The following is a 57,671-nucleotide window of genomic DNA, read 5'->3' as shown; positions in this document are numbered from 1 at the left end:
ATGGAGTAATTGAAATTTTTCTGAAATTTTCGCCTTTTGATAAGTCCTTCTCTATTAAAATATGTAAATATTCCTTAGGTAAAATTTCTTCTATGTAATTAGCCCATTCAATTATAGAAACACCTTCTGAGAATATATAGTCATCAAATCCAATTGCATAGATTTCATCGGGATCACTAACTCTATAAACATCAAAGTGATATAGTTTAAGCCTACCTGAATCATATTCATTAACAATAGTAAAAGTGGGGCTAGTTATATGTTCATCAATGTGTAATCCTTTAGCAATTCCTTTAGTTATATGAGTTTTACCAGTTCCTAAATCACCAGTTAAACAAATTATATCACCTGGATTCAAAAGTTTACCTATGGAATAACCTATATTGGTAGTTTCTTCCAAACTATTAACGTAAAAATGCATAAATAATCTCCTTTCTAAATATTCTATATTAATATATTCTATCGAAAATAATAAAAAAAGGAAAGTTAAAATAATATACATAATATGGTAAAACGAATTGAATTGTAGTAAAATATAAATAATTTACTGTATAAGTAATTTGTAATTTTTATATATTAATGATAAGATATGATAAAAGTAGAGAGAGATTATATATTCCTTGGAGGAAAATTTTATGAAAAAATTAACATATGCGTTAGTTATTTTTACTTCTATTTTATTTTTAGGACTAACTTTTTCTTATAATCCATTAATGGCTAATCCTACTGATGAGTTAGATGAGCAAAAGGATATTTTTTTAAACATATTAACTGTTAATAAAGAACAATATAAAATGGTTAAATCATTAGTTGGTGATAAACATAGTGTTGAATATCTATTAAATACTGAAAAGGACATTAAAGCTTTTCAGGTTAATGATAATGTTCTAAATAATATCTTGAATATGGATTTATTTATATACAATGGATTGGGATATGAAAAATGGGTAAATGATATAATAGAAAATTCTAAAAACTCAAATTTAGGAATTATAAATATGAGTAGAGGAATAAGACCAATGGTAACAGAGTTAAAAGCAGTAAATGAAGAAAATCCATATTACCTATTAGGGTTTAGTGAATATAAGATTGCACTATATAATATAAAATCTTCAATACAAGAGAAGGACATTAAAAATAGAAGCTATTATGAAGATAATTATAATAAGGTTGTTAAAGAATTAGATGATTTCTTGACAAAGACAAAAGAAGATTTAAAGAAGTATAAAGATTATATTATAGTTACAGATACAGATAAATTTGACTATTTGTTTAGAGATCTTGGAATACAAGCTAAGAAAATAAAAGATAATAGCATAAAAAATATTATTAATGATAGCGATATAAAGGAATCTAACATTGTATTTGTTCATGATAATGAATTAGGTCATATAGATGATTTAAAAAATAAAATAAAAGTCGATTGTATTTATATAGAGTTAAACACAGAAAGCAATGATGATGTATTAATTGATAATACAAGCAAGTTAATTAATAGCATAAAAACAAAAACTAATATTAATAGTTGATTTTTATGTTTACATAAGATATAATAGTTATTGTTGCAAAGGGGTATAGCTCAATTGGTAGAGTAGCGGTCTCCAAAACCGTTGGTTGTGGGTTCAAGTCCTACTGCCCCTGCCAAGTAAAAGCCAGCGATTCTAAATCGCTGGCTTTTTGTTTTGTTATGTTATATTATATAGTTATAGTTAATAGGCAATATAGTATTAAAATGAGACTTGATTATAAGTAATGAATTATTATCTTGACAAAGATTAAAATATCATGATAGAATAATTTTTGTTGGAGGGGTATAGCTCAATTGGTAGAGTAGCGGTCTCCAAAACCGTTGGTTGTGGGTTCAAGTCCTACTGCCCCTGCCATAAGAGAGTGTAAGATTTTACACTCTCTTATTTTTTCATGTTTTTTATTAGATTAAAATCAACTGCAATTATTTATATAAAATTTGCCAAAATCTGATATAATTAATAATATATTTTAAAATTTATCTATGAGGGATGAGTATGAGGAAAAAACTATACAAGGTATCGTTTATAATTTTTATAAGTATTACTCTATTAATAAATATAAGTTATGATGCATTAGCATTAACTAATGAAGATAAAAATATTAATTTTAAAAGAATTACAATAGAGGATGGTTTATCTCAAACATCTGTTGAGTATTTATTTCAAGATAGTAAAGGGTACATGTGGATTGGTACAGCTGATGGATTAAATAAATATAATGGTAATAAATTTGAAGTATTTAGATATGGAAAAGATAAACCCAATAGCATAAGTGGTAATTATATTTCTGCGATTAATGAAGATAAAGAAGGTAATATATGGGTTGGAACTTCTAGGGGATTAAATAAAATAAATATTAATACAAAAGAAATAAAAATTTATTTACCTGGAGTAGACGGATGTAATTTGTCAAACTATAATGTAACAGAAATTTTAGTAAATTCAAAAGGTGAGATATACATAGCTACAGAAGATGGGTTAAATATTTATAATAAAGAAAGTGATAACTTTGAAAGGCTATATAACTCTAGTGAAGAAAAGAGCTCTTTAAGTAGTCAATTTGTTTATTCTATTGTTGAAGATTCTTATGGGGATTTATGGGTAGGAACAGAGGATGGATTAAATAAAATTGTAAATAGTTCAAAAGAAATTATAAAATATTACTCTAATGAATCAGTTAATTCAATTAGTGATAATTTTATTTTTAAATTATATGCAGATAAATCAGATAATTTATGGATTGGTACATATAGTGGAGGGTTAAATAAATTAAATTTAAAAACAAATGAAATAGAAACATTTATCAATGATCCTAAAAAAGATTCATCTATACCTGGTAATTTTGTAAGGTACATATTAAGGGATAGTAGAGGTCTTTTATGGGTAGCAACTAATAATGGATTAAGCAGATTTGATGAGAATGAAAAAAAGTTTATAACATACGAATCAAAAATATATGATCCTCAAAGTATAGTAAGTAATAATACATTAAGTTTATTTGAAGATAAATCTGGAACTTTATGGGTGGGAACCTATGATGGAATAAGTTTATTTAATCCAAAAACCTCATTTAAAAATTATAAGAATGATCCTTTTAATGCTAATTCGATAAGTGAAAACATGATTGCTGGAATATATGAAGATGATGATGGGCTTTTATGGGTAGGTACAGTACACGAAGGATTAAATGTAATAGATAGAAAAAAAGGTGATATAACAAAATTTAAAAGCTCAGATGATTTTAATTCATTAAGTAATGATTATATTAGAGATATAGCTGGAATTGAAAATGAAATTTGGATAGCAACAGAACATGGGTTAAATAAATATGATAAAAAAACCAAAAGCTTTACTAGATATTTTAACAATCATGATGAAAATAGTTTAGTCTCTAATGACGTAAGAACTTTATATATTGATGATGAGGGACTTTTATGGATAGGTACTAGAGATGGGTTATGTACTTTTGATAGAAAAGAGACCTTTAAATCATATAAAAATATTTTACTTAGTAATGGGATAACAGAAAACATATTTTCTGATATAGTACAGGATAAATCTGGAGTTATATGGATAGCATCTGGCTTAGATGGAGGTCTAATAGGTTTAGATAAAAAGACAGGAATTATAAAAAACTATAGAAATAATGAAGACGATGAAGAAAGTATAAGTTTTAATGCAATAAAATCAATTGGAGTAGATAATAAAAATAATCTTTGGATAGGAACGCAATATGGACTAAATAAATTTAATAAATACACAGAAAAATTTCATAGATACACAGAAAGTGAAGGTTTATCAAATAACTTTATATATGGAATTTTAATAGATGATAATGGAAATCCATGGATGAGTACAAATTATGGAATATCTAAATATGATGTAGATAAAAACAAGTTTATAAATTTTAATGTTACTGATGGATTACAAGGAAATGAATTTAATGGTTTCGCCTCCTTTAAAAGCAAGAAAGGCGAAATGTTCTTTGGTGGAATTAATGGACTTACTTGTTTTTATCCATATGAATTAGAAGAAAAAAAGTTTTCTCCAAATGTAACTATAGATAAAGTTTATAATGGTGAGAAGGAATTATTAGATTTATCAGATATAAATATAGATTATAAAAATAACCATATACAATTTAACTTTTTTATGCCTGATTATAGAAATGTTAGTAAGATTCAGTATTCGTATAAATTAGAAGGACTGGATGAAAATTGGATTTTTTCTGATGATAGAAATTATGCAAGTTATACAAACCTAGATTCGGGAATATATACCTTTAAAGTAATTGCTAGAAACTCAAGTGGTGAATGGAGTATTCCAACTTCTGTAACATTTAAAGTTGGAATGAAGCCTTGGGAAACACCAATAGCATATTTAATTTATGGAATAATTATAGTTATAATAGTATACATAATATGGAATAGAGTGAAAATATTAGATAGCTTAGTAGAGCAAAGAACACAAGAGTTAAATAATAAGTTTAAAGAGAATAAGGATCTGTATGATAAACTTATTAAAAATGAAAAATATAAGAATAATTATTTTGTTAACTTATCTCATGAGCTTAGAACTCCACTTAATGTTATTATATCTACTCAGCAATTAATAACAAAACTAAATGAAGAGGATAAATTAATATCTAAAGAAAAGTTAGATTATTATATGACGACATTAAGAAGAAATTCGGATAGATTACTAAAATTAATAAATAATATAATAGATACATCAAAAATTGAATCAGGTTCATATAAGCTTAAAATAGAAGAAAATGACATAATTTATTTAGTGGAAGAAGTTGCATTATCTATGAAAGACTTTGTTGAAGCTAATGGAATAGAGCTCATTATTGACCCAGAAGTAGAAGAAAAGGTAATAGAATGTGATGAAAGTGAAATAGAAAAATGCATAGTAAATTTGATTGGAAATGCTGTTAAGTTCACTCCAAAGGGAGGGAAAATAGAAGTAAGAATAGTAGATATGGGGAAATTAGTAAGAATATCAGTTAAAGATTCTGGAATCGGAATAGATAAAAAATATCATAAAGCAATATTTGATAGATTTGGACAAGCTTATAATGATATATCAGAAGAGCATGGTGGAAGTGGACTTGGATTAACACTAACAAAACAATTAGTAACACTTCACAATGGAAATATAGTTGTTAAGAGTGAGCCAGGATTAGGTAGTGAGTTTATAATTATATTACCAACTAAGCAAAATACCAAGTAATTAGAAATAGATTGAATATTAAAATGATTACATTTTTTTATTGTCTGATATAATGTACAAGAGTAATACTATCTTGACACTACATATTCTCAATGATAATATGATAGATATATGGGTACATGGATTTTTACTGTAAAGTAGATAATACCTAAATTAGGGTGATTTTTATCTTAATTTAGGTATTTTATTTTCCAATGCAAGGAGAATGAGAGAATATGATTGTAGAAAAAATATTAAACAATAATGTTGTTGTCTCAATAGATCCTAAAACTAAAAACGAAGTTATCGTTATGGGATCTGGAATTGCTTTTAAAAGAAAAGTAGGTCAAGAAATAGAAGAAGACAAAATTGAAAAGATATTTGTAGTAGATGATAAAAGAATGGGAAATAAGCTTAAAAAACTTATAAACCAAATACCAGATGGTATATTTGAATTGTCACATGAAATTATATCTTATGCTAATAAACAACTAGGTAGAAATTTGGATAAGCAAATATATATTTCTTTATCAGATCATATTGCCTTTGCAATTAAAAGATATAAAAGTAATGTGCAAATAAAAAATGATTTTCTAAATGAAATAAGAAGAATACATAGGGAAGAGTATAAAGTTGCATTATGGGCTGTTGATTATATAAATAAAAGATTAAAGATAAACTTGCCAGAAGACGAAGCAGGGTTTATTGCATTACATTTAGTTAATGCAAGTTATCAAGAAACAGCAAAAGAATCATTAATATCAACTAATATAATTAAAGGGATTTTGAATATAATACGATATTATTATTCAGTTGAATTTGATGAAGAAGATATAAACTATGATAGATTATTAACCCACCTTAAGTATTTTGCGAAAAGAGTGATTACAAATAATCAAAATGAAGATAATAATAGTGAATTTTTAGAAATGGCATTAAAGAGCTATCCAGAGGCTTATAATTGTGCTGAAAAAATAAAATTATATATAGAAAGTAGTTATGATTACAAAGTAAATGAAGATGAAATAGTATATCTAACAATGCACATACATAGAGTTATTTCAGTGTTAAGAAATAATCATTAGTACGCACAATGGGACTTAAGCTAAATATTTTGATGCTTAAGTCTTTATTTAAGTGTAGAGTTCTTAGGAGGAAACATGAATACTATATTTTTAAAGAAGTCATTTGGAATACTTCAAAGAATCGGTAAATCTTTGATGTTACCAGTTGCATTATTGCCGGCTGCTGGACTTTTAATAGGATTAGGCACAGTATTACAAAATCCAGATATAATAAATAATATTCCAATTCTAGCAGGGGATAAAATTCAATTAATAGCAAATATAATGTCATCTTCTGGAAATATTATATTTTCTAATCTTCCTTTAATTTTTGCTGTAGGAGTAGCAATAGGAATGAGTAACGGAGATGGAGTAGCGGCATTAGCATCAATAGTTGGATTTTTAATAATGAATATGACTATGGGAATAACTGCAGGCGTAGACTTATCACAGGTTGGTAAAAATCCAATGTATGCTACTGTATTGGGAATTCCTACTCTACAAACAGGAGTGTTTAGTGGAATAGTAATGGGAATAACTTCAGCAATAATATATGAAAAATTTTACGATATTAAATTGCCGGAATTTTTAGGCTTTTTTTCAGGGAAAAGATTTGTACCAATAGTCTCAGCTATATCAGGTGTCCTATTAGGAATTGTAATGGCAGGAATATGGCCACCAATTCAAAATTTTTTACTAAACTTTTCTAGAAGTATGATAGGAGCAAATGAAACAATTTCGGCATTTATATTTGGGGTAGTACAAAGAGCATTAATACCCTTTGGATTACATCATATATGGTATAATCCATTTTGGTATCAATTTGGTGAATACACAAATTTAGCAGGTCAACTTGTAATTGGAGATCAAGCAATATTTTTTGCTCAATTAAAAGATGGAGTTGAGTTTACAGCAGGTACATTTATGACAGGCAAATTTCCCTTTATGATGTTTGGGCTTCCAGCAGCAGCTTTAGCGATGTATCATGAAGCTGATGAGGATAAGAAAAAATTAGTTTCAGGAATATTATTTTCAGCAGCATTAACATCATTTTTAACAGGTATAACAGAACCAATAGAGTTTATGTTTTTATTTGTTGCACCAATATTATTTGCGATACATTGTGTATTTGCAGGATTATCTTTTATGATAATGCAGCTATTAAATGTAAAAGTCGGATTAACATTTTCAGGTGGACTTATAGACTTTATATTATTTGGTGTATTACCTAACAGAACAAAATGGTGGTGGGTAATAATAGTTGGAATAATATTTGCAATTATATACTATATAGGTTTTAGATATGTAATAAGGAGGTTAGACTTAAAGACTCCTGGTAGGGAAAGGGAAGAAAGTGAAGTAGATATAGATATATCAGATGGAGATTTAGCTTATAAAATTTTAGATGCCTTTGGAGGCTCTAAGAATATAACATATTTAGATGCATGTATAACTAGATTGAGGATTACTGTAAGAAACTTAAAATTAGTAAATAAGAGCAAACTTAAAACTTTTGGATCAGCAGATTTAATGATAATAGGAGATAATATACAAGCTGTATTTGGACCGAAATCTGATATGCTTAAAGAGCAAATGAAAGATATTATTAATGGAAAAGAAGTTATAGTTAAAAAAGAAAAAAAGATAGACTTAATTAAAAAAGGAATAAAGATTGAGAGTTCAATTATGATTCCTGCTACTGGAAAACTTTTAAGGTTAGAAGAAGTTCCTGATGAAATATTTTCTATGAAACTTATTGGTGATGGATTTGCTATAAACCCTAAGAAAAATATTTTAATATCGCCTATAAAAGGTACTATATTAACTATATCACCTACAGGTCATTCAATAACTGTTAGAGGATTAGATGGATTTGATATATTTATTCACATAGGAATAGACAGTATAAATTTAAAGAGTAATGAATTTAAAGCATTTGTTAAAGAAGGAGACTTAGTAGAAGAAGGTGACTTGTTAATAGAGTTTTCATTAGAAGAAATGATAAAAAAACTAAAATCACCTATTATAGCAATAATATTTAAAGGTTTGCCAAAAGAAAAATTTATTTATTTTAATAGTGATATAGATGTAATTTCTGGAGATATAAATAAAGTAGAAATACATAAAAAATATGATTAATTAAATATAACAAAATATCTATAAATTACTAAGTATACAAATTTATATTCAGGTTAATATAATAGTGTAAACAAAAGAACTTTTAAACGAGAGGGAGTTCAACTTTAAAAGTATGTTTACAAAACCAAAAGCCAAGGGAGGGATTACAAATGGCAAAAACATTAGTTCCAGAAGCAAGACGAGGGTTAAGCGTATTCAAGAATGAAGTTGCAGCAGAGTTAGGAGTACCATTTAGTGATTATAATGGTGACTTAACATCAAAACAATGTGGTTCCGTAGGTGGCGAAATGGTAAAAAGAATGGTTGAACAATACGAAAATTCAATAAAGTAAGCCACAGGAACAATTTAACTAGGGTTTAATAGACAGGATGGATATACCGCCAAAGAATTAAGTATTGTAACCATTCAAAAAAAGAGAAGGCTATTTCAAAATAAAAACTATGTTTTAATTTTGAGTAGCTTTCTTTTTTGTATAATAAAGTTATGATAACGATATATAACATTAAATTTATTCTTATAATATATTAGCATGAAAAATAAAGAAAATGCATAAAAAATAGAGATAAACTAATTTAACATCAAATTATTGTACTAAATAAAAGTAGCAATAAACTCAGTGTTAGTGTACTATTTAATTAATACACTAACACTGTCGAGAAAGGAGATAAGCTAATGGTACTTGAATTAAATTCAAAGGAGCCCATATATCTTCAAATAATTGCTTATATAAAAAAGAAAATAGTTTCAGGTGAATTAAGAGGGGGAGAGAGAGTCTTGTCAGTAAGAGAATATGCAACTGAATTAAAGATTAATCCAAATACAGTACAGAAAGTTTATGCAGAGTTGGAAAATCAAAATTTAATATATACTCAAAGAGGAATAGGAAAATTTGTTACGGAAGATGAAAATATAATTAATGATTTAAGACAAGAGCTATTTAATGAAACTATAGATAAATTTATTGAAGACTCTAAAGGACTAGGATTCACAAGAGAAACAATATTAGCAATTATATCAGAACGATATAAGGAGGATATAAATGAGTAATTTATTAGAGGTTAATGATATATACAAAAAAATTAAAGGAAAACAAGTTTTAAATGGACTGAGTTTTAATTTAGAAAAGGGTAAAGTACTAGGAATTATGGGGCCTAATGGCCAAGGAAAAACAACATTATTAAATATAATACAAGGTTTTCTAAAAGTTGATAAAGGAACTATAAAACTTGATGAAATTTCAATAGGAACAGAAACTAAAAAATATATTGCTTTTTTACAAGATAGAAATATTTTTGATAAATCAATGAAAATAAAAGATGCTATAAATTTATACTCAGATTTTTTTAAAGATTTTAATAAAGAAAAAATGAAAAATTATTTAAAGTTCATGGGTTTAGATGAGAATGCAAGAATAAAAGATTTATCAAAAGGAATGAGCGAGAAATTTAGCTTATCTTTAACTCTAAGTAGAAAAGCTAAGTTATATATGTTAGATGAGCCTATATCAGGAGTAGATCCTGTTTCAAGGGAGAAAATTCTTGATGCCATATTAGAAAATTTATCAGAAGAAAGCTCCATGATAATAACAACACATTATATTGGAGAGCTAGAAAGAATTTTTGATGAAGTTGCATTTTTAGGAGAAGGTAAAATAATAGAAAGTGGAGATGCAGAAGAACTAAGAGAAAAATATAAATCATCAATAGATGAAATTTATAGAAAAATATTTGCAGAATAAAAGGGGAAGTGCATATGAATAATGTTTTAAATATTTTAAAATATAATTTCGGAAAATATAATTCAGGAATAAGCAAAATATTATATATTATAGCTTTTATAATTTTATGTTTATTATCCTTTGGAACTTTCATAAAAATACCTTTTATAGGAGAGATTGTTTCAGTAATTAATATTGCAGTTATTTCAACATTTTTAGCTGTTAACCTAATAGTATCAATAATAAAGTTTTCATTACAAATTTCTAAAGAACAGGGGAAACTACTATTTACATTACCAGTTAATTCATGGGAATATATAATCGCTAAATATATAGAATTTACAATCTTACAAGGTAGCATAGTGCTTGTAGTATATATAATATCAATTTTCTCAAGAAATTCTATGGCTAATATAATTAATTTAGTTTCAGCATCAACTGCCTTTGGAACTTTAATTGCATATATTATAATTACGTCATTTATAACAATATTTTCATCATATATTCATAATACAGCATTGTGTGTACTAGCAGTTATATTTTTAGGTGGAATTATCCAAAGTACTGTTGAGATAATTAAATGGATTATAACTGGATTACTTCCATATGTTTATTTAAGAATAGGATCTTTTATAGAAATTGATTTAATATCAACAATGTTGGGAGCGGTATGGCTAGTTGCTATTGTTTCATTATCGGTAAATCATTTAGGCAAAAAATTAGATATTAGATAGGGGGAAATAATATGAAAAAAGTTGTAAAAATACTATTGGCTTTATCACTAAGTACAATACTAGCAGGATGTAGCATAAAATTTGGTGTTGAAAGTAGAAAGTCAAGTAATTATGCTGGTAAAAGTATAAATCAAATAGAGTCTATAGAAGGAATAAATAATCTTAATATAAATATAGATGTTAGTAATGTTGATATCAGATATTATGAAGGAAAAGATATAGAGATTTCTGGAGTACTAGGAAATTTATCTAAGGGAATAACGGTAGATAGAAACTCTAGTGAGTTGGATATAAATGAAAGGTCTAATAGAAGTGTAAGCATTAAGAAAGATACAACAAGTAATTTAAAGATTAATATACCCAATAGCTATAATGGAAATATAAAGCTTACATTGGGAGTTGGAGAATATAAAGTAAATGATGTAAAAGCTGATAATATGAAAGTAGAAACAGGTGTAGGTAAATTAAGTATGAGTAATATATCATTTAATAGATTGGATTTAGAAAGTGGTGTTGGAGAAGTTGATATTGATACAAAAGAGAAGACTGGGGAAATAATTATTGATGCAGGAGTCGGAGATATTAATATAAAGCTAGGTAATATAAATGGTAACTTAACATTTGATGGTGGCATGGGGAGTACAAGAATAAGTATTCCACCTGATTCACCAGTAAATATAAAAACAAGTTCTGGACTAGGAGAAAGTAATGTAACTGCAAAGACATCAGGAGAAAATAAGTACATTTTCGATGTTAGTATGGGAATTGGAGAATTAAATATAACAAACTAATTGTTTGCAGGTGAATATCACCTGCATTTTTTATTTTAAAATATAAATACAAATATAAATTTTATTAATTTAATTTGTTATAGTTAATAACTCAATAATACGTTTTATTATTGTCTATTCAAAAGAAAAATGATAAAATGAGAACAAAAGTTCGTTTGAAATATTGAAAATAAAGGTGATAATATGAAAAAAGTTAAGATATTACAAGCTGGAGATTTACATTTTGATACTCCATTTAAGGATTTAAATAAAGAAATATCACTAATAAGCAAAGAAGAGCTTTTAGAGGTATTTAGCAAAATAATTAGCTTATGTTTAGATAATTGTGTTGATATTTTATTATTAACTGGGGATATTTTTGATAACTTAACAGTAAATAAGAAAACATTAGTTTTTATCAAAGACCAATTAAAGAGAATAGATACTATAAAAGTATTTATAGCACCAGGAAATCATGATCCATATAATGAAAAATCATTTTATAAAATGGTAGATTGGCCTAGTAATGTACACATTTTTAAGGGAAATGTTGAAAAAGTATTTTTAGATAATTTAGGTGTAGTTATATGGGGAGCAGCATTTAATTCCCATCATATCCAAAAAAGTATGCTTAAAAATATAGAGGTTGATGATAAGCTTATAAATATTATGACTATTCATGGAGACATATCTAATAATGATGAAGGAAATGAGTATAATCCAATAACTTTAAGGGATATAGAAAATAGTAAATTAGATTACATAGCAATAGGACATAGACATAATTACAGTGGTATATTAAGAGAAAAAAATACTTGTTATGCATATTCAGGATGTCCACAAGGAAGAGGATTCGATGAACTTGGAGATAAAGGAGTAATAGTTGGGGAAGTATCCAAAGAAACTGTAGACTTGAGGTTTATTAAAACATCTAAAAGAAATTACTATGTAATAGAGATTGATATAAGTAATTCTATTAGCTACGAGGAAATTAAAGATAAAATACTAGTCTCTATAAATAAAGAAGAAAGAAATAACAATTTATATAAAATTATTTTAAAAGGAGAAATAGAATCATACATAAAATTAAATGAAAATGTGATACTTGAAAAAGTAAAAGATTACTTTTATTTTGTAAAAATAGTAGATAATACAGAAGTTAAATTAGATTTTGATAAAATATCAAAGGATTATTCAATTAAAGGTGTTTATGCAAAGAAACTTCTAGAGAAATTAGAGGATGATAATTATGACGATGAAATTGTAAAAATGGCTTTGAAAATAGGAATACAATGCCTATCTGATGAGGAAGTGAATTTAAATGATTATAAATAAAATACATATAATATCTTTTGCTGGGTTAAAGGATAAAATAATAGATTTAACTGATGGAATAAATTTAATATATGGTGAAAATGAAAAGGGAAAAAGTACAATTCAAAACTTTATAAGAATTTGGTTATATGGAATGAATTCTAAAAGGCGTAGAGATATTAAAAATAATGATAGAGTTAGATACATGCCTATCGATGGGGATAAAATAAGAGGAGAACTATATGTTTTTCATAATGGAAGAAAATATATTATAAGAAGAAGCTTTGGAACAACTAAAAAAGAAGATATAGCAGAAGTTTTAGATGCAGAATCAGGGGAAGTAGTTTTAAATATACCAAATGATGAACCAGGAAAATATTTTTTTAATGTAAACTCATCAACTTTTGTAAAAACCTTATTTATAGGTCAATTAGGAGTATCCATATCTAAAGATAAGGAAGAAGAAATAATAGATAAAGCTGCTAATCTATTAGGAAGTGGAGAAGAAAAGGTATCAGTACAAAAGGCTTTAGAAAAATTAGAGGTTATAAAGAAGTCTCTAACTACTTCAAGGAAAACAGGGGAATTAGATTTACTTAGAAATAAATATAATTCATTAATTGAAGAAAGATATGAAGGATATAAACTATCGGAAGATAACATAGAAAAAGAACAAAGATTAATAAACTTAAAAGAAAAAAGAGAAGAGTTAAGAAAAGAACTTAAAAATTTAGATATATATAAGAAATATATGAAAAAAATAAAGCTTCAAAAGGAATATGAAGAAATAACTGAGTATTTAAAGAAGAGAGAGGAACTAATAAAGAAAGAAAGATACATTGAGGAGAGTATTTCCTCAAAAAATGGAGTAATAGATGAAGGATTATTAAATGATATAAAAGACGAAAATTCCTTATATCTTAGTATCCTAGACATGTATAAGGAAGCAGAAGAAAAATTAATTAATAGTAAAGAGATTTATATAATAAAGAAAAATGAGTTTAAGGATATATTTTTTATAGATGATTTATCTATTGAAGATAAAAATAAATTTATAAAATCTGTTATGGAGCAGGAAATTTTAAATGAGAAAATAAAAAGCCATGATTCTTTAGTCGATGATATAAATATAATAAAGAATGATATACAAAAAAAGAAAGAATTTATAGGAAGTTCAATAAAGTTTAATGAAATAAGAGAAGAAGTTGGGAATCTATTAGAAAAATACGAAGACAAATTAAAAGAGCTTAAGTTTAAAGTTGAACATTATTCACATAGTTCAAAGGATGAAAATATTAGTAATAAAACTGATAATAGATATAAGTATATAAATATTTTCATTGCTATAGTATCTATTTTATTAACATTAACTATTATTAAAAATAACTTACTTTTAATAATACCTTTATTTAGTCTATTAATATTTTTAATCTTCAAATTCATAACTCTAAAAATAGCAAAAAAGTCTACTGGCAAATTAAATAGTAATATATTTAGCATAGATAAATTAGAAGAAGCTATAAATGAAATTGAAAAAGAAATATTTAGATATACAAAGGTAGTAGGGGCAACTTCATATGAAGATTTTATTAGAAAGATAAAACTTTTTGATGAATTTACTTTATACGAAGAAAAGCAAAATATAAAAATAAATGAAAAAGAAATTCAATTATCCTTAATAGATATAAAGGCTATAAAAAATAATTATAGAATTAATGAGGAGTATATAAATCACATATTAGATTTAGCTCAAACATCAGATGTAAATCAAGTAATATGTATGTTATCGGAATATGAAAAAGTTAGTAAAGAAATTTTATCAATAAAAATAGATATAGAAAAGGAAGAAGAGTCAATAAAAAAATTAGAAAAAGAACTGGCTATAAGAGAAAAAAGAATTAGGGAAAAGCTAGAATTTATTGGTTTAGAAGATATAGGTTTATTTAGTTTAGAAGAAAAATTACTAGATCTGAAAGAAAAAATAAATCAAAGGCATGAAATAATAAGAAGTTTAAAAAGCATAGAAGAAACCTATAAAGCATTAACTAAAGATAAGGATATAGAAACAATAAAAGAAGACTTAAAAGATATAATAAATGAAAATATAAATTATACTTATTCTTCAGAAGAAGAGATAGATAAACAAGTATCATTGAAATCAAATGAATTAATTGAAGCTGAAAAGACTATAAAAGATGTAGAAAATGATATAAATAATAGGTTTATAGGAAAAAGATTTATACCACAAATTGAAGAAGATATAGAAGAGGTTAAAGAAAATATTAATAAACTTGAGATTAAACTGAAAGCAATAGAATTAGCTATAGAAAAAATGAATGAAGCTTTAAGAGAAGTTAGGGGAAATTTCGGAAATATTTTAAACTCTAATGTTATAAGTTATTTTAAGGAGTTAACAGCCGAAAATTATGATGATGTCATGGTTTCGGATTCATATGAGATGAAAGTAAGGAAGGGGACAGAGGTATTACCTGGTGGTATATTAAGCAATGGAGCTAATGATCAACTATACCTATCGTTAAGATTAGCTTTTATATATATGATATATAAAGATATAGAATTTCCAGTTATATTAGATGATGCATTTATTCAATATGATGATAATAGAACGGAAAAAGCAATTGATTTAATAGTTAGATGCAAATTTAAACAACTAATAATATTTACATGCCAAAGAAGAGAGGAAAGTATATTAATAAATAAAAATATAGAAAGTAATTATATTTATTTGTAGTATTGACAATAATAGTATAAGAGTATAGAATTATATCAGTAAATAATGCGAATCATTTGCAAGAAGAGGTGGAAGAATGAAGAAAAAGTTATTAGCTGTAACTCTTATACTAGGAGTTATACTTTCCTTTTCTGGATGTATAAATAAAGGGAATAATGATAATGGAGAAAAATTAAGAGTTGGGGTTACTATAAGTCCTCTTAAGGATTTCACAGAAGCTATAGGGGGAGACAAAGTAGAGGTGTTTTCAATAATCCCTAATGGAAGTGATGCACATAGCTTTGATCCTAAGCCAAAGGATTTAAAGGACTTAATAAACACTGATATGTTTATATATAACGGACTTGGAATGGAAGAATGGATTGATTCTGTTTTAGGAACTATAGAGGGAAAAAACATAAAGGTAGTGGAAGCAAGCCAAGGTATAGATTTTATAAATGCATCAGAAGAAGATTTACATAGTGATGAACATGGAGAAGAAGAACATAATCATGGAGGAAAAGATCCTCATGTTTGGTTAAGTTTAGAGGGCGCAACAAAGGAAGCAGAAAATATAAAAAATGCTTTAGTTGAAATAGACCAAAAAAACAAAGAATACTATGAAAAAAATTATCAAAAATTAAAAGAAGATTTCAGTACTCTTCAAGCTGAATATAGAAATAAGTTTTCAGAATTAAAAAATAAGGATTTTGTTACTGGACATGCGGCCTTTGCTTATTTATGTAGAGATTTTGGATTAACTCAAAAAAGTATAGCAGATGTATTTGGAGAAGGAGAGTTAACGCCTAAAAACTTAGAATCTCTTATAAAGTATTGCAGAGAGAATAATGTTAAAGTAGTATTTAACGAGTCAGCAGCAAGTTCAAAAGAATCAGAGACTTTAGCAAAAGAAGTTGGAGCAAAGGTAGAAAAAATATATAGTCTTGAAACTAAAGAAGATGATAAGAGTTATTTAGAAGGTATGAAATATAATTTAGATACTATATATAACTCATTAAAAAAATAATAACATTTAAAAGAGTGGATTTAATTCTACTCTTTTTATAGTATAGAAAATTATAAAATTTCTACTTTAGTAACCTTAAGTGTGGATAGTAGTTTTATGGGACTTGGAGCGAAGTGACAGAGTAAAGAAAATTACTATCCACACTTTTCAATTAGATTAAATATATTTTCATTAGATTAAATATATTTTCATGTGGTAAAATAATGGAATAAGGGTGGTGTAAATATGAGCAAAGCTTTAGAGTTTTATGAAGAACAAATAGAAAAATATAATAAAGATATAAAAGAGTTAAATGGTGATATATCTAAATTTTCTATTTTAAGATTAATTATAGTTATAATGGTAGCTATAACTTCTTATTATTTTTATAGAAAAGAAAATATTATTTATTTAATTTTATCCATATGTATATTCGTGACAATATTTATTTTAGTGGCCTATTATCATAATAGAAAAATAAATAAGAAAAAAGAATGTGAAGTATATGTAAAAGTAAATGAGACTGGAGTTTCTAGAATAAATGGAAGTTTTAAAGATAAAGAAGACAATGGAGAAGAGTTTATAGATGATAAACATGCCTTTATAAATGATTTAGATGTATTTGGCAGAAACTCTCTTTTTCAAATGATAAATTCAACTAAAACCAAATTTGGTAGAATAAAATTATATGAGATGCTAGGCTTGAAAAGGACTCCTAGTAAAGATGATATATTAAAAAAACAAGAGGCAATTAAAGAACTAGGAGATAAAGTTGAGTGGAGACAAAGGTTAGAAGTTAAGTCAACTCTTAAAAAAAGTGGATCAAAAGATATAGATGATCTTTTAAAGTGGGCAAAGACAAGTGGAAATATAAATAAAGCATTTGAAATAGTTCCATATTTATTTATAGGACTTACTATGATCTCTTCATTATTAGTAATTTTAAGAATATTACCAATAAGTTATCTGATATTAATATTCATGATTAACTATCTTGTTGTAAAAATACTTACAAAGGATTTAGTACCAGTAATAAAGTTATTTGATAAACATAAAAAAGACATAGAAGCATACACAAATTTATTAATATTAATAAATCAAGAAAATTTTGATTCTAAACTTTTAAATGAATTAAAATCAAAGTTAAATAGTATTGAAAGTCAAAGTTGTGTTGAGAAAATGAAAGATCTTAAAAGATTAGTTGATTGGTTAGGTGACAGCTCATCTAATGCATACTATCTATTATTAAATGTAACAGTATTATCTGATATCTTTATATTAAGAAATTTAGAACAATGGAAAAGAGAAAATGGAAAAAATTTAGAAAATTGGCTTAATATAATGGGAGAAATTGAAGCATTGTCAAGTATAGCTAATATTACATTTGACTTTAAGGAATGGAGTTATCCTACAATAAGTAATAGTAATATAATAGAAGGAATAGATATAGGTCATCCTATGCTAGGAAAAAAAGCTGTTGTAAATAGTTTTAAATTAGATTCACAGGCAAAGGTAGCATTAATTACAGGTTCAAATATGTCAGGAAAAAGTACATTCTTAAGAACTATAGGATTAAATTTACTATTAAGTTATATAGGTGCTCCAACTTATAGCGAAAGCTTTAGTTGTGGAATTTTTAGTATATACACATGTATGAGAACAAAGGATAATTTAGAAGAAAGTATATCATCATTTTATGCTGAAATACTAAGAATAAAAATACTTATAGAAGCAGCAAAAAAAGGGGAAAAGGTATTTTTCTTATTAGATGAAATATTTAAAGGAACTAACTCAAAAGATAGGCATGAAGGAGCAAAGGTTCTTATAAATCAATTAGTAAATAATAAATCTGTAGGGATTGTATCAACCCATGATTTAGAATTATGTGATTTAGAGAAAACAAAGGTTTGGTTAAAAAACTATAATTTTCAAGAGTATTATAAGGAAAATAATATAAAATTTGATTACAAACTAAGAGAAGGAAGAAGCAGGACTCAAAATGCAGTTCATTTAATGAAGCTAGCTGGTATTGATTTTAATGATAACTAGAAAAGTGAAAGTAGCAAAGTCTTGCTACTCTTTCTTTTTAAATTTATTCAAGTAAAAATCCCATTTTATAGTGAAAAGCATCAAGAAAAATGGCATAATATACCTATGAGTATAATTGATTGAGGGGTATATCAATGGCGTTTATAATAATTGATTTAGAATTTAATAATTTAGAAGGAATACATAAGTATTATCCAAATATATTTAAGGAATATCCAAATTTAAAGAGTCTAGAACTAGATAACGAGATAATAGAAATAGGTGCGATAAAACTAGACAACTATATGAAACCAATGGAAGAATTCAAAACATATATTAAACCATCTTTAATTACTGTATTAAATCCCAAAATATCTGAAATTACAAATATAAAAGAAAGTGATTTAGAAAATGGAGTAACATTTCAGGATGGTATAGAACAGTTAGCTACTCTTATAGATGAGGGAGATATTATTTGCTCATGGGCGAAGGATGATATTATAGAAATAATAAATAATGCAATATATCATAAATATGATAATTTAAACTGGTTAAAAAATTATCTGGATATACAAGAATATTCAACTAAGATATTAGCTAAAAAGAAGTCTTTAAGCTTGAAAAATGCTCTTGAAGAGTTGAAAATAAAAGTTGATAATGATAAATTGCATGATGCGTTAAATGATGCTATATATACTTCCCTTGTTTTTAAAAGAATATATAACTCAAGAGTATTAAAAAACTATATTATAAAAGATATTTATAATATGCCAGCAGTAGATGTTAAGAACTTAGAAGAATATGAGCTAGATGTAAATAAGATTAAAGAAAAATGTCCAAAGTGCAATATTGATTTACAAATTGAATACAATTTAAGACCTATAAAATGGAGATTTGTTTCAATAGGAAAATGCCCAAAATGCAATAATAAGGTTATTAATGAAGTGATAATAAAAAAGACTTTTACAGGTGAAGAAGTTTACAAGGAAATTTCTACAATTATTAATGAGGTAGAATATATGAATTATAGCTATAGGATGGAAAGTAGATCATAAATTAATAAACTATTAAATAATTAAAATTTTAAAACAATTACATTATAATTATGATAAAATGTATATGTGATCGAGTTTTAAATTTGATGTATGGGAGAATGATAAAATATGAATATAGCATTTTTTTTAACACCTAAAAATGAAGTTATATATGAATATTTAGATGCAACTATGAGACAAGTTATAGAGAGAATGGAACATCATGGATATACAGCTATTCCTTTAATAGATAAAGAGGGAAAATACGTAGGAACGCTTACTGAAGGTGATTTGCTTTGGAAACTTAAAAGTACACCTGATTTAAATTTTAAAAATACAGAAAATGTAAAAATTATAGATATTCCAAGAAAAAGAAAACATAAGAGTGTTTCAATAAATTCAGATGTAGAAAGTTTAATTTCACTTTCTACAAACCAAAATTTTGTACCAGTAGTAGATGATGAAGGAATATTTATTGGTATAATAAAAAGAAGTGATATAATTAATTATTGCTATGGTGAAATGATAAAAAAGAAAATAGTATAATTTTAAATATAAAGGAGGATTGGTTATGATAATAGTTATTTCTCCTGCAAAAACTTTAGATTTTGAAGAAAAAGATAATAACTTACCAATGAATGAACCAAGATTTTTAGAAAAATCCAAGAAGATAATGAAGGAACTTACTAATTTTGATAGCTATTCTTTAGAAAAGCTTATGAAAATAAGCAGTAAACTAGCAGTATTAAATAAAGAGAGATTTGAAAAATGGACAACTAATTTAGAAACTTCCAAACAAGCATTATTGGCTTTTAGGGGAGATGTATATAGAGGGATGGATGTAGGAAGTTTATCACATTCAGAACTTTTTTATGCAGATGATCATTTAAGAATTCTATCTGGATTATACGGAGTATTAAGACCTTTTGATGGTATTAGTGAATACAGATTAGAAATGGGAACAAAGCTATCTGTAAATAATTTTAAGGATTTATATGAGTTTTGGGACGATACTTTAGAAGAAAGCATTTTACAGGAGCTAAATACTCATAAAAATAAAACTTTAATAAATTTAGCATCACAAGAGTATTTTAAAGCTATTGAAGGTTTAACTAAAAGTCAAGAAGTAAATGTAGTTACTCCTATATTTAAAGAGTTTAGAGGAGATAAGTACAAGATAATATCTTTAAATGCAAAGAAAGCTAGAGGCATGATGACTAGATATATAATTCAAAATGAAATAGAAGATATTCAAGAGATTAAAAAATTTGACTTAGATGGATATCAATATAATGAAGAGTTATCTACAGAGAAAGAACTTGTATTTACAAGATAATTAACTTAATAAATTAAAAAATATACCCCGCCTTTTTAGGTGGGGTATATTTTTTAAGCTTGTTCATAAGTTTCGACAATAAGATTAAACTCATTTTCATCGGTTATTTCACCAAATTCATCTGATGAAATTCCAGGGTAGTAATATAAGATGAATTTATCATTAGAATCTTGAATGTTTTCTAAGACTATATATAATCTATCATCTTCACAGTTTTCTAATGTGGCTAAAACTTTATATCTACTTGCTTTACCTGTATTATTATTAGTTAAATCTAAAATGAAATCTTTATGGGACCTAACATTTAATTTAGATTTATCACAATTTTTTATATATGAGTTAAATCTACAACCACTGCAACTTTTAAATTTACATTCTTTTATGCAATTTAAACATGAGCATTTGGAACAATTGCTAAACTGATTAAATGCCTCAAGGTTATTTTGTTTATAGTCTGTTAAATTTAATATGGTGTCATCTTTTTTAAAGAAGCTAAATTTTTTATTTCTAGCAGAATACTCTTCATCATTTAACATTTCCATATACTTCTTTAAAATAGGGAGCTTAGAATAATACTTTCTTTTTCTTAAGATACTTTCATCAAGAAAAGGACTGACTTCACTTATTGCATATGTTATATCAGTATAAACTTTTCCAATGCTATCCTTTTCCTTATTTATAAAATCAATAGTATTTGACATTTAATCACCTAATTTAAGTTTTTATATTTTTCAAGTTCTAAATCTAAATCAACAGTATCTAAAGCTTCAAATTCACTATCAAATGTATCAACATCTTTAAGCTCACCTAATCCGTTAGCTAAGGCTTCATGTTTTTGAATTTTTCTTTCTATGCTATCAATTTCGATGGAGTTTGATTTTGTTTGAACATTAGCAAGAACTTCATTAACCTTTTGCGTAGCTTGTGCATTACTATATCTAGCAGCAGCTTCATCTCTATAATTTCTTGTTTTTTCAATTTCTGATTCTAATTCAGCAAGATTTTTCTTAATTGCATCAGCTTGGCTTCTTGCAGTTTCATAACTAGATTTTAAGCTTTCATATTTCTTTTCAGCTTCAATTTTCTTTGCTAAAGCTCTTTTAGCTAAGTCTTCATTATTTTTAGAAAGAGCTAACTTAACTTTATCATCAAAATCTTTTACTTCTAATTGTGAAGCTTCCATTTTCTTTTTTATTTCATGTGCATTACCGATTATTTGAGCAGAGTTTAATTTAGCTGAGTTAAGTTGTTTTTCCATATCCCTAACTTTTTGATCTAGTAATTCTATTGGATTTTCCATTTCGTCTAAAGTAGAATTAACTTTTGATTTAAACATATTTGACATTCTTGTAAAAATACCCATAATGATCCTCCTAAAATTAATATTTTCTATTTTTTAAATAAACCTTTACTACAACAACTATAATTATAAAGATTAGTGCTACGGTAAATATTGATCTAAAAGAGAAACCAGTTCCCCCTCTGCCAAAGCCAAAATGTCTCATAGCAGATAAACCATAGGCCATTTCACCAAAAGATGATCCACCACCATAACTACTTGTTGTGTTCTTATAATCTTTATCTTGGGTGCTTTTGTTTTCATTTGAAGAACTATCTGAACTATCTTTCTTCTCATTATCAGTAGTGCTGAATGAACCAGATGAGAAGTTTTTAGAAGATCCAGATTTTCCTTTATCTACATCGCTAAATGAACCACTCTTATATCCACTTGATGAAGTAGACTTTGAATCTGAACTTTTAGTATCAGTTTTGTTATCACTTGTTTTAGAACTAGTAGAGCTACTAGAATTACTTGTTTTAGAACTACTAGATCCATTACTAAAAGATCCACTTTTAAAAGAGTTTGAAACATTTGATTTTCCACCACTAGACTTAGAAGTGCTGGAGCTAGATTTAGAGCTAGAACTAGATTTAGAGCTAGAGCTAGACTTGGATCCTCCAGAACTTGTAGGTTTAGCTGATACTTCTTTTTTCTCATTATCATTAGTGCTAAATGAACCGGATGAGAAGTTTTTAGAAGATCCAGATTTTCCTTTATCTACATTGCTAAATGAACCACTCTTATATCCACTTGATGAAGTAGATTTTGAATCTGAACTTTTAGTATTAGCTTTGTTATCACTTGTTTTAGAACTAGTAGAACTACTAGAATTACTTGTTTTAGAACTACTAGACCCATTACTAAAAGATCCACTTTTAAAAGAGTTTGAAACATTTGATTTTCCACCACTAGACTTAGAAGTACTGGAACTAGATTTAGAGCTAGAGCTAGATTTGGACCCTCCAGAACTTGTAGGTTTAGCAGATACAGTTATCTCTCCATGAGTAACATTATCAAAAATAGATATTGTATCAATTAGAAAACTAGAAGTTAGAAAAACAAAAGTTAAAATTAAGGTAAATATTAGTTTTGTATTATTCTTTTTTATATATGTCACCTCCAAGAATAAAGATTGTATTTATATATTATAGTAAAAAATGTAATTCCTCAAAACTGATTTAAAGGCAAATTTGGGTAAAAAAATAAGAAATATCTCTTAAAACTTACATTTGCTTTTGAAATCGTAATTATACTTACATTTAAGGATAATATTAAACTTATTAAGAGTTAATACATAACCCTTAAATAGTATTTTCTAAACTACTTAATTTAATAATATACTTAATTATAGCATATTTAAATTCAATAATAGTAATGCTATATTTAATTATCAAAATATTAATAATCTTAAATACTTGTAATCAATATCATATTATTCTAAAATTAATTTATGATACAACAATTTTAAGGAGTGAAATACATGACAAATCAAAATTTTGAAGAAACAATGGGGGATTTATTAAAAGATTTCGATGTTAAAAGAATAAGTACAGGAGATATTTTATCTGGTGAAGTAATCGATGTTAATGATAAAGAAGTTATGGTAAATATCAACTATGCATTCGATGGAATTATTTCTAAGGGGGATTTAACTAATACTGATAAAAATCCAATGGAAGTCGTAAGTAAAGGAGATAAAATAAAAGTATATGTTTTATCACCTAATGATGGAGAGGGATATGTTAAGCTTTCAAGAATAAGAGCTTTAGAAATAGCTGAAAAAGAAGAGATTGAAAAAGCTTTTAATAATGAAGAAAACATAACTGTATATGTTAAGGAAGAAGTTAAGGGTGGATTAGTTTCTTACTACGGAAATATAAGAATATTTATACCAGCTTCATTAGCTTCAAGAGAAAGAATAGAGCTAAGTACATTAGTAGGAAAAGAAATAGAAGTTAGAATTATAGAGTTAGATTTTAAATCAAGAAGAATAGTTGCATCAAAGAGAGTTTTAGAAGATGCTATATATGAAAATAAGAAAAAAGAGTTATGGAAATCAGTTAAATCAGGAGAAAAGAGAACTGGAGTAGTTAAAAAAATAATTAGAGCTGGAGCAATAGTTGATATTGGAGGAATAACTGGCTTAATTCATTTAAATGACTTATCTTGGGGCAGAGTACACAGAGCGGAAGATATAGTTAATGTAGGCGATAAAGTTGAAGTATTTATTGGAGAAGTAGATAGTAAAAATCAAAGAGTATCTTTAATATTAAAAGACATAGATAAAGATCCATGGGAGACAAATGGAGCAAACTTAAAAATAGGAGAAATTTTAGAAGGCAAAGTTGTTAAATTCCTTAACTTTGGAGCATTTGTAGAGTTATTTCCTGGAGTGGAAGGGTTAGCTCATATAAATGAAATATCAGAAGAAAACATAGCTAAACCATCAGATGTATTAAAACTAGGACAAAATATAAAAGTTAAAGTTTTAGATGTTGATAAGGCTAATAAAAAAATATCATTAACTATAAAAGATGCGGAAGAAAAATCAAAGGAATACTTACAATATAATGATTCAGATGAAGGCGTATCCTTAGGGGACTTATTTAAAGGATTATTTGAAAAATAAAGAATTAATTAAAAAACTCCCAAATGGGAGTTTTTTAATTTTTTGTAATTAAGAAATGATTAATTATAGAATTAAGTAATATAGTTACTAATTTAATATTATACTTTTTCAATTTTCAACATATTAGTTCCACCAGTAGTAGCACTTGGCATTCCACCAGCAATTATTATATCATCACCTTTTTTAGCAAATGATAAATTAGTTGATACCTTTTTTGCTTCACTTAATATTTCATCAGTAGTAGTAAATATTTCGCATTTAGTAGGAAAAATACCAAAATTAAGGTTTAATCCTCTTCTAACTTCTTCATAAGGAGTTATGGCTATAATAGGACATTTTGGTCTGTATTTAGATATAAGTTTTGCTGTTGCGCCACTATTAGTAGCAGCAACAACTGCTTTTGCATGTAAAAGGTTTGAACTTCTACAAGCAGAATGACTAATTGCTTCAGAAAATGAAGTTAATGATGGTTCTTTTAACCTCTTATTTAAATAATTATAGTCTAAATTTACCTCTGTTTCTATTGCAATTCTAGACATAGTTTCTGCAGCTTCTATAGGGTAATTTCCACTTGCGCTTTCTCCACTTAGCATTATTGCATCAGTTCCATCGAATATTGCATTACATATATCGCAAGCCTCTGCTCTAGTAGGAAGAGAGTTTCTGATCATAGAGTCTAACATTTGAGTAGCTGTTATAACTATTTTACCAGCTTCATTACATTTTCTAATTATGTTCTTTTGAATTATAGGAACTTTTTCAATTGGAATTTCAACTCCCATATCACCTCTAGCTACCATAATTCCATCTGAAGCTTCTATAATGGAGTCAATATTATCTACACCTTCTTGGTTTTCTATTTTAGCAATTATTTGTATATAATTTCCATTGTGGTTTTTTAGTACATTTCTTACATCTTCTATATCAGAAGCTTTTCTTATAAAGGATGCTGCAACAAAATCAATTTTATTTTCACAGCCAAAGACTAAATCTTCTTTGTCCTTTTCTGTAATTGAAGGTAGATTAATCTTAACATTAGGAACATTAACTCCCTTATGGTTTTTAATAGTTCCTCCTACAGTTACCTTACATTGAATTTCGTTGCCTTTAACATTTTCAATTCTAAATCTTAATAAGCCATCATCAACTAAAATTTCACCACCAACTTTTACATCTTTGCAAAGGTCTAAATAAGATATAGTACACTTTTTATTATCTCCAAGAATTTCATCTCCACAAATAAATGAAAAATCTTGTCCTTCGTGCAATTCAACTCCATCATTTATAAAATTATGAGTTCTAATTTTAGGACCTTTAATATCCAATATAATTGCAGTAGGAGAGTTCATGTCTTCCCTGACTCTTTTTATAAGATCTATTTTCTCTTTATGTGTTTCATGAGTTCCATGTGAAAAATTTAATCTAGCAGCACTCATTCCAATTTTAATAAAATTTCTTAGAGTTTCTTCATTATCACTTGCAGGGCCAATTGTAAAAATCATTTTTGTTTTTTGCATAAAAATCACCTCACACTTAAAATTATTATGATGATAAAATTAAGAATATTTTGAATAATTATAATAAAAAAATAGAATTTAAGTATCATATATACTATGATATACTTAAAGCTATATAATAATTCTAACATAATTTACTAGGAAGGGAGAAAAAAACATGAATATTTTACAAAATTTAGAGCCTAAAAATGTTTTTAGATACTTTGAAGAAATATCACAAATACCTAGAGGATCAGGTAATGAAAAAGTCATAAGTGATTATCTAGTTAATGTTGCTAAAAAATTAAATTTAGAAGTTATTCAAGATGAGGCACTAAATGTTATTATAAAGAAGTCTGGAACAAATGGGTATGAAAACTCCAATACTGTAATACTTCAAGGTCATATGGACATGGTTTGCGAAAAGAATAAAGGAACAAATCATGATTTTGCAAAAGACCCATTAAAATTAAGAATTATTGATGATATGGTTTATGCAACAGACACAACTTTAGGATCAGACAACGGAATTGCAGTAGCATATGCCTTAGCTATATTGGATTCAGCTGATATACCACATCCACCACTTGAAGTTTTAATAACAACGGATGAGGAAACAGGAATGTCAGGAGCAATGGCAGTTTCAAAAGAGCATATAAAGGGTAAAATATTATTAAATCTAGATAATGAAGAAGAAGGACATCTTTTAGTAAGTTGTGCTGGCGGTATTAGAAGTAAGCACATTCTAGATGTAGAATTAGAAGAAGCAAATACTTATAATAGTTTTTTAAATATAGCAGTAAGAGGATTAAAGGGTGGCCACTCTGGAATGGAGATAAACAAAGAAAGAGGAAACTCTAATAAAATAATGGGAAGAATTTTAAAATCTTTATCATCAAATATAGATTTTAGATTAGTTTCATTAAATGGTGGATCAAAAAATAATGCTATACCAAGAGAAGCAGATGCATTAGTAGCAATAAAAGCAGATGACATAGAAAAAGCTAAAGATATAGTAATTAAGTGGAATGATATTTTATTAAATGAATTAAAAACACAAGATCCTGGAGTTAATATTTCTATTTCAGAAAGTAATGAAGTTATAGAAAAGGTATTTACAAAGGAATCAACTGATAAAGCTATTAATTTATTATATTTAATACCAAATGGAATAAATACAAATAGTTTAGAAATAGATGGATTAGTTGAAAGTTCAACTAATTTAGGTGTAGTTACAACTAATAAGGATAAAATTGAGTTCGATAGCGCTATAAGAAGTTCTGTTGCATCATTAAAGGACGAAATAGTTTTAAGAAGCAAGACTGTAGCAGATATCATAGGAGCAAAATTTAAAACAACTGCTGGATATCCAGAATGGCAATATGATAGCGATTCTAAAGTAAGAGAAATTTGCCAAGATGTGTATAAGAGAATGTATGGAAAAGATGCTAAAATAGTTGCAATACATGCAGGTGTTGAGTGTGGACTATTTAATGAAAAACTGGGCAAACTAGATATGATTAGTTTTGGACCAGACCTTTATGATGTACACACACCACAAGAACATATGAGTATAAAATCAGTAAAAAATGTTTGGGAATACTTATTAGAAGTTTTAAAAGAATTAAAGTAATTTTATGAATAAATAAAAATATATTTAAATAAAAAATAGTTAGGCTAGAAATTTAGCCTAACTATTTTTTATAGCTTTAATATTTGTACTTTCAAGAAATTTTTGTATTATAAAAAAATATATTAAATAATTTGAAAAATAAATTTACATAATGAATATTATTAAATGCAAAAGAATATATATTAATATAAAAGTGAGAGGGAGGATAAAATGAAGTACACGAAATATCAATACAAAAAGAAAAATGAAGGAGCAAAATTTTTAACTTCCTTGATTATGACTACTTTAACAGCAGTAGTTATAGGGATAATTGCAGCTTGGATATTATTAAAAATTATTCCTAATATAAATAATAGTGGAATAGCTGAAGAACCTGGGATAAATGTAAGTAATAATACAGAAGTTAACACACAAGTAAAAGAACAGAAATTTTCACTTATACAATGCGGTTATTTTTCAAAAGAAGATAATGCAAAACAGGTATTGGCTAAAATAAATAGCGATTTAAATTCTTTTATAGTAAAAGATGAAACAGGAAAGTTTAGAGTTTTAGCTGGAATATTTAAAGAAGAAGAAAGTGATAAAATAGTAGAAAAGCTAAAGGGAAAGGGGATAGAAAATGCTAAGATAAGCTTAGCATTAGATAAAAATGATAAAGTTCAAGGACAAATAGGTGCTATAACAGAAGGATATTTACAAATAATAAACACTGTAAGTGAAGATGAAGTGAAAGGTATAAATACAACTGATTTTAAGAAATGGACAAAAGAGTTAGATGAGATAAAAAGTGGGGATGGAATAGATGTTTTAAAGGAATATAAGAATCACATAGAAGCCTTACCAGAAGAAATAAGCAAAGAAAATACTGTAACTGAGTTAGAGTATATTTATTCAGTATTAAGCAAGATTAAAAAGTAAAAAAATAAGCTTTGGATAAAAATTACAAAACTATTACAAATAAATAAAAATTAAATAAAGAAAGGCAAAGCCACTTGTTTGAAATCTTATATAATGATAAACTATATAAGATATAAGATTGGTATAAGTGGCTTTGCCATTATATCTATGCATTGCTAATTTAAGTATTTTAAGATTTGCGTGTTTAAACCATACCATTTTGTCAATACTATAAAATATGTATAAAAATAGGATGTGATAGGTTTGAAATATGTTTTAGCGTCAGGATCAGAAAGACGACAAGAACTATTACACAGAATAGTAGATGAGTTTGACATAATAGTAAGTGACTTCGATGAAAGTAAGGTTTTATTTAAAGATAATATAGATGATTATGTAATTAATTTAGCTAAAGGAAAATCCCTTAGTGTTAAAGAGAGTCTAAGAGAAGATTCTATAATAATTGCAGGGGATACGATTGTTGTTTTAGAAAATAAAATCTTAGGCAAACCTAGTAATGAAAATGATGCGTATAACATGTTAAAGTTACTTAGTGGAAAAACTCATAGAGTTTATTCAGGAATAGTAGTTATAAACATGTATAATAAAAAAATAGAACAAGAATCTCTTTATACAGAAGTAAAATTCTCAAATTTAAGTGATGAAGAGATAAAAGCTTACATAAAAACTGGAGAGCCATTTGATAAAGCAGGAGCTTATGGAATACAAGGGTATGGTGGAGTATTTATAGAAAGTATAAATGGTTGTTATTACAACGTAGTAGGATTACCGTTAAATCTTTTAAATAAAATGCTTAATAAGGTTAAATAGTAATAATTAAGGGTATATTTATTAATAAAACTATTATTATTTTGAGGTGTAATTATATGAATAATAGTATAAAAGTTATAGATATACCAAAAGAAGAAAGACCTATAGAAAAATTATTGGTTAATGGACCTGAAGTATTAAGTAATGCAGAACTTCTTGCTGTGATTTTAAGAACAGGAACAAGAGGAGAAAATGTAATTTCACTAAGCACAAGGATACTTTCTGAGTTTGATGGACTAAATGGATTGTTGGAAGTAGGAATTAGTGAAATAACTAGTATAAAGGGAATAAAAAACATAAAAGCAAGTCAAATTTTAGCTGTGGTAGAACTTTTTAAGAGATTTAATACTTTAAAGCTAACCAGAACAAACCAAAGAATATCATCTCCAAATGATATAGGAAGGCTTTTAATAAATGAGATGATGAATTTAAAACAAGAAGTGTTAAAACTAATAATGTTAGATACAAAAAATAATATTATAGGTATTAAGGATGTATTTAAGGGAAGTTTAAATGCATCAATAGTTCATCCAAGAGAAGTATTTAAAGAAGCTCTTAAAAAAAGTAGTTCAAGCATAATAGTTTGCCATAATCACCCTTCAGGAGATCCTACGCCAAGCAAAGAAGATATAAATATTACAGTAAGATTAAAAGAGTGTGGTAGAATAATGGGGATTGATTTATTGGATCACATAATAATTGGAAAAGAAAAATTTATAAGTTTAAAAGAAAAAGGAATAATATAAACGAAAGGGGAATTCATATGGGATTTTTCAGTAGTAATAAGGACATGGGAATAGATTTAGGAACAGCAAATACACTTGTGTTCGTTAAAGGAAAAGGTGTAGTTTTAAGTGAGCCTTCAGTAGTGGCTATAAATAGTGCAACAAGAAGACCTTTAGCTGTAGGGGCTGAAGCTAAATTGATGATAGGAAGAACTCCAGGGAATATAGTAGCTATTAGACCATTAAAAGATGGTGTTATAGCAGACTTTGATATAGCACAAACAATGTTAAAAAAATTAATTGAAAAGGTAAGTAGTAAAAGTGCATTTACTAGCCCAAGAATTATAGTTTGTTATCCATCAGGAGTAACAGAAGTTGAAAGAAGAGCAATAGAAGAGGCGGCTAAATTTGCTGGTGCAAGAGATGTAGTTTTAATGGAAGAACCTATGGCAGCTGCAATTGGAGCAGGACTTCCAGTTGGCGAGCCAACAGGAAGCATGATAGTTGATATTGGTGGCGGTACAACAGAAGTTGCTATAATCTCACTAGGGGGAATAGTTACTAGTAAGTCATTAAGAGTAGCTGGAGATGAATTAGATCAAGGAATAATGGCATATATAAAGAAAGAATTTAACTTAATGATAGGTGAAAGAACAGCAGAGCAAGTTAAGATGGAACTTGGTTCAGCATATAAAATTGATGATGAAGAAATCAGCATGGATATCAAAGGAAGAGATATGATTACTGGATTGCCAAAAACGGTGACAGTTACAGATACTCAAATTAGAGAGGCATTAAAAGAACCAGTATATGCCATCATTGAATCAATAAAGACAACTTTAGAAAAGACACCACCTGAATTAGCAGCAGACATAATGGAAAAGGGAATAATGTTAGCTGGTGGAGGAGCTCTACTAAGAGGGTTAGATATGTTAATTAACCACGAAACAAACATGCCTGTTCATATAGCAGAATCTCCACTTGATTGTGTTGTTTTAGGAGCAGGTAAGGCATTAGATAACTTTGATGAATTAAGTAAGAGTCAAAGAGGTCAATAATGAAGCTTCTAAAAAATAAACTGGCAGTTACTATAATAGTGCTGTCAGTTGCCTTTTTAGGCATAATTATTTATACAATAAATAATGAACAAAAACAGTTTGTTTCAAGTGGTGTAGGGAGCGCTGTAAATCCTCTTCAAAAAGTAGTTTATACAGTAAACAGCAAAATAAAGGGAACAGTAGATTTCTTTTTAAATTTTTCAAAGGTGAAAGAAGAAAATGAAGAATTAACTAAAGAAAATATAGAATTAGAAAACAAGTTATTAGAATACGATAAGCTAAAAGAAGAAAATGATAGATTAAGAGAAGTTTTAAATTTTAAAAATTCAAAGAATAATTATGAATATTTAGGCTGTGAAATAATTGGATATAGTGGAGAAAGCTTCTCGAGTGGATATATAATTGATAAAGGTGAAAATGTAGGGTTAAAGAAGGATATGGTTGTTATATCTAATAAGGGGCTTGTGGGACAGGTTACTACTGTTGGATCAAATTGGGCGAGAGTTGAAAGCTTATTAAATGAAAATATAGCAGTTTCTGTAATGGTAAATAGCACCAGAGAAACCACTGGAATACTAAAAGGATATATAACACATAGTAGTGAAAATTTAACTAAAGTTACTAATTTACCTATGGATTCAGCAATAAAAGAAGGGGATGTCATAGTTACTTCTGGCTTAGGACAAATTTATCCAAAGGAAGTTAGAATAGGTGAAGTAACTTCTGTTGAGACAGATGAAGTTAAGGTGATGAAAACAGCTATAGTTAAGCCATATGTTGACTTCAACAAATTAGAGGAACTTTTTGTTGTTATTCCAAAGGAATCAAGAGAAGTAAAATATGATAATTAGAGGGTAGTATATGAAAAAATGGGTTTTAATTTTAATTTCATTAGCACTTTTAATACTCGATAATTCTCTTATGCCATTTTTTGCTATAAAAGGGGCATTTCCAAGTTTACTTTTTACTTTCGCAATAGCTTATTCTATAATAAATGGAAAATCAGAGGCGATATTTATAGGTGTAACTACAGGTTTAATGCAGGACGTATTTTTTTATAATGGATTAGGAATAAACGCTTTTGTAAATATGCTCATTTGCTTAATTGCAGCTTTTATAGGAGAAAATATATATAGAGAAAAAAGATTTATACCAGTAATATCAGTTATATTCTTATATATAATAAAGGTATTAGCTATATTTGTAATATTTAAGCTTGTTGGAAGAACAATAAATATCAAAGTAGGAATGATTACTGCTTTATACAGTGCAGTAGTAATGTTTTTAGGGTATAATTTTGTTTTAAAGCTTTATGATATAAAATATAAAAATAGATCATGGAGGTTTAAATGATAGTAAATAAGCCGAAAAAGAAAAAAAAGATTTCAAGATATACAGTTTTAAATATTATAATGCTATCACTTTTTACTGTAATAATGTCAAAGCTTTTATATATTCAGGTTTATAAGCATGAAGACTATAAGGAAAAAGCTGATATTAGTTCAACTAGGTTTATAGCAGAGAATGCACCTAGAGGTAAGATATACGATAGTAATGGAAATGTTCTAGCAACTAATATTCAAACATTTACACTAACTTATACTAAGCCAAGCGATGAAAAAGAAAATTTTTATGAGACAATGAATAAGGTTTTTAAAATTTTGTCCGAAAATGGAGAAAAGTTTAAAGATGATTTAATGCTTAAATTAGATAGTAGTGGAAAGTTTTATTTTGATTTTAAAACTGATGATATAGAAACTAAAAAAATAGTTGAAGTAAGATTTAAAAGAGATAGAGGTTTAAATGAGATAATAGAAAAAGAAGAGTTTCCAGATAAAAAATCTGATTTTACTGATGATGAAATCTCAAAGATAGATAGTGAACTTTTAAAATTATCTCCAGAAGAAACTTTTTATCAATTAGTTAAAGTATATAATATGCAAGAACTTATAAATCCAGCGCCTGTTCAAGAGGAAGGTGAAACTGATAAAGCCTTCAAATCAAGAGTCGAAGCATATGATGATAAAATGAAAGCTTACAAAGATATATCTGGAAAAGAAATACTAGATGAACTCTTAAAGACATATTCAATAAATGATATAAGAAATTATATGGTAGTTAAAGATGCAATAAAAATGCAAAGTTTTAAAGGCTACAGAGCAGTTACCATTGCATCTAATATAAAGAAGGATACAGCTTTTGTAATTTATCAAAAATTAAATGATTTACCAGGAATAGATGTTAGAGAAGAACCAATTAGATACTATCCATATAATAATCTTGCTTCTAGTTCAATAGGATATTTATCCTCTATTGATGGATCAAAAGAGGCAAATTATGAATTGAGAGGATATGATGTATCATCAGATTTAATAGGGGTAGCAGGAATAGAATCCTCCTTTGAAGACCAATTAAAAGGCACTAAAGGAGGGACAACTGTTAAAGTTAACTCAAAAGGAAGAGTAACAGAAGAGTTATTTAAGTTAGACTCTTATCCTGGAAACAATGTTCATTTAACAATAAACAAAGATGTTCAATATGCAGCTGAGCAAGCTATGAAAGATACAATGGAACGTATTAAAGGAACTCTTGCACCAAATGCAACTAGAGGTGCTGTTGTAGCAATAGAAGTTAATACTGGAAGAGTAATTGCCATGGTTAGTTATCCCGATTATGATCCTAATACATTTTCAATACCAGGAAGGCTAACAGAAGATTTATCTAAGCAATATTTTAGTCCTGATATAGAAAGTTTTGCTAAGGAATATATGAAAAGAACTGGGGCTACAGGAAATGTAGACGAGTTATTTCCTGTGGATGAGAACACAGGAAAAAGGAAAGATGGAATAGATGTTTATCCGAAGAGTTTCTTCAATTATGCTACTCAAGGTCTATTACCTCCAGGATCAACATTCAAACCGCTTACAGCAGTAGCCGGTCTAATGGAAGGGGTAGTTAAGCCTGGAGAAGTAATGAACGATACAAGTGGTACTTGGAGTAAAGAAGAGCTAAAAGGTATGACATTAAAGAACTTTGAAGGTGTAGCTAATGGGCCAACTGATTTAAGAACAGCCTTAGAATTATCATCAAACTATTATTTTTATGAACTAGGATATAGATTATATAAAAATAGTGGCGGAGATGTTAGTGGAGGAAATCTAGAAGCATTAGATACATTAGCTAAGTATGCATGGAAATTTGGCTTTGGAGTTGACCCTGCAGAGCAAGATACTAAAAGTTTATCAACAGGAATTCAAATTGAAGAAAACTTCGGTCAAGTATATAACTTTAAATCATGGAAAGATAAAATAGTAAATAGACCAATGTACGAAATAGTAGAAGCTTTACAAAAAGGAAGTTATTATTCATATTCATTTATTCCATTAAATATAGAAGCTAATGAAGCGGATAGTGATGAACTAAAAGAGGCAAAGACAGCTCTTAAGAATCAAATGAAAGCTGCGTTAGAAAAGGTTGGAACAGATGAAGAGATTTATGATAAAACGTCATATGCAGAGAGTCTAATTCCACATTTAAAGAAAATAATGGATTTATCAGAAGAGTATAAAGCCAAGGTAGCTGAAACTTCACTAAAAAGAAAAGTAGATTTAGATGAAGAGGCAGAAGTAATTTCTGATGCTATATCATATTATGTTTTAGATAATTTAACATCAGAAATAAAAACACCAGGACAAATAATATCTAGCGCTATTGGACAAGGAATGAATTCATTTACTCCTGTACAGATTGCAAATTATGTTGCAACTTTAGCAAGTGGAGGAACAAGATATAATGTAAGTATTGTTGATAAGATAACATCACCAACAGGTGAAGTTATAAAGGAATATAAACCTGAAGTTGTAGATAAGTTAGATATACCACAAGAATATCTTCAAGCAATAAAGGATGGTATGTATAGAGTTAATACAAACCCGCATAATGGTACTGCTTATACATCTTTCGCTAATTTTCCAATTAAGGTTGGAGGAAAAACAGGTACAGCTGACTTTAGTACAGATGAGCAATACGTTATTCAAGGAAGATCAGCTTATGGTAATTATATAAGTATGGCACCTTTAGATGATCCTAAGATAGCTATATTCTCTACTATTTATGATGGGAAAAGAGGTAGTGAAGGAGCAACAATACACAAAGCTATATATGAAGCATTTTTTAAAGAAGAATTATTAAAAATGGATCCATCATATGCTTCTAAATCACAATCTTTTAGAAAGTATGTTATGGAATCTCCATTAAAAGATAATAAAAATGATAGTATAAAGTTAGATAATGGAACAACAAATAATAGTAGTTCAAATACAAATAACCAATAAAAACCATGTTTTCACATGGTTTTTTTTATTTTACTATAAATTATGTAAATTATTGTTGTTAAATGATATAATGTAATTGTATAATTATAAATGTGTAACAAAGTTTATAATTATTGAATCTTTGATTATTGGTGGAGGGTAGCCAATGAATGACGATAGAATTCAGATAAAAGGTACAAAAGAAGGTATCAATGCAACTATTAATATGGAGAGATTTAGCAACTTTGATGATATGCTGGGAGTGTTATTAGATAAGTTAACAGCAGGAAAAGGATTTTACAAAGGAGCATCTCTTAAAATTACTGCTAATTTAAAGAATTTGAATGAATATGATATATGTAAATTAAAAGATATTTTATTTGAAAAGATACAAATAAAAGAATGTATATTTGAAGAAATAAAACAAGAAGAGCAAAAAGAAAGTAAAATTTTTAATGGCGTATATGAAGGGAAAACTAAATTTATAAAGAAAACAATAAGAGGTGGACAATTAGTAAGGTATCATGGAAATATTGTTATAATAGGTGATATAAATAATGGAGCTGAGGTCTATGCAGGTGGAAACATAGTTGTTTTAGGAACAATTAGAGGTCAAGTGCATGCTGGAGTAGGTGGTAATAAAAAAGCTATAATTTCAGCTTTTAATCTTCAACCAGAAATACTTCAAATAGCTGAGATAGTTACTATAGCGCCAGATGATGGTGTTAAACCATCATATCCAGAATTAGCAAAAATTAAAGAAGATATAATCGTGGTAGAGCCATATTTACCAAAGAAATATATATAGCGTTGGAGGGAGAAAAAATGGGAATTTCTATAGTTATTACATCAGGTAAGGGCGGAGTTGGAAAAACAACAACTACAGCTAACATTGGAACTGCTTTAGCTGCACTAAATAAAAGGGTGGTAGTTGTAGATGGGGATACTGGTCTTAGAAATTTAGATGTTTTGATGGGACTTGAAAATAGAATAGTTTATACAATAACAGATGTTATAGAAAATAGATGTAGACTTAAACAGGCTTTAATAAAGGATAAGAGATATCAAAACTTATGTTTACTACCTACAGCTCAAACAAAGGATAAAGATGATATTAGACCACAAGATATGTTAAAATTAATAAATGAGTTGAAAGAAGATTTTGATTATATCCTAATAGATTGTCCGGCTGGAATAGAACAAGGATTTGAAAATTCAGTTATTGGTGCTGATAAAGCAGTAGTTGTAGTAAATCCTGAAATAACATCAGTAAGAGATGCGGATAGAGTTATTGGTAAATTAGATGCAAAAGGGCTAGAGGATCATTCAGTAATAATAAATAGATTAAATTATGAAATGACTCAAAGAGGAGATATGCTAGATATTTCTGATATAATAGAGACTCTATCAGTTGAATTATTGGGCGTAGTTCCAGATGATAAAAACATAACAGTTTCAACTAATAAGGGAGAACCGATAGTACTTGATGATAAATCATTATCAGGACAAGCTTTTAAAAATATAGCTAGAAGATTAACTGGTGAAGAAGTTCCTCTTTTGGATTTAAAACCAGAAGGAGAAGGATTTTTCGCATCAATAAAGAAATTATTTAAACGTTAATAGGGGGTTATGAGAGGTGGAATTTTTTAAGAAGTTTTCAAATAAGCCAACACCTAAAGAGGTTGCAAAAGATAGATTAAAGTTAATATTAATACATGACAGAGGTGATTTGCCTCATGAAACCCTTGAAAAAATAAGAATAGAGATACTAGAAGTGTTATCTAAATATATAGAAATAGATACTGAAGATGTTGAAATAGCTGTAAGTAAATCTGAGAGAATGGAAGGGAATAGTCCAGCTTTAGTAGCTAATATTCCTATAAAAAATATAAAGCAGTCATAAAAAGGAAAAGTTAAAGAAAAAGTATGAAAATGCTTTTTCTTTTTTTGATAATTTAATTAATATTTTATTAAATTTTAGCTATTTATTTAAATTGGTATAGAGAAAGATATGTTTTTTAGATATAATAAATCTTAGGTTGAAAGATGGAGGTGAAATATGTTATCAAAATTTAAGATAGACTTTAAAAAATTAAAAGAGATAGATAAAGTAATTCTATTTTCTATGATAGCATTAATGATATTTGGAATAGTTAATATATACTTAGCAAGTGCAGCAGAATATGGTACCTTATTTTTAAAAAGGCAATCTATTTGGTTTGTGGTTTGTTTAGTAGCATTATATTTTGTCGTAGCAATTGATTATACATTCTTAAAGTCATATACTCCTCTTTTTTATTGGGGCTCTATACTTTTGCTTATAGTTACTATTTTTATAGGAACTGATATAAATGGAGCAAGAGGTTGGATTAGACTTGGACCATTATCTTTTCAACCATCTGAATTGGCCAAAATGGCTACAATAATGATGTTAGGTAAGACTTTAGAAGAAATGAATGGAACTATAAATGAATGGAAAAACTTTTTAACTATGGCCTTTTATGCTATAGTACCAGCTACTTTTATAGTTATACAACCAGATATGGGGATGACTATGGTTTTATTCTTTATAGTTGTAGGAATATTTTTTATTGCTGGACTAGATATAAAGATTATTGGTGGAGGCTTATTGTCGTTATTTTTAGTTGTTATACTTGTTTGGAATTCTGGATTAATTCAAGATTATCAAAAAAAGAGACTAACATCATTTTTGAATCCCGAATCAGATACTTCCCAATCTGGATATCAACTAAGACAATCACTTATAAGTATAGGAAATGGTGGAACTTTTGGATTAAAGGGATCTACTACTAAAGACAATTCTGTAGGCTATGCAGCTCAGTATGTACCTGAGGTACAAACAGACTTTATATTTGCTAGTATAGGAGAGCAATGGGGACTAGCTGGATCAGCATTTTTACTATTGCTATATGGACTTTTAATTTCTAAGATGATAGCTATAGGAAGAACTGCTAAAGATGCCTTTGGCTCAATTATATGTGTTGGTATGGTATCATATTTTCTATTTGCACTAATGCAAAATATAGGTATGACTATAGGACTTATGCCTATAACAGGAATAACATTACCTCTTCTTAGTTATGGAGGAACTTCATTGCTTACAACAGTAATGTCAATAGGATTAGTTTTAAATGTAGGAATGAGAAGAAAGAAAATATACTTCTAAGTTGCTAAGAATTAGAATTTGGAGTAGAAGAAAAAGCACTTTAAAGTTTTAAGTTTAAAATTTTTATAGCTCTCTTTTTAGTGGCTAGGAAGTTATAAAAGTTTAGAGTTTTGAAAATGTTAATATATAAGGCTTTTAACAATTGGATTTAGAAAAGTATATTTATTTAATACTTTCCTTGCTTTCAGTTTGGAAGTGGACATATGTAAGTTTTGCGTTGACTTGGAGCGGAGCAACGGAATAAGTAAACTTATATATGTCCACTTTTTTATTTTAATAATACATCTTATCTTAATTATTACTTATATTTTAAATTCTAAATTTTAAATTAGGATAGCATAAATAGGCGGTATCCAAAATATAAATACAATATTAAGAGTTAGGAGTGAAGTGTATGGGGGTGTACAGAGAAGAGTATAAAGAATACTACGAAGGAATAAGAAAAAAAGTTAAGAGCAAGACAAGTAAGTCTAATAAAGCTATTAGCGCTAGACAAGATATATATCCAAGTGTTAGAAATGTACAAAATTTTACTTATCAAAGAGGGAGCTATGGATTAAATACTAAAAAAGGTAACATGGGATATATAGATAAATTTATAATTAGACTGATATGCACTTTTTTATTGTTTTTATTAGTTTTTATTTTAAAAACTATACCTAATAGCAGTGCAGAGAGGCTTTATAGTATGTGTAAAACTACAATTAGTACAAATTTTAAATATGAGAGCTTATTGCTTAGTATGGATAAGATGGGGATTAACTACAAAGAGGTAGTTGATGTTATAGAAGAAAAATACACTGATGTTATGAGTGAAATTAAAAAACTAGATAGTGGAGTTCCAAGCTTTAAGGAAGATGGAGAAAAAACAGTTGAAGAATCTTAACATGTAAGAATAGAAACTCAATAAATTAGTCTAATAATTAAAATATATTATAAATAGAAGGTGATTAATAGAGGAACACAGCAATTTTTAGGGAGATATAAATGAAAAGAGAAACTAGAAAAATATTTGCAGAAATAGTGTTAATAATATTAGTATGTAGTTATAATAGTATGTTTATATTTGCACTCATTTGGGTATTTTTACATGAACTAGCACATATATTAGTTGCATTAAAATTTGGATGTAAATTTTATAATATAGAATTCCATGTTTTTGGGATAAGGGCAGAACTTTCAGATATAGATAGTTTAAAGGATAAAGAAAAATTGCTAGTGTATTTAGCAGGAGCATTGCTAAATATATTTATTTCAATTTTATTTTACATTATAGGTATTAAATATCCTTCTAATTTTATAGAAACTAGTATGAATTTAAACATAGGTTTAGCAATATTTAATTTATTGCCTGCATACCCACTAGATGGATCTAGAATACTTGAAATACTTCTTTCAAAAAAGATATTATTTAAGAAAGCACAAAAAATAATTAGCATAATTAGTTATTCAATAGCTAGCTTATTTATTATTATATCAACGATTATTTATATATTTCTACATAGTCTAAATATTAGTATGATTATAGGTGCAATAATCATAGTTTATATTACTAGAATAGAAGAGCACACTACAATGTATATAACTATGGGAAACGTAGTTAAAAAAAGAAATAAACTTTTAAAAAACAAGTATATAGAAAATAAATCCATATCAGTATATTACAAGCAGGGGCTCGTTAATGTATTAGCTTTAGTTGATAGAAACAAATTTAATACATTTTATATTTTAGATGATGATATGAAACTTATCTATATATTAAATGAAGATGAGTTAATTGATGCTTTAAAGGTTTATGGAAATATGACTTTAGAAGAGTATATAGAGAAGAAATAGTTGATATATTTAATAGAATTGATTTATTAACTTTATATAATGAGTAATAGATTTACTTTTTAGATGCATATATGCTAGAATAGAAAAGATATAAAGGAAGTATAGAGATATACTTCTTTTTTAATGGATAATTCTCACTTTTAGGAGGAAAGATTATGAAGAAAATTACAGACCATATTTTACATAAGGTTGAAAAGCCATCAAGATATGTTGGCGGTGAATTAAACCAAGTAGTTAAGAACCCAAAAGATGTTGATATAAGATTTGCATTTTGTTTTCCTGATGTATATGAAGTAGGAATGTCTCATTTAGGAACGAGAATTCTTTATCATACTATAAATGAAAGAAAAGACACGTATTGTGAAAGAGTATTTGCACCATGGCCAGATATGGAAGCAGAGCTTAGAAAAAATGAAATACCTTTAATGACATTAGAAACTAAAGATCCTATTTCAGAGTTTGATATGATAGGATTTACGCTTCAATATGAAATGAGTTATACAAATATATTAAATATGCTAGATATGGCCGGTATTACAATAAGAGCTTCTGAAAGAGGAGAGGATGAATCAATAATTATGGCTGGAGGCCCTTGTGCATACAATCCAGAGCCTTTATATGATATAGTAGATTTCTTCGAAATTGGAGAAGGCGAAGAAATGATGAATGATGTTCTTGATGTTTACAAGAAATATAAGGGTAAAGGAAGCAAAAAGGAATTTTTAAGAGAAATATCAAAGATAGAAGGCATATATGTTCCTTCATTATATGATGTTACATACAACGGTGATGGAACAATAAAAGAATTTAAGCCTAAGTATGATGATGTTCCAGCTAAAATTAAAAAGAGAATAATTAATAATTTTGATAAAGTAGATTTTCCACTAGATATGATAGTTCCATACTCTGAAATAGTACATGATAGAGTCGTTTTAGAAACTTCAAGAGGATGTACAAATGGATGTAGATTCTGTCAAGCTGGTATGATTTACAGACCTGTTAGAGAAAAAACTACTGATACATTATTAGATCAAGCAAGAAAAATGATAGATGCAACTGGATATCAAGAAGTGTCATTAGCATCATTAAGTATTTGTGATCATTCAGATATACAGAATCTTGTAAGCAATTTAATTTTAGAACATAGTGCTAAAAATATAGGGGTAGCTCTTCCATCTATAAGAGTAGATGCTTTTTCTGTTGATTTAATAAAAGAAATACAAAAGGTTAGAAAAACAGGATTAACTTTTGCACCAGAAGCTGGATCTCAAAGAATGAGGGATATTATAAATAAAGGACTTACAGAAGAGAGAATACTAGAAGCAACTAAAAGTGCTTTTGAATCAGGTTGGAGTACTATAAAGCTATATTTCATATTAGGGCTTCCTTATGAAGAAGTAGAGGATGCAGCTGGAATAGGTCAGCTTGCAGAAAAGATGGCAAATGTTTATTATGGAATTCCAAAGGAAAAAAGACAAAAAGGATTAAAGATTAATGTAAGTACATCAATATTAGTTCCAAAACCATTTACTCCATTCCAATGGGCTCCTATGGCTAGACCAGATGAAGTTTGGAATAAAATAGATGCAGTAAAAGGTGCAATAAAATCAAGAGCGATACATTATAACTATCATGAGCAAAAGACTTCATTTATGGAAGCTGTTTTTGCAAGAGGGGATAGAAGAACTTGTGACCTTTTAATTAAGGCTTTTGAAAAGGGTGCTAAGTTTGATGGTTGGTCAGAGCACTTTAAGTATGATATATGGATGGAAGCAATGCAAGAATGCAATATAGATGAAGATTTCTATGTATATAGAGATAGAAATTATGATGAAATACTTCCATGGGACTTTATAGATATTGGAGTAAATAGAAAATATTTAGAGATAGAAAATGAAAAAGCAAAAAGAGCAGAGCTTACACAAAACTGTAGAAAAGGATGCACAGGTTGTGGAGTAAATGTAAACTTTAAAGAAGGGAAGTGTTTTGAAGGTGCGTTATGTAATTAAATTTACTAAGGAATCTAGTATTAAATTTATATCTCATTTAGACTTAATGAGAACAATACAAAGAGTAATAAGAAGAGCTAATCTTCCAATGGAGTATTCAAAGGGGTTTAATCCCCATATGGCGTTATCTATAGCACAACCTTTATCTGTTGGAGTTTATTCTGATGCTGAATATATGGATATAGTTTTAGTAGAAGAGTTAGAAGAAAAAGAAATAATAGATATGTTAAATACTAAGACGGCTGCAGGAATTAAGTTTTTAACTGCAATTAAAGTAATAAATAAAGAGGGAGAAAAGAAATTACCCCAAACTATGGCTTTAGTTGATGCAGCTAGATTTACCATAAAAATGCTTTGCTCAGATTCTAATAAAGTTGAAAGTAAAATGGATGAACTTATTAATAAGTCTGAATGGAATACTATAAAGAAGAGTAAAAAAGGCGAAAGAGAAGTAAATCTAAAGACTATGATAAAAGATATGAAACATTGGATAAGTAATAATGAATTAATTTTAAATGTAGTAATATCATCAGGAAGTAGGGAACATCTATCTCCAGATTTATTAGCAGAATATATAAAAAGTAATATTTCTGAAATAATAGAAGATGCTTTTGTAGATATAAAAAGAGAAGAAATGTATGTTCTAGATAATAATAAGTATATGCCAATATATAAATGTATTTAGGGAAGTGTATCTTATGAGAGAGATTTTCATTGAAAGAGATGAACCGCTTTTAAGAATTGCTATAAAAGATAATGGGGTTTTAAGTGAGTGCTTTGTAGAAGAGCACTCATCAGGTCCTAAGTTTGGTGAAATATATAAAGGAAGAGTTAAGAATATAGTTCCAGCTATTAACTCTATTTTTATAGATATTGGCTTAGACAAAGAAGCTTATATGTATTTTAGTAATGAAATAAAAAGTGAGGGAATAAAAAAGGGTGATGAGTTACTTGTTGAAGTAATAAAAGAGCCTATAAATAATAAAGGTGCCAAAGTAAGTAAGAATATAAGTATTCCAGGAAGATTTATGGTACTTACATTAGGTGAATCTGGAATAAATTTTTCTAAAAGAATAAATAGCATAGAAGAAAAAGAAAGAATCAAGAAGGTTATTAATGATATAGATGGATATGGGATAACCATAAGAACAGAAGCAGTACATGCAAGTTATGAGGATTTATTAGAAGAAAAATTGAACCTTTTAGAAGAAATTAAATTAATTACAAAGAAGTTAAAATACAGTTTGAAGCTAGGAAAAGTTTACGGAGAAAATATCATTTTAAATAAAGTAATAAGAGAAAATATAAGTACTGAAAGTAAAATAATAATAAACCATGAAGAAGACTTAAATGAAGTTAAAACTTTATTAGAATATAATGATAAAATAATTATAGAAAAATTTAATAATAATAGAAGCTTATTTGATTATTATGGAATAGAAAAAGAAATTTTAAAGTTAAGACACAAAAAGATAGCTTTAAATTGTGGAGGAAATATAGTAATTGACAAAACAGAAGCTATGTATGTAATAGATGTAAACTCATCTAAAAATATTAAAGGTAGAAGTTTTGATAAGATTATATTAGAAACAAATATAGAAGCAGCAAGAGAAATAGGAAGACAAATTAGGCTTAGAAATCTTGCTGGAATAATAGTTATAGACTTTATAGATATGAGAGATTTCTCTCAAAAAGCATTAGTTATGGATGCTTTAAAAGAATCTTTAAAGAAAGATAAAGGAAATATAAAAATTTTTCCACTTACAGAATTAGATATTGTTCAAATAGCAAGAAAAAGAAGAGGAAAGTCAATATACGAATATTTAGAAGAAGGCTGTAAAAGATGCAATAAAGAAGGCTATGTTCTAAAGTTATCTTATATAGAAAAGTTAATAAGAAATGAAATTATTAAATGTGAAGAAGAAAACTCAATTAACTCATTTTATATAGAGTTAGATAGAAATTACGAGGAAATGGTAAGAGGAGATATCTTTTCGTTTTTAACTAATACCAATTCATTAAATAAGGAAATTTATATGAATTTTATAGATGGAATCGAAGGTTATAAAATAGAGCCTTTAATATTTAATAGTCAAAAAGAAAATATAAAAGATTTCAAAGTAAATGGCTATGAAAAATATGAATAAACTTCTTTACAATCTATGTAATAGTATGATACAATATCAAATGTTAAACCGCACATAAGAGGTTTTTATTTAAACAAAGTTTAGAGCTTTGTACCTCGGTTGGCGAGACCGTAATAAGAGGAGGTGTTTTTAATGTACGCAGTATTATCTACAGGAGGAAAACAATACAGAGTTCAAGAAGGAGACGTAATATTCGTTGAAAAACTTGACGCTGAAGTTGACTCAACAGTTGAATTAACAGAAGTATTAGCTGTTTCAAACGGTGAAGCTTTAAAAGTTGGTACACCAGTTGTAGAAGGTGCTAAGGTTGTTGCTAAAGTTGTTGCTCAAGGCAAAGCTAAGAAGATCACAGTATTCAAGTATAAGGCAAAGAAGGACTACAGAAAGAAGACTGGACACAGACAACCATACACTAAATTAGTAATTGAGAAAATCGAAGCTTAATTATTATGATTAAGATAAGAATTTTAAAAAAAGATGATTTACGCCTTGGTTTTAAGATAAAAGGTCATGCTTTATCAAGAGTTGAAAGAGAGAAATCAGGAGATGCATATGATTTAATTTGCAATTCTGTTTCAGTACTATCTCAAAGTTCCTTAATAGGAATTGAAGAAGTATTAAAGCTTAAAGTTAAGTATGATATAAATGATGGATTTTTACATATTAATTTATCAGATCTTAGTAACGAGGATATAGAGAAGTGCCAAGTTTTACTTTTAACATTTGAAAAAAGTATAGAAAGCTTGATACAATCTCTTAAATTAAGTTTTGGAAATGACAAATACAGTGAATATATAAGATTGTTGGAAGAGGAGGTGCAATAGTATGTTAATAATGAACCTTCAATTATTTGCCCACAAAAAAGGGGTAGGTAGCTCAAAGAACGGTAGAGATTCAGAATCAAAGAGATTAGGAGTTAAAGCTGCTGACGGGGAGTTCGTTTTAGCTGGTAACATTTTAGTTAGACAAAGAGGAACAAAGATTCATCCAGGAACTAATGTTGGTAAGGGTGGAGATGACACTCTATTTGCTAAAGAAGACGGAATCGTTAGATTTGAAAGAATGGGTAGAGACAAAAAGAAAGTTAGCATTTACCCAGTGAATGTTGAAGAAATAGCAGAATAATATTATTTTTTCTAAAAAAGCACCCTGATTTAGGGTGCTTTATTTTGTAAGAATGAAAATGGGCAATTGACAATGAATAATCCTTGCCCATTGTACACTGTCAATTGTCCATTTATTTAATGGATTAGAAATTTATTTCATTATGATATAATAAACATTGAAAATAATGAAATAATATAAAATAAGTATGTATTTATATTATTATAAATAATTTTAGAAAGATAGGTGATTTTATGTTTATAGATAAGGCTAAAATATTCGTTAAATCCGGTAATGGAGGAAACGGATGTGTATCATTTAGAAGAGAAAAATATGTTCCACTAGGAGGACCAGACGGAGGCGATGGAGGAAAAGGTGGAAGTGTAATATTTGAGGTAGATCCAGGTTTAACTACACTTTTAGACTTTAAATATAAGAAGAAGTTTACAGCCGAAGTCGGTGGAAAAGGTGAAGGATCAAAATGTTATGGTAGAGATGCAGATGATCTTAAAGTTAAAGTTCCTATGGGAACAATAATTAGAGATTTTGAAACTAATAAGATTATAGCAGACCTTTCACATAAAGATGATACTTTTGTAATTGCAAGAGGAGGAAAGGGTGGAAAGGGAAACTGTAAATTCTGTACACCAACAAGGCAAGCTCCACACTTTGCGGAGCCAGGGATGCCAGGTGAAGAAAGATGGATTACTTTAGAACTTAAGTTACTTGCAGATGTTGGATTAGTAGGATTCCCTAATGTAGGAAAATCAACTTTCCTTTCAACAGTAACAGCAGCAAAACCAAAGATAGCAAACTATCACTTTACAACATTAAAACCAAATTTAGGTGTTGTAAAAGCAGAAGGTATGAATGCTTTTGTAATGGCAGATATACCTGGAATAATTGAAGGTGCATCTGAAGGTGTAGGGTTAGGTTTAGATTTCTTAAGACATATTGAAAGAACCAGATTACTAGTACATGTAGTAGATATATCAGGAATAGAAGGTAGAGATGCCTTTGAAGATTTCGTAAAGATAAATGAAGAACTTAAGAAATATTCAGTTAAGCTTTGGGATAGACCACAAATAGTTGTAGCAAATAAGGCTGATATGCTTTATGATGAAGAAGTTTTTGAAGATTTCAAAAAGAAAGTAAATGAGTTAGGCTTTGATAAAGTTTATAAAATGTCTGCAGCTACTAAATCGAATGTTGAAGCAGTGATTAAAGAAGCTGGAAGAATGCTTTTAGAAATTCCAATAAAGGAATTAGAAATAACAGATGAAGAAAGATTTGTACAAGAAGAAAGAAGATTTACATATGATGTATCTATAGAAGATGGAGAAGAAAATAATAAAGTATATGTAGTATACGGATCATTTGTAGATAGATTATTAGATTCAGTAAATATTCATGATGCAGATTCATTAAGATATTTCCATAAAGTATTAAGAAACAAAGGCGTATTTGATAAGCTAAGAGAAATGGGAATAGAAGATGGAGATATGGTAAGACTTAACGATTTTGAGTTTGAATACATTTTATAGGAGGAAAAATAATGATAACAGGAAAGCAAAGAGCTTATTTAAGAGGGCTTGCTAATAATTTAGATCCAATATTTCAGTTAGGAAAAAACGGTATAGAGGAAGCTTTTTTAAAACAATTAACTGAAGCATTAGAAGCAAGAGAACTTATTAAAATAAAGGTGCTTGAAAATAGTGGATTAGCAGCAAGAGAAGCATCAAACTATATATGTGAGAAAATTGGCTGTGAAGGAATTCAAGCTATAGGAAGCAAAATAGTTTTATATAAAAAATCCTCAAAAAAACCAAAGATAGAAGTACCTAATAAATAAAGAGTTTTATTATATGAAAAAAATTGGCATAATAGGAGGAACCTTTAACCCTATTCATTTAGCACATATTTATATAGCATATGAAGCTAAGTGTCAATTAAATTTAGATAAAGTGATTTTTATGCCAGTAGGAAGTCCACCTCATAAAAGAAAAGAAGGTATTTTAGAGGCTTCCTTAAGGTATAAAATGGTAGAAAAGGCTATACAAAATTATGAGGATTTTGAAATAAGTGATTATGAAATAAAAAAAGAAGGTTACAGTTATACTTATGAAACTTTGGAGTATCTTAAATCAAAAGATAATGAGATATATTTTATAACTGGTGCAGATTGCCTTATAGATATAGAAAAGTGGAAAAATCCAGATAGAATATTAGAGTTTTCTAAACTTGTAGTATTTAATAGAGCTGGATATAACAAAGAGTTATTAAAAATTCAAAAAGACAAAATAGAAAAAATATATAGCACAACTATTAACTTTTTAGATATAATGGACTTAGAGATTTCATCATCTATGATAAGATATAGAATAAAGGAAGGGAAAAGAATTGATTTCTTTATTCCTAAAGATGTTTTAGATTTTATTATAGAAAATAATATATATAATTATTGTGATTATATAAAATAGATGAGTTTGAAAGAGATATTTAAGGAGAATATATATGATTAGTATAGATGAAATGAAAAGCTATATTAAGAAGAACTTAAGAGAAAGTAGATACAATCATGTTTTAGGAGTAGTTGAGACAGCTGTTAAATTAGCAGAAATTAATATGGTAGATAAAAAAAAAGCTGAAGTATCAGCTTTGACACACGATATAGCTAAGAATATGACTATATATGAATTAAAGAATATTATAGATAGAAATAACATAAAGTTATCTTATGATGAGGAAAAAACTCCTGAGTTATGGCATAGTATTGTTTCACCAATATTAGGAAAAGAAATTTTTAAAATAGAAGATGAAGAAATACTAAGTGCAATGAGATGGCATACTACAGGAAAAGAAGATATGAGTAAATTGGATAAGATAATTTATATAGCAGATATGATAGAGCCAAGTAGAAGTTTTCCTGGGGTAGATTTAATTAGACAAGAAAGCTTTAATGATTTAGATAATGGAGTTCTTCAAGGGTTAACTCATACTATTAAATATTTATTAGATAAAGGGTTTCCTATTGATATAAATAGTGTAAAAGCTAGAAATTATTTATTGATAAATAAGTAATACCAAATACTATTTAAACTATTAAAAGAATCAGAGAGGAATTAAAGGATGGGTAATAGGAGAGAGGATCTGGAAAATAGGGAAAGAAGAAGACCTTCTAAAGAAGAGCAAATAAAAAGAAAAAAAATACAAGCTAGAAAAAAGAAGCTAAAAAGAAAAAGAATTGCTACAGCAATAATAACAATTCTATTAGCTTTTATATTAGGAACTGCCTTATATATTTATACATTTTTATCAGGATTAAAAACTAATAATTTAGGAACAGGCATAGCGCCAGCATCATCTAAAGACCCTGTAAATATTTTAATTTTAGGTATGGATATAGGAGATGCAGATAATCAAGGAAACAAAGCAGGTAGAAGAAGTGATACTATAATGGTTTTAAATTATAATCCTAATACAAAAAAGGTCCATATAGTTTCTATACCAAGGGATATTCTTATTGAAGTAGATGCAAAATTAGATAGTGGTGAATATAGAAGGTATTGGAAGATAAATACTGCATATGTTTTAGGTGGAGAAGAAGAGGTTAAATCACATGTCGAAAATCTATTGGGTATAAATTTAAATTATATAGTAGAAGTAGATTATAATGCGTTTAGAAGTATAGTAGATGCTTTAGGTGGAATAGAAATGAACATACAACAAGATATGTTCTATGATGATGATGAACAAAACCTTCATATAAACTTTAAAGCTGGAGAAACTGTTCAGTTAGATGGCAAAAAAGCAGAAGAGTTCTTTAGATGGAGAAAGAACAATGATGGAAGTGGAGGGGAAGAAGGTGATTTAGGTAGAATTAATAACCAACAACAATTCATTAGTAAGGTTATAGATAAAGCTTTAAGTCCAAGTATAATTTTTAAAGCCCCAAAAATCTTAAAAGCTATAAGTGAAAATGTTGAGACTAATATTCCAGCTAAGAATTTAGTATCTCTTGGTATGAAGATTATAAGATTAAAACCAGAAGATATAATTATGAAAACTCTTCAAGGAGAAGCAGAATATATTTATGGAGAATCCTTCTTAATTGCTGATAAAAATTTAAATAGAGAGTTAATAGATGCATTGAATGCAGAAAGTTCTTCATCAGCTCCAAATATAACTTCAATAGAAAAAAATAAGCTAAAGGTTTTAGTGTTAAATGGGACTAAAATAGATGGATTAGCATCAACTGCAAAAGAGCATCTACTTTCACTAGGATATACTAACATAGAAGTAGGAAATACTGAAGAAAGTATAGACAAAAGTATAATACAAACCAATAATAAAGACTTAAAAGACTTACTTAAAAGTGATATAGATATAGAAAAGTTTGAGAAAATAAGTAAAGCAGAACATAAGCAATATGATGTTGTAATATTATTAGGTAAAGATTATAACTTATTTGGAAACTAAAAGGTAGAAAACTTAAGGTTTTCTACCTTTTTACTAGGAGGAAAAATGAGTACTATAAATAAGATTGTTGAAAAAGAATACGAAGGTAGAAAAATTAGAGAGTTTTTAAAAGAAGAATTAGGCCTATCTTCTAGATTGATAAGAGGGGCTTCAATAGATAAAAGAATATTTGTAAATAATAAAGCGGTAAAAATGAATTATGTGCTGAAGGCAAATGAAAAAGTATTAATAGATTTAGCGAAAGAAGAAACACAAAATATAGATCCTGAAAAAATAGATATAGACATTGTATATGAAGATGAAGACATTATAGTTGTAAATAAAAGCCCTAATATGGTAGTTCATCCAACTAAAAGGTATCAATCAGGAACTTTAGCAAATGCATTAATGTATTATTTTAAAGAAAGTAATCAAAAATGTATTGTTAGATTAGTTAGTAGGTTAGATATGGATACTTCAGGACTTATTATAATAGCTAAAAATCAATATGCTCATATGGAGCTATCCAAAGAAATGACTTTAAATAAAGTTGAAAAAAGATACCTTGCAGTAGTACATGGACATATGGAAAATCAAGAAGGAACTATAGACTTACCTATTTATAGACCAGAAGAAGAAGGAACTATAAGAAGGATTATTGATGAGAGAGGACAAAGAAGCATAACTCATTATAAGGTTATTGAAAGATTTAAGGATTCAGATTTGGTAGAATGTTTATTAGAAACAGGTAGAACTCATCAAATAAGAGTTCATTTAAGTTCATTAGGGCATCCTATTTGGGGAGATACTTTATATGGTAATGAAGCGGATGGAGAAATAATAAATAGGCAGGCTCTTCATGCATATGGATTAGATTTTAAGTCTCCAAGAACTAAAAAAGAGTTAAGTCTTAGAGCAAAGCTACCAGAAGATATAAAAAAAATAATTGAATATTTAAAGTAGATTTTATAATTGTATATAAAAAAAGGACTTATATAGTTTGCTGTTGCATACAGTAAAACTTCTATAGTCCTTTTTTTATATAATTTATCTGAAGTTTGGTCTTTTTTTTCTTAGATTTCTTCTTTTTATAGAAAAATAAATGTAACGAATAAGAATTATTAAAATAACTATTGATACTAATATTACTGAAATATTTGATTGATTAAACAATGAAGAAAAGCTTTCTTTAATTTTTGCCTTAAGGTCATATTTTCTATCACATCCACTTACTAGATCAATTGATGAAATATTTTTTCCATTAACATTTACCTTAGCTTTAAAAAGAGTATCTCCATTAGAAATATCTTTTTTACTTATATCTTTATTTACATAATCTATAGAATACGTAGGCGCTTTTTCAAGTTTTGGCTTAGTATAATATAAATCATCCTTAGCAACTAATGGAATAGTGAGGTCATCATTAATTTTATATTTAGAGAGTACATCATTTTTGCTTATAAGCTTTATAGTTTCAAAGTTATCAAATCCATAATTAAATAATGGTCCTATATTAGTATAGAAGTTATCTTTATCAGTTGCATTTAGTAATGCAGTAACTAATAATTGTCCATCTTTTAAAGCTGAAGCGGTGTATGTATGATTAGCTTCTGGAGTATATCCATTTTTACCAGTATAGGCATATTGGTAAAAATATGGGCTATACTCATTAAAAAGCTGGTTTCTATTAGTTGCCCATTTTTCACTACCATCAGAAAATGGATGGTTAACATACTTATGGGAATCTGTTCTAGAAATTCTTACATAATCTTCATTTTGTGAAGCTGCTCTCATTATAAGGGCTAAATCATATGCTGTAGTTAAGTGACCTTCCTCATGTAGTCCACTAGGATTTTTAAAATTAGTATCCAGTGCTCCTAACTCTTTAGCTTTATCATTCATAAGTTTTGCAAATGCTTCATTAGATCCTGCAACATGTTCAGCAAGTGCTTCAGCACAATCGTTTCCAGATTCTAACAAAAGACCAAGCAGAAGTTCTTCTACAGTATATACTTCCCCTTTAGCTATACCAATTTTACTTCCATCTACTAAAGTTGGTTTTTCACCAATAGTAACTTTATCTGTTAATTTAGTATTTTCCAAAACTATTAATGCAGTCATGACTTTTGTTGTTGAGGCAGGCTCATATTGAGTATGCTCATTTTTTGAATAAATAACTGTACCTGTTTTCTCATCCATTAAAACTGCACCTTCAGAATATACAGTAGGTAATTCTGTAGCTTTTGCTGTAGTAGTAAAAATACTAGTTACAACTATAGTGGATAGAAATATTTTCCTCATAAATTTTTTCATATAAAATCTCCCAAAATAAACTTATTGCATATAGACAAAAATATTTTATCAAAAAAAAGATTGTCATTCTATAACTTATGAATATTTAAAGTAAAATTAGGTATAATTTTAATAAAAAGTTAATAATTAAAATGAAAAATTATAAAAGTGAGGTATTTTATGGAGAAGATAATGAAAAAATTTGTAAACAAACGTAATGTTACGTTAATTATATTAGCAGTATTATTTTTAGCAACATCATTTATTTTATATGGAAAAAATAAATCTAAAGTGTTTAAAGATGATTATATGAAAAATATATTTGTAGATGAAGAGGATATTAACAATGAAAATAAAGTCACTAATATTAATAAGGAAGAGATAAAATCAGTAAAAGATAAAGAAGAAAGTAAAATCTCAATAAATAATAAGATGATAGTAGTAGAAATAAAAGGAGAGGTTGTTAATCCTGATGTATATGAATTAAGTGAAGGAAGTATAATTAGAGATCTAATTAATAAAGCAGGAGGGTTAACTAAAGATGCAAGTATAGATAAAATTAATAGGGCGGATAAGCTAAAAGCAAACCAATTAGTAGTAATACCAAACAAAGAGAGCAATGAAAATACAAGCATGGCTACAACATCGAATATATCAGGCAGTACATCAGAGAATGGAGTAATAAATATAAATACAGCAAACTTAGATGAGCTTAAAAAAATAAATGGAGTAGGAGAAGTAAAGGCAAAAAATATAATTGAATATAGAGAAAAAAATGGAGGGTTTAAATCTATAGAAGAAATTAAAAATATAGAGGGCATAGGAGAGAAGACATTCGAAAAATTAAAAGATAAAATAACAAATTAATTTAATAAAATTAAGGAAAGTTTTATATTATAGTAACCATATTTATGATAGAATTTAAATATATAACTTCTAAATTAAAAGGGGGAAGGGTTTTGGACATATTTTTAAATACTGTTATGAATTTAGGCCTAAGTTTATTATTTGGAGCAGTAGGGATATTAGTATTAGTAATTGGATATAAGATTTTTGATGCAATAATACCTGCTGATTTTAATAAAGAGTTAGAAAAAGGTAATACAGCGGTTGCTATTTTTTTAGCTGGGGCATTAATTGGCATAGCAATAATAGTATCACAAGTTGTAAAATAAGTTGTTTAAATAATGGGCAAGGGATAAATATCCTTTGCCCGTTGGCACTTATATGGCAGTTATGTGACAGAGACTTTTAAAATAAGTTCTTTAATGTTATAATAAAATGAATTTAGGAAAACATAGAAACAAAAGATTAGAAAAAATCCTAGGGGGAATTACTATGATAAAAAAAATAGTAACAATATTAATTTGTGGATTAATTACTACATCACTAATGGCTTGTAGTAGTTTAAGTGATAAGAAGGTAAAGGAAGAACCAGCACCAGCTAAAGTTGAGGAAAAGCAATTTATAGGAGAAGGTGAGTGGGCAAGAAATTATACAAAGGATGAAGTAACAGCTTTAAATAGTGAAATATTTACAAGAGTTGAAGAGGTAGCTAACTTTTATGGATTAGAATACTCTAAAGAGGAAAAGGTAAAAGAAGAAAACGGAGAAACAGTGAATAATAATAATATATACGTAGATAATTTAAATCCAGAGCCAAATAGAATGGAAAGTATGTATTATGGATTTAAAATTTATGGTTCAGATATGGCTAAAGGAAGCTTAAATTTAAAAATAGGATTTAAGCTAGATATAAACCAAATAAAGACAGAGGAAAAATTTGATTTTGCAGAAACTTCAATAGCTTCATTTTCAGAAGCGATGACAAATGACAAGGAAAGAGATTACTCTGATTTAAATAAGCAGATAATAGATATAGTTTTAAATGAAAAATCAGAGGGAACAATAGAAACTAACTTGAATGGTTTAGTAGAAACTATAACTATAAAAAATGACTTTTTATTATATAAGTTAGATTCTAAAAAATATGACTTTAAAAAGTAATACATATTTAAATTTATAATTTAGGAGGATATAGAATTGGTAGATAACGAAGGGTTAGAAATGAACAACGAAGATATATCTAAAAAAGATGATGTAAACAAAGAAATAGATTCAAATGAATATTTTCAAGATAATTCTATTAACGAAGGTAAAATAATTGAAGCTGTAGATGAAGAGGAAATTCAGAAAGATGAATCTAAGGAAGATATCAAAGATATAAAATTTGTAGAAAGAATCTTAGCTACAATAATAGATCAAATAATATCTTTATCAGTAGCATTAGTTTTATTAATTGTGTTTGATTTTACACTAAAATTATTAGGATTTTATATTGCTGAAAGACAACCAATGTTCCTAATAGTGTATATTATAGTTAATATAATTTATGCTCCAATTTGTGAGTCAACAGGACTTAAAAAAACTATAGGAAGAAAACTAGTGTTAAAATAAACATTAATTAGGAGATAGAATGAGAAAAGGAAGTACAGTACAAGTTAAAATAGATAAAACAGAATTTCCATCAGTTGGAGTAGGCACTCTAGAAGGAAGAAAGATATATGTAAAAGGTGCTTTTCCTGGGCAATTAGTAAGTGGAAGAGTTAAGAAGAAAAGAGAAGGCTATGCAGAGTTAAAGCTTTTATCAGTTGATGAAAAATCAGATTATGAAATAGATAAGGCTTGCGAACACTTTGGAGTATGTGGTGGTTGTACATCACAAAACTTAACTTATGATAAGCAATTAGATTTTTTAAGTGAAGAAGTAAAAGAATTATTTAAAGATGCCAATATCACTATGGGAAATTACTTAGGTGTTGTAGGAAGTAAAGAGCAATGGGAATATAGAAATAAAATGGAATTTACCTTTGGAGACTTTGAAAAAGGTGGAGAATTAACTCTAGGTATGCATATGAAGGGAAAATCTTTTGGTATTATAACAGTTGATAAATGTATGATAGTTGACGAAGATTTTAGAACTATAATAAGAGAAACTGTTAATTACTTTAAGGATAAAGAATTACCATACTATAGAGTTATGAAAAGAGAAGGATATTTAAGACACCTAGTAATAAGAAAAGCTATAAATACTGGTGAATTAATGGTTAATTTAGTTACTACAACTCAAATAGATTTTAACTTGAAAGAATATGTAGATTTACTAAAGGAACAAAATTATAAAGGTGAATTAGTATCTATACTACATACTGAAAATAATTCTTTTTCAGATGCGGTAATACCAGAAAAAGTAAATTTATTATTTGGTAAAGACTATATAATAGAAAATTTACTAGGTCTTAGCTTTAAAATATCTCCATTTTCATTTTTCCAGACAAATACTAAAGGAGCAGAAAGTCTTTATAGTATAGTTAGAGATTTTATGGGAGAATCAAATGATAAGGTAGTATTTGATCTTTACTGTGGAACAGGTACAATAGGTCAAATAGCAGCTTCAAATGCTAAAAAGGTAGTAGGAATAGAGCTTATAGAGGAAGCTGTAGAAGCGGCAAAGGAAAATGCTAAGTTAAATGGATTAAATAATTGTGAGTTTTTAGCCGGAGATGTTGCAGAGATAATAAAAACAGTTAAAGATAAACCAGATATTATAATATTAGATCCACCAAGAAGTGGAGTACATCCTAAAGCATTAGAATATGTAATAAAGTTCAATGCTAAGGAAATAATTTATGTATCATGCAATCCTAAAACTTTAGTAGAAAACTTAAAGGACTTAATATCATCAGGATACACAATAGTTGAAAGTTGCGTTAAGGATATGTTCCCAAACACGCCACACGGTGAAGTTGTAATAAAGCTACAAAGAAAGCAAAGTTAGAACCTTGAGAAATCATGGTTCTTTTTTTATTTTCTAGAAATTAGTGAGCCTTTTGATGAATATTAATATTATAAATGCACATATTATTTAGTTTTATAATATATATATCATTAATAAATATAAATTAGCTTAGTGATTAAACAATTAAAAGGGGGATTCAATTTGGGTGAGCAAAATAATAATGGCTTAGAAATCAAAAATAATTCTACTAATGGTATGGCAATAGTTGGACTTGTTTTAGGTATTGTTTCATGGCTTTTAAATTTTTGGGGAATCGTTGGAATATTAGCAATAGTTTTTTCTGCAATTGCTTTATCACAAGTTTCAAATACTTCTCAAAAGGGAAAAGGTTTTGCAATTTTTGGTCTAGTATCTGGTATTATTAATTTACTTTATGCCTTTATTGTAATAATGTTTATACTTTAGTGTTTTTAGGGAGAAGAATATGAGATAAAGTTTAAAGAACAAATAATCACAGAAACAATACAAATAATTAATTAAGATTTAATAATAGGCTTAAAATATTATTTGAATAATAATACAAATTTAGATAGCATTTACCAAGGTATAAATAAATATGAGGAAAATTTTAACTACTAAATTATAAGATTTCGTATTAAGAGATACGAAATCTTATTTTTATGTTCAAAGGTTTAGTTAAAGTGAACATAAAACGTAAAATTTACTTCTTAAGAATGGCCTAAAATGGTGATTGTAATTTATTTTATAAAAAATTTTTTTATAAGTATGCCAAGAAAA

The 57,671-nt window shown here is 27.6% G+C and carries 55 protein-coding genes and 2 tRNA genes (1 of these 57 cut by a window edge); 52 read left to right on the top strand and 5 right to left on the bottom strand.

What is annotated here, in order from left to right; translation table 11 throughout:
* On the bottom strand, positions 1–421 hold the 5' portion of the coding sequence (tsaE, locus tag ACZJV1_RS16555) for a tRNA (adenosine(37)-N6)-threonylcarbamoyltransferase complex ATPase subunit type 1 TsaE (protein WP_463650838.1). The gene continues 41 nt to the left of window position 1, outside the view; only the first 421 of its 462 coding nucleotides appear in the window; its start codon is at positions 419–421; the stop codon falls past the left edge of the window.
* 214 nt (positions 422–635) lie between these two features.
* Here tsaE and ACZJV1_RS16550 point away from each other — a divergent pair, with 214 nt between their 5' ends.
* The 18 genes from ACZJV1_RS16550 to yaaA all read left to right on the top strand — a co-directional run bounded on the left by ACZJV1_RS16550 (position 636) and on the right by yaaA (position 21,117).
* Positions 636–1,529, top strand: coding sequence for a metal ABC transporter substrate-binding protein (locus tag ACZJV1_RS16550; RefSeq protein WP_463650837.1), 894 nt, complete (start codon positions 636–638; stop codon positions 1,527–1,529).
* 39 nt (positions 1,530–1,568) lie between these two features.
* Positions 1,569–1,644 (top strand) — tRNA-Trp (locus ACZJV1_RS16545).
* A gap of 163 nt (positions 1,645–1,807) precedes the next feature.
* A tRNA-Trp gene (locus ACZJV1_RS16540) sits at positions 1,808–1,883 on the top strand.
* 141 nt (positions 1,884–2,024) lie between these two features.
* Entirely contained in the window at positions 2,025–5,264 is a 3,240-nt protein-coding gene (locus tag ACZJV1_RS16535; RefSeq protein ID WP_463650836.1) for a two-component regulator propeller domain-containing protein, read from the top strand.
* A gap of 215 nt (positions 5,265–5,479) precedes the next feature.
* Positions 5,480–6,328 carry a BglG family transcription antiterminator LicT gene (gene licT, locus ACZJV1_RS16530; RefSeq protein WP_411168960.1) on the top strand — a complete coding sequence of 283 codons (849 nt, stop codon included), beginning with the start codon at positions 5,480–5,482 and terminating at the stop codon, positions 6,326–6,328.
* Positions 6,329–6,403: 75 nt separating this feature from the next.
* Positions 6,404–8,446, top strand: a complete 2,043-nt coding sequence (gene ptsG, locus ACZJV1_RS16525) for a glucose-specific PTS transporter subunit IIBC (protein ID WP_463650835.1) — start codon at positions 6,404–6,406, stop codon at positions 8,444–8,446.
* Positions 8,447–8,595: 149 nt separating this feature from the next.
* Positions 8,596–8,778 (top strand): alpha/beta-type small acid-soluble spore protein, encoded by a 183-nt coding sequence (locus tag ACZJV1_RS16520; RefSeq protein ID WP_322389989.1) that lies wholly within the window; start codon positions 8,596–8,598, stop codon positions 8,776–8,778.
* A 341-nt stretch (positions 8,779–9,119) separates the two neighbouring features.
* Positions 9,120–9,494 (top strand): GntR family transcriptional regulator, encoded by a 375-nt coding sequence (locus tag ACZJV1_RS16515; protein ID WP_463650834.1) that lies wholly within the window; start codon positions 9,120–9,122, stop codon positions 9,492–9,494.
* Positions 9,487–10,185, top strand: coding sequence for an ABC transporter ATP-binding protein (locus ACZJV1_RS16510; RefSeq protein WP_460286558.1), 699 nt, complete (start codon positions 9,487–9,489; stop codon positions 10,183–10,185). Before ACZJV1_RS16515 ends, ACZJV1_RS16510 begins: the two co-directional genes overlap by 8 nt.
* 14 nt (positions 10,186–10,199) lie before the next feature.
* Entirely contained in the window at positions 10,200–10,898 is a 699-nt protein-coding gene (locus tag ACZJV1_RS16505; RefSeq protein WP_463650833.1) for a hypothetical protein, read from the top strand.
* Positions 10,899–10,909: 11 nt separating this feature from the next.
* The gene (locus ACZJV1_RS16500) at positions 10,910–11,689 is read left to right on the top strand and encodes a DUF4097 family beta strand repeat-containing protein (RefSeq protein WP_460286560.1); all 780 of its coding nucleotides are present in this window, start codon (positions 10,910–10,912) and stop codon (positions 11,687–11,689) included.
* A 183-nt stretch (positions 11,690–11,872) separates the two neighbouring features.
* Entirely contained in the window at positions 11,873–13,003 is a 1,131-nt protein-coding gene (locus ACZJV1_RS16495; RefSeq protein WP_460286561.1) for a metallophosphoesterase family protein, read from the top strand.
* Positions 12,990–15,734: an ATP-binding protein gene (locus ACZJV1_RS16490; RefSeq protein ID WP_463650832.1), complete on the top strand. Its 2,745-nt coding sequence runs from the start codon at positions 12,990–12,992 to the stop codon at positions 15,732–15,734. The genes ACZJV1_RS16495 and ACZJV1_RS16490 overlap by 14 nt, the downstream gene beginning before the upstream one ends.
* Before the next feature lie 76 nt (positions 15,735–15,810).
* Positions 15,811–16,740, top strand: a complete 930-nt coding sequence (locus tag ACZJV1_RS16485) for a metal ABC transporter substrate-binding protein (protein ID WP_463650831.1) — start codon at positions 15,811–15,813, stop codon at positions 16,738–16,740.
* 225 nt (positions 16,741–16,965) lie between these two features.
* A complete protein-coding gene (locus ACZJV1_RS16480; RefSeq protein WP_463650830.1) occupies positions 16,966–18,768 on the top strand; it encodes a MutS-related protein in 1,803 nt (600 codons plus the stop codon).
* Between the two features lie 134 nt (positions 18,769–18,902).
* A complete protein-coding gene (locus tag ACZJV1_RS16475) occupies positions 18,903–19,802 on the top strand; it encodes a 3'-5' exonuclease (RefSeq protein ID WP_463650829.1) in 900 nt (299 codons plus the stop codon).
* 108 nt (positions 19,803–19,910) lie between these two features.
* Positions 19,911–20,327, top strand: a complete 417-nt coding sequence (locus ACZJV1_RS16470) for a CBS domain-containing protein (protein ID WP_411168949.1) — start codon at positions 19,911–19,913, stop codon at positions 20,325–20,327.
* A gap of 25 nt (positions 20,328–20,352) precedes the next feature.
* Positions 20,353–21,117, top strand: a complete 765-nt coding sequence (yaaA, locus tag ACZJV1_RS16465; protein ID WP_463650828.1) for a peroxide stress protein YaaA — start codon at positions 20,353–20,355, stop codon at positions 21,115–21,117.
* 53 nt (positions 21,118–21,170) lie between these two features.
* On the opposite strand, the gene ACZJV1_RS16460 is transcribed toward yaaA, so the two are convergent.
* A complete protein-coding gene (locus tag ACZJV1_RS16460; RefSeq protein WP_460286567.1) occupies positions 21,171–21,818 on the bottom strand; it encodes a DUF1292 domain-containing protein in 648 nt (215 codons plus the stop codon).
* Positions 21,819–21,826: 8 nt separating this feature from the next.
* On the bottom strand, positions 21,827–22,480 hold the full coding sequence (locus tag ACZJV1_RS16455; protein ID WP_411168946.1) for a PspA/IM30 family protein: 654 nt from the start codon (positions 22,478–22,480) through the stop codon (positions 21,827–21,829).
* 230 nt (positions 22,481–22,710) lie between these two features.
* On the opposite strand from ACZJV1_RS16455, the gene ACZJV1_RS16450 reads away from it, so the two are divergent.
* Positions 22,711–23,463: a hypothetical protein gene (locus tag ACZJV1_RS16450; protein WP_460286569.1), complete on the top strand. Its 753-nt coding sequence runs from the start codon at positions 22,711–22,713 to the stop codon at positions 23,461–23,463.
* A 476-nt stretch (positions 23,464–23,939) separates the two neighbouring features.
* The gene (gene rpsA / locus ACZJV1_RS16445; RefSeq protein ID WP_460286570.1) at positions 23,940–25,088 is read left to right on the top strand and encodes a 30S ribosomal protein S1; all 1,149 of its coding nucleotides are present in this window, start codon (positions 23,940–23,942) and stop codon (positions 25,086–25,088) included.
* 98 nt (positions 25,089–25,186) lie between these two features.
* Here the strand turns inward: rpsA and pyk are convergent, their stop codons facing one another.
* Positions 25,187–26,605, bottom strand: a complete 1,419-nt coding sequence (gene pyk, locus ACZJV1_RS16440) for a pyruvate kinase (RefSeq protein WP_460286571.1) — start codon at positions 26,603–26,605, stop codon at positions 25,187–25,189.
* Between the two features lie 157 nt (positions 26,606–26,762).
* Here pyk and ACZJV1_RS16435 point away from each other — a divergent pair, with 157 nt between their 5' ends.
* The 26 genes from ACZJV1_RS16435 (at position 26,763) to ACZJV1_RS16310 (ending at position 51,745) form a co-directional block, all read left to right on the top strand.
* Positions 26,763–28,217: an aminoacyl-histidine dipeptidase gene (locus ACZJV1_RS16435; protein ID WP_463650827.1), complete on the top strand. Its 1,455-nt coding sequence runs from the start codon at positions 26,763–26,765 to the stop codon at positions 28,215–28,217.
* A gap of 210 nt (positions 28,218–28,427) precedes the next feature.
* Positions 28,428–29,135 carry an SPOR domain-containing protein gene (locus ACZJV1_RS16430; RefSeq protein ID WP_411168941.1) on the top strand — a complete coding sequence of 236 codons (708 nt, stop codon included), beginning with the start codon at positions 28,428–28,430 and terminating at the stop codon, positions 29,133–29,135.
* 243 nt (positions 29,136–29,378) lie between these two features.
* Positions 29,379–29,945: a Maf-like protein gene (locus tag ACZJV1_RS16425; protein ID WP_460286573.1), complete on the top strand. Its 567-nt coding sequence runs from the start codon at positions 29,379–29,381 to the stop codon at positions 29,943–29,945.
* A 56-nt stretch (positions 29,946–30,001) separates the two neighbouring features.
* Positions 30,002–30,691, top strand: a complete 690-nt coding sequence (radC, locus tag ACZJV1_RS16420) for a RadC family protein (protein ID WP_460286574.1) — start codon at positions 30,002–30,004, stop codon at positions 30,689–30,691.
* A 17-nt stretch (positions 30,692–30,708) separates the two neighbouring features.
* Positions 30,709–31,728 (top strand): rod shape-determining protein, encoded by a 1,020-nt coding sequence (locus ACZJV1_RS16415; RefSeq protein WP_411168938.1) that lies wholly within the window; start codon positions 30,709–30,711, stop codon positions 31,726–31,728.
* Complete coding sequence (gene mreC / locus ACZJV1_RS16410) at positions 31,728–32,579, top strand: rod shape-determining protein MreC (protein WP_411168937.1); 852 nt, start codon at positions 31,728–31,730, stop codon at positions 32,577–32,579. Before ACZJV1_RS16415 ends, mreC begins: the two co-directional genes overlap by 1 nt.
* A gap of 10 nt (positions 32,580–32,589) precedes the next feature.
* Entirely contained in the window at positions 32,590–33,081 is a 492-nt protein-coding gene (gene mreD / locus ACZJV1_RS16405) for a rod shape-determining protein MreD (protein ID WP_460286575.1), read from the top strand.
* Positions 33,078–36,062, top strand: coding sequence for a penicillin-binding transpeptidase domain-containing protein (locus tag ACZJV1_RS16400; RefSeq protein ID WP_460286576.1), 2,985 nt, complete (start codon positions 33,078–33,080; stop codon positions 36,060–36,062). The genes mreD and ACZJV1_RS16400 overlap by 4 nt, the downstream gene beginning before the upstream one ends.
* A gap of 145 nt (positions 36,063–36,207) precedes the next feature.
* On the top strand, positions 36,208–36,849 hold the full coding sequence (gene minC / locus ACZJV1_RS16395) for a septum site-determining protein MinC (RefSeq protein ID WP_460286577.1): 642 nt from the start codon (positions 36,208–36,210) through the stop codon (positions 36,847–36,849).
* Between the two features lie 17 nt (positions 36,850–36,866).
* A complete protein-coding gene (minD, locus tag ACZJV1_RS16390; RefSeq protein ID WP_411168933.1) occupies positions 36,867–37,661 on the top strand; it encodes a septum site-determining protein MinD in 795 nt (264 codons plus the stop codon).
* Between the two features lie 16 nt (positions 37,662–37,677).
* The gene (minE, locus tag ACZJV1_RS16385) at positions 37,678–37,944 is read left to right on the top strand and encodes a cell division topological specificity factor MinE (protein WP_411168932.1); all 267 of its coding nucleotides are present in this window, start codon (positions 37,678–37,680) and stop codon (positions 37,942–37,944) included.
* A gap of 156 nt (positions 37,945–38,100) precedes the next feature.
* The gene (gene rodA / locus ACZJV1_RS16380) at positions 38,101–39,228 is read left to right on the top strand and encodes a rod shape-determining protein RodA (protein ID WP_460286578.1); all 1,128 of its coding nucleotides are present in this window, start codon (positions 38,101–38,103) and stop codon (positions 39,226–39,228) included.
* Positions 39,229–39,622: 394 nt separating this feature from the next.
* Positions 39,623–40,114: a peptidase M23 gene (locus tag ACZJV1_RS16375; RefSeq protein ID WP_460286579.1), complete on the top strand. Its 492-nt coding sequence runs from the start codon at positions 39,623–39,625 to the stop codon at positions 40,112–40,114.
* A gap of 101 nt (positions 40,115–40,215) precedes the next feature.
* Positions 40,216–41,064: a site-2 protease family protein gene (locus tag ACZJV1_RS16370; protein WP_463650826.1), complete on the top strand. Its 849-nt coding sequence runs from the start codon at positions 40,216–40,218 to the stop codon at positions 41,062–41,064.
* Between the two features lie 155 nt (positions 41,065–41,219).
* Positions 41,220–43,073: a TIGR03960 family B12-binding radical SAM protein gene (locus ACZJV1_RS16365; RefSeq protein WP_463650825.1), complete on the top strand. Its 1,854-nt coding sequence runs from the start codon at positions 41,220–41,222 to the stop codon at positions 43,071–43,073.
* Positions 43,057–43,758 carry a TIGR03936 family radical SAM-associated protein gene (locus tag ACZJV1_RS16360; RefSeq protein WP_460287049.1) on the top strand — a complete coding sequence of 234 codons (702 nt, stop codon included), beginning with the start codon at positions 43,057–43,059 and terminating at the stop codon, positions 43,756–43,758. The genes ACZJV1_RS16365 and ACZJV1_RS16360 overlap by 17 nt, the downstream gene beginning before the upstream one ends.
* A gap of 13 nt (positions 43,759–43,771) precedes the next feature.
* Positions 43,772–45,220 carry a ribonuclease E/G gene (locus tag ACZJV1_RS16355; RefSeq protein ID WP_463650824.1) on the top strand — a complete coding sequence of 483 codons (1,449 nt, stop codon included), beginning with the start codon at positions 43,772–43,774 and terminating at the stop codon, positions 45,218–45,220.
* A 132-nt stretch (positions 45,221–45,352) separates the two neighbouring features.
* Entirely contained in the window at positions 45,353–45,664 is a 312-nt protein-coding gene (gene rplU, locus ACZJV1_RS16350; protein ID WP_322413093.1) for a 50S ribosomal protein L21, read from the top strand.
* Positions 45,665–45,669: 5 nt separating this feature from the next.
* Positions 45,670–46,044 carry a ribosomal-processing cysteine protease Prp gene (locus tag ACZJV1_RS16345; protein ID WP_463650823.1) on the top strand — a complete coding sequence of 125 codons (375 nt, stop codon included), beginning with the start codon at positions 45,670–45,672 and terminating at the stop codon, positions 46,042–46,044.
* 1 nt (position 46,045) lies between these two features.
* Entirely contained in the window at positions 46,046–46,345 is a 300-nt protein-coding gene (gene rpmA / locus ACZJV1_RS16340; RefSeq protein WP_008676729.1) for a 50S ribosomal protein L27, read from the top strand.
* A 233-nt stretch (positions 46,346–46,578) separates the two neighbouring features.
* The gene (gene obgE / locus ACZJV1_RS16335; protein ID WP_460286583.1) at positions 46,579–47,868 is read left to right on the top strand and encodes a GTPase ObgE; all 1,290 of its coding nucleotides are present in this window, start codon (positions 46,579–46,581) and stop codon (positions 47,866–47,868) included.
* Positions 47,869–47,879: 11 nt separating this feature from the next.
* Positions 47,880–48,176 (top strand): ribosome assembly RNA-binding protein YhbY, encoded by a 297-nt coding sequence (gene yhbY, locus ACZJV1_RS16330; protein WP_411168926.1) that lies wholly within the window; start codon positions 47,880–47,882, stop codon positions 48,174–48,176.
* A gap of 13 nt (positions 48,177–48,189) precedes the next feature.
* On the top strand, positions 48,190–48,804 hold the full coding sequence (gene nadD / locus ACZJV1_RS16325; RefSeq protein WP_460286584.1) for a nicotinate-nucleotide adenylyltransferase: 615 nt from the start codon (positions 48,190–48,192) through the stop codon (positions 48,802–48,804).
* Positions 48,805–48,838: 34 nt separating this feature from the next.
* A complete protein-coding gene (gene yqeK, locus ACZJV1_RS16320; protein WP_460286585.1) occupies positions 48,839–49,405 on the top strand; it encodes a bis(5'-nucleosyl)-tetraphosphatase (symmetrical) YqeK in 567 nt (188 codons plus the stop codon).
* 48 nt (positions 49,406–49,453) lie between these two features.
* Positions 49,454–50,803: an LCP family protein gene (locus ACZJV1_RS16315; protein WP_460286586.1), complete on the top strand. Its 1,350-nt coding sequence runs from the start codon at positions 49,454–49,456 to the stop codon at positions 50,801–50,803.
* Between the two features lie 45 nt (positions 50,804–50,848).
* A complete protein-coding gene (locus ACZJV1_RS16310) occupies positions 50,849–51,745 on the top strand; it encodes an RluA family pseudouridine synthase (RefSeq protein ID WP_460286587.1) in 897 nt (298 codons plus the stop codon).
* A gap of 84 nt (positions 51,746–51,829) precedes the next feature.
* Here ACZJV1_RS16310 and ACZJV1_RS16305 read toward each other — a convergent pair whose 3' ends face one another.
* Complete coding sequence (locus ACZJV1_RS16305) at positions 51,830–53,095, bottom strand: serine hydrolase (protein WP_463650822.1); 1,266 nt, start codon at positions 53,093–53,095, stop codon at positions 51,830–51,832.
* A gap of 159 nt (positions 53,096–53,254) precedes the next feature.
* Between ACZJV1_RS16305 and ACZJV1_RS16300 the strand changes: the two genes are divergently transcribed.
* From ACZJV1_RS16300 to ACZJV1_RS16275, 6 genes are all read left to right on the top strand, one after another.
* On the top strand, positions 53,255–53,941 hold the full coding sequence (locus ACZJV1_RS16300; protein ID WP_411168920.1) for a helix-hairpin-helix domain-containing protein: 687 nt from the start codon (positions 53,255–53,257) through the stop codon (positions 53,939–53,941).
* Between the two features lie 92 nt (positions 53,942–54,033).
* Positions 54,034–54,249 carry a DUF350 domain-containing protein gene (locus ACZJV1_RS16295; RefSeq protein ID WP_411168919.1) on the top strand — a complete coding sequence of 72 codons (216 nt, stop codon included), beginning with the start codon at positions 54,034–54,036 and terminating at the stop codon, positions 54,247–54,249.
* 163 nt (positions 54,250–54,412) lie between these two features.
* Complete coding sequence (locus ACZJV1_RS16290; protein ID WP_463650821.1) at positions 54,413–55,081, top strand: hypothetical protein; 669 nt, start codon at positions 54,413–54,415, stop codon at positions 55,079–55,081.
* 36 nt (positions 55,082–55,117) lie between these two features.
* The gene (locus ACZJV1_RS16285; RefSeq protein ID WP_463650820.1) at positions 55,118–55,531 is read left to right on the top strand and encodes a hypothetical protein; all 414 of its coding nucleotides are present in this window, start codon (positions 55,118–55,120) and stop codon (positions 55,529–55,531) included.
* Positions 55,532–55,550: 19 nt separating this feature from the next.
* Positions 55,551–56,912: a 23S rRNA (uracil(1939)-C(5))-methyltransferase RlmD gene (rlmD, locus tag ACZJV1_RS16280; RefSeq protein ID WP_460286592.1), complete on the top strand. Its 1,362-nt coding sequence runs from the start codon at positions 55,551–55,553 to the stop codon at positions 56,910–56,912.
* A gap of 162 nt (positions 56,913–57,074) precedes the next feature.
* Positions 57,075–57,338, top strand: coding sequence for a DUF4190 domain-containing protein (locus ACZJV1_RS16275; protein ID WP_463650819.1), 264 nt, complete (start codon positions 57,075–57,077; stop codon positions 57,336–57,338).
* The last annotated feature ends 333 nt before the right edge of the window (positions 57,339–57,671 follow it).

Source organism: Clostridium sp. LS3 (assembly GCF_055330225.1).
The sequence above is the reverse complement of the archived record's forward strand: the minus strand, read 5'-3'. Positions and strand labels throughout refer to the sequence as shown.

Coding starts and splice junctions, on each gene's coding strand:
- ACZJV1_RS16505 (WP_463650833.1), top strand. CDS start 10,200: ATGAATAATGTTTTAAATATTTTAAAATATAATTTCGGAAAATATAAT.
- ACZJV1_RS16480 (WP_463650830.1), top strand. CDS start 16,966: ATGAGCAAAGCTTTAGAGTTTTATGAAGAACAAATAGAAAAATATAAT.
- ACZJV1_RS16375 (WP_460286579.1), top strand. CDS start 39,623: ATGGGGGTGTACAGAGAAGAGTATAAAGAATACTACGAAGGAATAAGA.
- ACZJV1_RS16510 (WP_460286558.1), top strand. CDS start 9,487: ATGAGTAATTTATTAGAGGTTAATGATATATACAAAAAAATTAAAGGA.
- minD (WP_411168933.1), top strand. CDS start 36,867: ATGGGAATTTCTATAGTTATTACATCAGGTAAGGGCGGAGTTGGAAAA.
- ACZJV1_RS16460 (WP_460286567.1), bottom strand. CDS start 21,818: ATGTCAAATACTATTGATTTTATAAATAAGGAAAAGGATAGCATTGGA.
- ACZJV1_RS16455 (WP_411168946.1), bottom strand. CDS start 22,480: ATGGGTATTTTTACAAGAATGTCAAATATGTTTAAATCAAAAGTTAAT.
- rlmD (WP_460286592.1), top strand. CDS start 55,551: ATGAGAAAAGGAAGTACAGTACAAGTTAAAATAGATAAAACAGAATTT.
- mreC (WP_411168937.1), top strand. CDS start 31,728: ATGAAGCTTCTAAAAAATAAACTGGCAGTTACTATAATAGTGCTGTCA.
- minC (WP_460286577.1), top strand. CDS start 36,208: ATGAATGACGATAGAATTCAGATAAAAGGTACAAAAGAAGGTATCAAT.
- radC (WP_460286574.1), top strand. CDS start 30,002: ATGAATAATAGTATAAAAGTTATAGATATACCAAAAGAAGAAAGACCT.
- rpmA (WP_008676729.1), top strand. CDS start 46,046: ATGTTAATAATGAACCTTCAATTATTTGCCCACAAAAAAGGGGTAGGT.
- ACZJV1_RS16470 (WP_411168949.1), top strand. CDS start 19,911: ATGAATATAGCATTTTTTTTAACACCTAAAAATGAAGTTATATATGAA.
- ACZJV1_RS16415 (WP_411168938.1), top strand. CDS start 30,709: ATGGGATTTTTCAGTAGTAATAAGGACATGGGAATAGATTTAGGAACA.
- obgE (WP_460286583.1), top strand. CDS start 46,579: ATGTTTATAGATAAGGCTAAAATATTCGTTAAATCCGGTAATGGAGGA.
- ACZJV1_RS16315 (WP_460286586.1), top strand. CDS start 49,454: ATGGGTAATAGGAGAGAGGATCTGGAAAATAGGGAAAGAAGAAGACCT.
- ACZJV1_RS16495 (WP_460286561.1), top strand. CDS start 11,873: ATGAAAAAAGTTAAGATATTACAAGCTGGAGATTTACATTTTGATACT.
- ACZJV1_RS16430 (WP_411168941.1), top strand. CDS start 28,428: ATGAAGTACACGAAATATCAATACAAAAAGAAAAATGAAGGAGCAAAA.
- rpsA (WP_460286570.1), top strand. CDS start 23,940: ATGACAAATCAAAATTTTGAAGAAACAATGGGGGATTTATTAAAAGAT.
- yhbY (WP_411168926.1), top strand. CDS start 47,880: ATGATAACAGGAAAGCAAAGAGCTTATTTAAGAGGGCTTGCTAATAAT.
- ACZJV1_RS16345 (WP_463650823.1), top strand. CDS start 45,670: ATGATTAAGATAAGAATTTTAAAAAAAGATGATTTACGCCTTGGTTTT.
- rodA (WP_460286578.1), top strand. CDS start 38,101: ATGTTATCAAAATTTAAGATAGACTTTAAAAAATTAAAAGAGATAGAT.
- ACZJV1_RS16435 (WP_463650827.1), top strand. CDS start 26,763: ATGAATATTTTACAAAATTTAGAGCCTAAAAATGTTTTTAGATACTTT.
- ACZJV1_RS16550 (WP_463650837.1), top strand. CDS start 636: ATGAAAAAATTAACATATGCGTTAGTTATTTTTACTTCTATTTTATTT.
- mreD (WP_460286575.1), top strand. CDS start 32,590: ATGAAAAAATGGGTTTTAATTTTAATTTCATTAGCACTTTTAATACTC.
- ACZJV1_RS16515 (WP_463650834.1), top strand. CDS start 9,120: ATGGTACTTGAATTAAATTCAAAGGAGCCCATATATCTTCAAATAATT.
- ACZJV1_RS16365 (WP_463650825.1), top strand. CDS start 41,220: ATGAAGAAAATTACAGACCATATTTTACATAAGGTTGAAAAGCCATCA.
- ACZJV1_RS16500 (WP_460286560.1), top strand. CDS start 10,910: ATGAAAAAAGTTGTAAAAATACTATTGGCTTTATCACTAAGTACAATA.
- ACZJV1_RS16355 (WP_463650824.1), top strand. CDS start 43,772: ATGAGAGAGATTTTCATTGAAAGAGATGAACCGCTTTTAAGAATTGCT.
- ACZJV1_RS16535 (WP_463650836.1), top strand. CDS start 2,025: ATGAGGAAAAAACTATACAAGGTATCGTTTATAATTTTTATAAGTATT.
- ACZJV1_RS16490 (WP_463650832.1), top strand. CDS start 12,990: ATGATTATAAATAAAATACATATAATATCTTTTGCTGGGTTAAAGGAT.
- ACZJV1_RS16305 (WP_463650822.1), bottom strand. CDS start 53,095: ATGAAAAAATTTATGAGGAAAATATTTCTATCCACTATAGTTGTAACT.
- ACZJV1_RS16310 (WP_460286587.1), top strand. CDS start 50,849: ATGAGTACTATAAATAAGATTGTTGAAAAAGAATACGAAGGTAGAAAA.
- licT (WP_411168960.1), top strand. CDS start 5,480: ATGATTGTAGAAAAAATATTAAACAATAATGTTGTTGTCTCAATAGAT.
- pyk (WP_460286571.1), bottom strand. CDS start 26,605: ATGCAAAAAACAAAAATGATTTTTACAATTGGCCCTGCAAGTGATAAT.
- ACZJV1_RS16370 (WP_463650826.1), top strand. CDS start 40,216: ATGAAAAGAGAAACTAGAAAAATATTTGCAGAAATAGTGTTAATAATA.
- ACZJV1_RS16475 (WP_463650829.1), top strand. CDS start 18,903: ATGGCGTTTATAATAATTGATTTAGAATTTAATAATTTAGAAGGAATA.
- yaaA (WP_463650828.1), top strand. CDS start 20,353: ATGATAATAGTTATTTCTCCTGCAAAAACTTTAGATTTTGAAGAAAAA.
- ACZJV1_RS16300 (WP_411168920.1), top strand. CDS start 53,255: ATGGAGAAGATAATGAAAAAATTTGTAAACAAACGTAATGTTACGTTA.
- ptsG (WP_463650835.1), top strand. CDS start 6,404: ATGAATACTATATTTTTAAAGAAGTCATTTGGAATACTTCAAAGAATC.
- yqeK (WP_460286585.1), top strand. CDS start 48,839: ATGATTAGTATAGATGAAATGAAAAGCTATATTAAGAAGAACTTAAGA.
- nadD (WP_460286584.1), top strand. CDS start 48,190: ATGAAAAAAATTGGCATAATAGGAGGAACCTTTAACCCTATTCATTTA.
- ACZJV1_RS16290 (WP_463650821.1), top strand. CDS start 54,413: ATGATAAAAAAAATAGTAACAATATTAATTTGTGGATTAATTACTACA.
- ACZJV1_RS16520 (WP_322389989.1), top strand. CDS start 8,596: ATGGCAAAAACATTAGTTCCAGAAGCAAGACGAGGGTTAAGCGTATTC.
- ACZJV1_RS16400 (WP_460286576.1), top strand. CDS start 33,078: ATGATAGTAAATAAGCCGAAAAAGAAAAAAAAGATTTCAAGATATACA.
- rplU (WP_322413093.1), top strand. CDS start 45,353: ATGTACGCAGTATTATCTACAGGAGGAAAACAATACAGAGTTCAAGAA.
- ACZJV1_RS16485 (WP_463650831.1), top strand. CDS start 15,811: ATGAAGAAAAAGTTATTAGCTGTAACTCTTATACTAGGAGTTATACTT.